We start from the raw sequence: 43656 nt of genomic DNA, 5'->3' as shown, positions 1-43656 counted from the left end.
TGTCCACCTCGTCCGGCGTCAACTCGAGCAGATAGCCCGGCCCGCAGGTCCGGATCGCCTCCGGATGCCCGGCACCGGCGAAAACCTTACGCAGCGTCGAGATGCAGACCTGGATCTGTCCGCGCGCCGTGGGCGGCGGCTGGTCACCCCAGACGGCCTCGATGAGAAGATCCACTGAGGTCATGCTGTTGACGCTCAGCGCGAGCATGGCGAGAACGGTCTGTTGCCTCGGCCCGCCGAGGGACAGCGAGCGTCCCTCGGCGACAATTTCCAGGTTCCCCAGGAGCCGGACCAGCATCTCGTTCCTTCCACCTGCTCCCCAACTCGGCCGCTTCCAGGTCTCGAAACCCGTTGTGCTGTCGCGTCATCAGATGACGCAAGCCCTCAGCCGCAGCGACGGTAACACCCCGAAGCACACCTGTTGTGCGGCGTGTGTAGCTATCGGTAGTCGACTTTGGGACATAGGTGGCGATGCATCAGGTCTGATGGTTCCGACCCACTTCCAGACCTCCGGTCCGCAGGTTTGATACACCCCGGACCGTGCCAATTTCGAGCCGGTCGGACAGCCGACAGCCGGCGGCCCGCCCGGAGCGGACGTGTCCGAGCGGGTAGAAATGGATCATCCTCCCCAGTGGACGTCCGGTGCGAGGATGTGCCGTGCGGTACCCGGCGAACAAGCGGTGAACCTCCCGTGGCCGGGCGGAGCGGTGACACCGGATGCGGCAGAATGGGATCATGATTTGGGATCTTGAACGCCCGGTCGTGGTGGCGCCCATGGCGGGCGGGCCCTCGACGGCCCGGCTGGTGGCGGCGGCCGCGTCCGCCGGCGCGGTGGGGTTTCTGGCGGCCGGGTACAAGGTGCCGGACGCGGTGGCACGCGAGGTCGCGGAGCTGCGGGCCAGCGGGCTGCCGTACGGGCTGAACGTCTTCGTGCCGTCGCCGCCCCCGGCCGACGTGGCGCCCCTTGAGGAGTACCGGCGGGCGCTGGAGCCGGAGGCGCGGCGGTACGGCGTCACGCTCCCGCAGCTGCGGCTGGACGACGACGACCACTTCGCGGCCAAGGTCGAGATCGCGGTCGCCGCCTCGGTGCCGCTGGTCAGCTTCACCTTCGGGGTACCCGATCCGACGGTCGTCGCGGCGCTGCGCGGCGCGGGGTCCACCGTGCTCGTGACGGTCACCGACGCCGACGAGGCGCGGCGGGCCGCCGCCGCGGGACCGGACGCGCTGATCGTCCAGGCGGGCGCGGCCGGCGGCCATTCCGCCACGACCTCGCCCGCCGGGTACGACGGCTCCTCCACCGCGCCGGACCTGGTCCGCGACGTGGTGGCGGCCGTGGGCCTGCCGGTCGTCGCGGCGGGCGGCACCGGCACCGCGGCGGACGTCCGGCGCCTGCTGGCGGCCGGCGCGGTCGCGGTTCAGGCGGGCACGGTGTTCCTGCTGGCGGACGAGGCCGGTACCCGGCCGGCCCAACGCGAGGCGATGCTCTCCGGGCGGTTCAAGGAGACCGTGGTGACCCGGGCGTTCACCGGCCATCCCGCGCGGGCGCTGCGGAACCGGTTCACCGACGCCTACTCGGAGCGCGCGCCGATCGGGTATCCCGCGGTGCACCACCTGACCGCGGGGATCCGGGCGGCGGCCGCGGAGCGGGGCGACCCCGAAGCGATCAACCTGTGGGCGGGCACGGCGCACGTCGAGGCCCGGCCCGGCCCGGTGGCGGAGATCCTGTCGCGGCTGAGCGCTCCTTCCGTCTGATCCTCTGAGCGTCAGCGGCTCGTGAGGATGGCGAGCTGCCGCGTCGCCCGGGTCATCGCGACGTACCGGTCGACCGCCCCCTCGATGCCGTCGCCGAATCCGTCCGGGTCGACGAGGACGACCAGGTCGAACTCGAGCCCCTTGGACAGCTCCGGGGTCAGCGACCGGACGCGGGCCGTCGCCCGGAAGGCGGGATCGCCGATGACGCAGGCGGTCCCCTCGGCGTGCGCGGCGAGCCAGGCGTCGAGGAGCGGGCCGAGCTCCGCGGCGGCCGCGTGCACGACGGGCACGCCGCCGCTGCGGATCGAGGCCGGCACGTTGGCGTCCGGCAGCACGGCCCGGATGACCGGTTCGGCCTCCGCCATGACCTCCGCCGGCGTCCGGTAGTTGATGCTCAGCGAGGCCAGGCTGATCCGGTTCAGCCCGATCCGCTCGAGCCGCTCCCGCCACGACTCGGTGAACCCGTGCCGGGCCTGTGCGCGGTCCCCGACGATGGTGAAGCTCCGGGACGGGCAGCGCAGCAGCAGCATCTGCCACTCCGCGTCGGTCAGTTCCTGTGCCTCGTCCACGACGATGTGCGCGAACGGGCCGGCGAGCCGGTCCGGTTCGGCGCCGGGCAGCGCGGTCTCGTTGACCAGCGCGTCCCGCATGTCCCGCCCGAGCAGCATCGGCATGACGCCCTCGGGGTCGTCGTCGGCCTCGATCAGGTCCTCGACGACCCGGTCCATGTGTACGCGCTCGGCGGCGACGGCGGCGTCCTGCCGGCGCCTGCGCCGCGACGCCTCCGGGTCGCCGAGCCGCTGCCGCGCCGCGTCCAGCAGCGGCAGGTCGGACACCGTCCAGGCCTGTGCGTCCGCGCGCTGCAGCCTCCGCACCTCCCCGGCGCCGAGCCAGGGTGCGCACCTGCGCAGGTAGGCGGGCACCGACCACAGGTCGCCGACGAGGTCGGTCGCCTCGAGCACCGGCCACGCGCGGTTGAAGGCGGTGAGCAGTTCCCGGTTGCTCAGCAGCGACCGGCGGAGCAGGTCGACAGGTTCGTCGCCGTCGTACCTGTCGATCAGGATGGTGAGCAGCTCCTCCCAGATCTCGTCGCGCGCCTCGTTGTGCGGGGTGCCGGGACCCGGCGCCTCGAACGCCTCGGCCCAGTCGGCGGCGCTCAGCCAGATGTCGGACTCGCCGGTGGTGACCGTCATGCCTTCGGCCGGCGGCTCCTCGTAGAACCGGACGGCCGCCTCGACCGCCTGGACCACGTTCGCGGACGACTTCAGGCGGGCCACCTCCGGGTCGGTCTCGACCGCCGCGGCGGCACCCTCGGCGACGAGGTCCCGCACCGTGCAGGTCTGCACGTCCTCCTCGCCGAGGCTGGGCAGCACGTCGGCGACGTAGGCCAGGTAGGGCTGGTGCGGGCCGACGAACAGCACGCCGCCCCGCCGGTGGCCCAGGCGCGGGTCTGAGTAGAGCAGGTAGGCGGTGCGGTGCAGCGCGACGACGGTCTTCCCGGTACCCGGGCCGCCGTCGACGACCAGCGCGCCGCGCGATCCCGCCCGGATGATGGCGTCCTGGTCGGCCTGGATGGTGCCGAGCACGTCACGCATCCGGGGCGAACGACTGGCGCCCAGGCTGGCGATGAACGCGGACTGGTCGTCGAGCGCGGCGCGCCCCTCGAGCCCGTCCGGGGTGAACACCTCGTCCCAGTAGTCGCCGATCCGGCCGCGGGTCCAGCGGTACCGGCGGCGGCTCGCCAGGCCCATCGGGTTGGCGTGTGTCGCTCCGAAGAAGGGCTCGGCCACCGGGGAGCGCCAGTCGACCAGCAGCCGGCGGCCCGCGCTGTCGGTGAGGCCGCGCCGCCCGACGTACACGGGCTCGGTGCCGTCCGCGCCGACCATGCGTCCCAGGCACAGGTCGACGCCGAAGCGCCGCAGATCCCGCAGGCGGGCGGTCAGCCGGCGGATCTCCTGGTCCCGGTCCAGCGCCCGCCGGCCGGTGCCGCCGGGCGCCCTGCGCTCGGCGTCGAGGCGGTCGGACAGTTCGGCGGACACCTGATCGAGGCGCTCCGCGATGGCCGCGAAGTGTTGCTCGTCGCGGGCGATCAGCGCCGGGTCGGCCTTGGTGGAGAGGTGGTCGGGCAGATCGAACATGCTGGTGGTCAGGCGGCTCACGGCATCAGCTCTTTCCGCAGGTTCTGGCCTCGGCCAGCGATTCTGCGGTATCACCCGGGTCTTGCCGCAAGCCCCCGGGTGCGCTATACGTTAGAGGTGGAGGGGAGCGGGTGCTTCCCTCTTTTCGTTTGTCCGCTTACCCCGCGGTGGGGTGCTCGGTGACGTTCTGCAGGTACAACGCCTCGCCCAGGGTCTCGATGAGCTGAAGCTGCGTCTCGAGATAGTCGACGTGGTGTTCCTCGTCGGCGAGGATGTCCTCGAACAGCTTGGCGGACGTGATGTCGCCGATCGACCGCATGTACGCGGCGCCCTTGCGCAGGCGGTCGACCGCCTCCACCTCGATCGCCATGTCGCCGCGGAACTGCTCCGGGACCGACTCGCCGATGCGCAGCGGGGAGAGGCGCTGGTAGTTCGGCAGGGCCTCCAGGAAGAGGATGCGGTCGGTGAGCGCCTCGGCGTGGCGCATCTCGTCGATCGACTCGGCGCGGGTGTGCGCCGCGAGCTTGGTGTAGCCCCAGTTGTCCTGCATCTTTGCGTGCAGGAAGTACTGGTTGATCGCCGTCAGCTCCGCGGTGAGCTGTGCGTTGAGGAACTCGATGACCTGCTCGTCGCCCTGCATGTCTAAACTTTACGTAGTTTGTCCGAATTCAGCGAGCTGCGCCGACCGGCGTGTTCGCCCCGGTCTCGGCGTCGATGATCTCGGCGATCCGGGGCTGGCAGGTGCCGCACCCGGTGCCGGCACCGCAGGCCTCGCCGACCGTGTCCTCACAGCGGGCTCCGCCGCGGATGGCCGCGCGTACCTCGCATTCGCGGACGCGGGCACAGATGCACACGTACACGTCGCCACCTGCCTGTCGGGCTCCTCGGGATTACCAAGGGAAGGCTAGCCTTATTCGGCGGCGGCGTCGACAAGATGCGCCATCAATCACCCTGGGACCTGCTGTTACACGCGGTCGCCGCGATCTACCGGCGGGCCTCGGTGGGGCCGCGTTCGGCGGTCAGGCGTCGAACTGGCGGGCCCTTCCCAGCCGCTGGCTCATGCAGTAGCCGAGATCGTGGTGGACCTTCACGCAGTTGTACAGCGCGGCGAGCCGGACCAGCGCCGGCCCCAGGATGCTCATGCACGACAGCGAACCCAACGCGATCAACAGGCTGGACAGGGTGACGACCGAGGCGGCCAGCAGTCTCGCCGCGCACTGCGGCGAGTTGAAGACGGCGGTCAGCAGCGACAGGCAACGCTGCGCGCCTTCGGCGGTGCTGAGCTTGGGGCAGAGCCCCCGCAGCAGTTCGAGCAGGTCCACACCGGAGCCGCCGGGCCCGTACGCGACCGGGAACGGCGGATCGCCCGCGAGGTTCCCGTCGGCGGCAACCGCGGCGTCGGCGACGACCGTGACCACCGACCGGTCACCGCGGTCACCGTCACGCGCGTCGGCGCGGGCGGGGGCGCCCAGTGCGAGGAGGACGACGGTCGCGGTCGCGACGGCCAGCAGGCGCCTACGGAATCGAGCCATGGCAGGAAGCCTAGGCCCGATATGCGGCAAACACGGGATTTCCTCATGTTCGCCGCGGCCTCCGGGGGATGTCTGACGTCAGCGGGGTCACGTGACGCAGGCCGCGCTCGTTGCACGTGCCGTCCGGCGAGGTCCAGCCGTTGAGCAACGTGGGTCCGGCCCACCCATCCCATCACTGATAGTGCACGAAATGAACTACTCAGAGCGATTCACCTGCGCACTTTCTCCCATACTGCGCCGACTGTGAAGTCATGACGGCGGAACCTGGCTGACCGAACGGCCACAGCTATCACGCTGAGCTATGGAACCCGGGGGCTCATTACGTAGCGTCACTCCGACTACGGGGGTCGAGCCCGCCCGGGGAGAGCAAGGAGCAGGGATGCGCCGCATTGCCGTCATGTTGAGCACGATGTCGCTTGCCTGCGGAGCCGCGTTCATCGCCGCACCCGCGCAGGCCGCGCCCACGTCGTCCGCTCCGGCGCAAGCGGTGTCCCTGCCGCCCGTCCTGTCGCAGTCCGCGCAGGCGGCGGCCAAGCGGACGGTCTACCTCACCTTCGACGACGGGCCGTCCGGTACATGGACGCCCCGGTACCTCGACGCGCTCAAGAAGTACGGCGCCAAGGCCACCTTCTTCACCACCGGGCAGAACGCCAAGGCGCATCCCAAGATCACCGCTCGCATCCACCGCGAGGGGCACCTGCTGGCCAACCACACCTGGAGCCACGCGAACCTGACCAAGCTCAGCAAGAGCAAGGTGAAGAGCCAGCTCACCCGCACGCAGAGCGCCCTCGGCCGTTACCGCAGCGCCTGCATGCGCCCGCCGTACGGCGCCACCAACTCTTCGGTGCGCCGCTGGACGAAGGAGGTCGGGCTCAAGACGGTGCTGTGGGACCTCGACACCCGCGACTGGGAGAACTCGCAGACGTCGACCGGCATCTACAACCGGGTCATCCGCAACGTGCACAACGGATCGGTCGTGCTGATGCACGACGGCGGAGACTCGCAGCGCGACTCCCTCGCGGCCCTCAAGCGGATCCTGCCGAAGCTGAAGAGCAAGGGATACACGTTCAAGGTCCTGCCCAGCTGCTAGGTGTTCTGTTCAGCCGTGGACGTTGGTGACGGACCAGTCCTCGCCGGCGACGTCGATGCGGAGGGCGACCAGGATGCCGGCGGCGTCGACGTCGAGATGGACGGGGAAGTAGCCGTTACCGACGGAGGTCATCGCCATCAGGAGGTCCGCGCCACCGACCTGGATCACGCCGGCCTCATGGTCGGAGGCTCCTACCGGGCCCATCACCTGCCAGTGATGTGAGTGTGGCCGGAAGTCGAACGCGAACCTCGGCCCGCCGGGTTCGTTACGCCGTGCCTCGATGGCCAGCGCTCGCCGGTATGCCTCCCTGACGGGCAGGTCCACCCACCCGTACCCGACGTCGGCGGAATCGCCGAGCCGGGGCGCACCGAATTCGGCAGCGACCTGTTCCTGGTCGCGTCCCCAGAGGACCAGGTCGGCCAGCCCGTCCAACGGCCTGGAATGCTCCCATGAGTTCAGCGCGTCCGCGTCGGCGAAGACGAACCTCGCGTTGTCGACCCCGAGATGCCAGAACACCCACGAGTCGGCCACCGCCACGATCGCGAGGTCGGTCACCGGGGCGCTCCTCGTGGTTCGGCACCTGGTCGCCGGACCACAGTTCTAGGTAGCCACTACCCGGCCGGCAGGGGTCTGGCCACGGGGAAGTCGAAGTAGGTGGACCGGTACGGCTCGCCGTCGAGCGTGTAGTGCCACCACTCATGGGAGTAGTTGCTGAATCCGGCGGCGGTCATGGCGTCGCGCAGGAGCAGCCGGTTGGCGCGGCGCGCGCCGGTCACCCGCGGGTCGAGTGTGGCCGCGAGCGGGTCGAAGCAGTCGTAGCCCGTACCCATGTCGATGGAGTTGTCGCGGAACCGGCGCCCGTACGGGGCGTAGCAGGGCACGAGGGGCTGCCCGGGCACGTACCGCGGCTCCGCGGCGGCCGGCAGTCGGACGAGGGTCAGGTCGACAGTGCTGCCGCGGCTGTGGCCCGACCGGTGCGCCAGGTAGCCGTCCGCGAAGAGCGTCGACTTGGCCACGCGCGGATAGAACTCGCGCTTCATCCGGTTGTCGGCGGCGTTGCCCGCCCAGGCGGCGAAGTCGTTCACCGCGCGCTGCGGGCGGTAGCAGTCGTAGACCTTCAGGGTGTAGCCGCGTGGGCGCAGCGCGGCCTGTGCCGTCTTCAGCGCCGACGCCGCCCGGCGCGTCAGGAGGCACCGCGGCTCCAGATAGCCGCGGATGCGGCGGCCGACGAAGTTGTGTGCCTGCGCGTACCGGATGTCGTGCAGGATCGTCGGGTCCACGGCGGCGAGGTCGACGAAGGTGGCCGGTGCCGCGGCGACGGCGGGCGCCGGCGCGGCGATCAGCGACGTGAAGATCAGGCTCAGGGCGACGATCCGACGTACCACGGCACCAGGCTATGGCATCATCCGCCCAGAAGTCGACTTTCCGGACTTATAACCTCACAAGGGGTAGCCGACGGCGACAGCTCCGTCGCCACCTCAGTACTTGGTGTATTTGACCCAGGCGTAGCGGGCGGTCAGCGGCGTACCGGGATAGGAGAATGCACCCAGCCAGTCGTCCATGCCGATGCCCGGCCATAGATTCAGTATGATTCGCTGCGGGCGGGTCGGAAGCGCGCCGCGCGAGCCGTTCTCCTGATGGACGAGCCGGCCGTCGACGAACCATTTGATCGTGCCCTGATTCCGCCACTCGATCGCGTAGTTGTGGTAAGCGGCCGCCGCGTCGAAGCCCAGATTGATGACGCTCTCGTGGCCGCCGGTGCCATTGGTGAAATAGTTGGTCTGCATCTGGGTGGTGTTCTTTCCCGGGATCTCCACGTCGATCTCGTCCCAGGCCTGGTCGTCGCTCGGCCCGGTATAGGTGAAGAACGCGGTCACGGTGCCGGGGCGCTTGACAGCGATCATGCGCGCCTCGAAGCGCCCGTAGGAGTATAGGCCGTTGGTGCGGTATTCGCCGGAGGCGTATGGCTTGCCCGAGCAGCCGGCCGGGCAGGTCGCGGTGTCGAGATCGATGCTCGCGACCCCGCCGCCGAACCGGACGTGGTCGCGGCGCCAGCCGACGTTGAACATGCCGCCGTTGCTCCTGCCGTCGGCCTTGTGCCAGCGGCCGGTGTCATCCCGGTCGAGGTTGTCGACGAAGGTGCCGCCGATGGTGGCCTGTGCCGGTCCTCTGCCGGCCGGATCCATCACGGCGGTGACGACGCCGAGCGTGATGAGTGCCAGCATCACCGCGGCGCGAGATCGAGATCTGGACACATACGCCTCCTCTTTGTAAAGAGTCTGCCATTATCCTGTATCCATCGGACATGAATTGATGTCAGACAATAGATATGGCCTGAACTGGCGGTTCTGGAACTGCGGCGCGGCGCAATGATCGGAGTCGCCGAGTCCACAAATGGGATGACGATCCGTGGGATGCCGACCGGATGTGGTGAATCTGCGGCGCGCCTGTGGCGGAACGGGAAATTCTCCGAGTGGTCTTACCTGTCGTGCCGGTGTGGTGAACTCTTGCCATGGGTGCCGGGTACCACCACGTCCTCGTCGACGACCTGCGGTCGTTCGTCGACGGCCGCGATGCCGACGTGGCACGCACCAGCGCGGCCGGCGTCGTCCTCCTCGACAGCTACCGGCACCGACGGCTGGACCAGCTGTGGCTCGACCACGACCTCGGCGGTGGGGTTACGACGTCCGCATCGCCGCGGGCTCCGCGGAGGTCGGCTATCTCCCTTCGCCGTGAGCGCAGGGTGACCCGCGGGAGCCGTCAGTCGATGTCGTTCGTGAGCATCTCGTAGGCGGCGGGATCCAGCTCGACGGCATCCGCCGGGCGGCCCGGCGCGGCGGTCTGGCCGTAACGCGAGACGGTGATGGTGAGCGGTTGCTCGGGCGTCTCGGTGGGTGCGTCCGAGGGGATGCCGGCCGGCGGCTGGGAGGCCGGCGCCTCGAGTCGCCCGGGCACGTCGACGGTGATCCGGGTGAGGCGGCCCTGGTCGTCGAGGGTCGCCCGGTACGGCATGGCCCTGGCCCTGGGACCGTAGGCGTAGTAGGGGTCGTTGGTGAACAGGCGTAGCTCCGGATCGATCCTGGTGGCGTCGAGGGTGCCGGTGATCGTGGTGCCGGACAGTCGGGCCGATACGGCGGCATCGGCCAGGGCGGTCGCCCCCGTGACGTCGGGCCGGGCGGCGGTCGGCGCCGGCGGCAGGTATTCCATGCCGCTCTGGTCGTCCGCCGCCGCGGCGGCGACGAGGCGCTTCTCGTCGGCACGGACCCAGCTACCGCCGTCCAGTACCGCGAGGATCCGCTTCGCCTTGCGCGCCTCGGCGGGCTGCTTCTTCGTCGCGCCGGCCGCGTACTCGTCGTAGAGCTGTCCGTACCGGTCGTGCTGCTCGCCGTGGATGCGGTACTTCAGGTAGAACGTGGAGCCGACCCGCAGGACCGAGGGGCCGTACCGCTGTGAGATCGAGGAACCCTGTGGCAGGTGGACGGAACCCTGCACCTCGTCACCGGACGAACTGGTGAAGGTGTAGTTGCCGGCCTGGATGCCCGCGAGGGACCGGGCGAGCGCCTGTTCGCCGTCGCCGCCGGTCGTGTCGGTGGCGCCGGCGTCGGCACATCCGGCCGCGACCAGGCCGACGGCGAGCAGAGCCACGGCCCGGTGCGCGAGCTTGTCGGTGATCACGGCGCCAAGATAGAACGCCGGACCAAACGCGGTCCGACGGGTCAGTGCGGGGGTGGGGCCGAGGCGGGGATGCGGCGGCGGACGACCGCGCGGCCGCCCCGGGCCGGTGCGTTGGCGATGCCGCGCGAGTGCCAGCGCTCCTCGGGTTCGTCGGTCGGCAGCAGGACGAGGTCGCGCAGCATGGTCCGCAGTACGACGTCGATCTCCATGTTCGCGAACGCGGCGCCGAGGCATCGCCGGCTGCCGCCGCCGAACGGGATCCACCGGTACAGATCCGGTCGGGTGTCGAGGAACCGGCCGGGATCGAAGGCCAGCGGGTTCGGGAACACCGACTCGTCCTCGTGGAGCAGCGCGATGCTGACCAGGATCGTGTATCCCTTCGGCAGGGTCCACCGGCCGAGCTGGAAGCCGTCGGACTTCACCTGCCGTCCCACGAAGTCGATCACCGGACGGGAGCGTTCCACCTCGAGGATCGTCGCCTCGCGCAGGGTGCTGCCGCCCGCGTCCGCCTCGTCGACGAGTGCCTGCAGGATCGCCGGGTGGCGGCGCAGCCGCTCGACCGCCCAGGCGAGCGTCGTCGCGGTCGTCTCGTGCCCGGCGGCGAGCAGCGTGAGCAACTGGTCGGCGATCTCGCTGTGGCTCATGCGGGTGCCGTCGTCGTAGCGGCTGTGCAGCATCAGTGCGAGGATGTCGTCGTGCTCGTCGAGGGCGTCGTCCCGCTCAGCCTTGCTGATCAGCCGTGCCACGACGGCGTCGTATTCGCGGCGGACGGCGGCGAACCGGCCCCACGGGCCCAGGCGTCCGAGGTCGACCTTGGGTTCGGGCAGCAACGCCAGCCACGAACCGATCTTGATCATCCGGGGCAGCAGCTCGCGCAGCGCGGCGAACTCGGCGCCCTCGGCGCCGAACACCGCGCGCAGGATGATGTTCAGCGTGATCCGGGTCATCGACGGGAGCGTGGGGAAGGCGCGGTCCTGCGGCCACGACGCCAGCTCCCGCACGGTCTCCTCTTCGACGATCTTCTCGTACGCCCCCAGGCGGCGGCCGTGGAAAGGCGGGACGAGCAGCTTGCGCCGCCGGCGGTGCTCTTCGCCCGAGAGCGCGAACAACGAGCCGGGACCGAGCACCTTGCCGAGATTCCGGGCCGGATTGTCCGCGGCCTCCGAACTGGCCAGGAACAGCTGCTTGATCTCGTCGGGGCCGCTGATGACCAGCGCGCGGCCGTACGGCGGCAGGTTGACGGTGAAGGTGTCCCCGTATCGGTCCCGCATCCGGTACATCCCGCGCCGGCTGACGGTCAGCGCGTAGGCGGTCTGCACCAGTGGGGGCACGGTCGGACCTGGAGGGAGCGTGACGACTGTCATGTGACAACACCTCCATTGCTGGTACACGAGCGTACCGGGCAATGGTACGCTCGCGTACCATTTCGGACAAGGACCGCGCCCGGATGAGGGGTATGGCGTGACAACCGCGCAGCATCGCACCTCGGCGGCCACACCGGACGACGCGGGCGACTACCGCCGGCGGCTGCTCGACGGCCTGGCCGGGTCGATCGTGGACGTCGGATACCGCAACACCACTGTCGCCGACATCGTGCGGCGGGCGCGTACCTCGCGGCGGACCTTCTACGCGCACTTCCCGGACCGGGAAGCCTGCTACGTCGCGCTGCTCGACGACGCGAACTCGCAGATGATCGAGCAGATCTCCGCCGCCGTCGACCCGGCCGCGCCCTGGACCGGCCAGGTGCGACAGGCCGTCGAGGCCTGGATCGCCAGCGCCGAGTCGCGGCCCGAGATCACCCTCAGCTGGATCCGCGACGTGCCGTCGCTCGGCGCGGCGGCCCGGGACCTGCAGCGGGACCACCTCGAAGCCTTCGTCGCCATGATCCAGACGCTCTGCGGCACCGAGGCCTGGAGCGCTGTGCGCGCGGGCCCGGTCTCCCGGCAGCTCGCGGTCATGCTGCTCGGCGGGCTCCGCGAGTTGACGGCCACCACCGTGGAGGACGGCGGACGACTGCGCGACAACACCGAGTTCGCCATCCGCGCCAGCATCGCCCTGCTCGGCCCGGAACCGGACGCGCCGGGCCGCTGACCACCGGCGGCCGGCCGGGGTGGCGGGACGTGCGCCACGGGTCGGTCACCTGGGGCCCCGGGACCCTAATCGAGATATACGTAGTGATTCTGCTCGATGCAGTCCACGTCGGGGTGCGACGCCAGGTCGCGTGCCTCCGGCTCGGTCATCGTCGCCCCGAAGCCGTGCAGCGTGGCCGCGAAGCTGTCGCCGAACGTGCCGCCGTGTTGCGCGAGTAGCTGCCGGCCGAATCGCTCCACCTGTTCGACCGGGACCGCGCCGCGTCGCAGGCTGATGATGTAGCTGTCGGCGACGGCGTCGGGCGTACCGGCGAACCGGATGACGTCGGTGACCGGCCTCGTGCTGTGCGGGGTCGCGGTCACGGCGGTTCCGGCCGGCCCCTCGATGTCTTCCGCGGCCGTGGCGATCCTGAACTCGTACCGGTGACCCGGGATCAGCAGGCCGGCCCGGTAGGTGACCGCGGTGACGGCGGACCGCCGGCGGGCGAAGTGCGTCTGCCCGGCGGTGACGTCGCGCTGGTAGACCCAGTAGCCGGTGGCGCCCGGGACCGCGTTCCAGGACAGGTCCGCCGTCTCGTCCGCGGCCGCGGTCACGGTCAGCCCGGACGGTGCGGGCGGGTGGTCCGGCGGCGCCGGCAACGGCCAGTCGACCTCGACGAACTGCGGCGAATCCGCGCGCGGGCCGCCCGCCCGCAGGCTGCTGACGTGGTATGAGAGCAGCAACCTGCCGGCCCGTGACCGCTCCGGGTGCAGGCGCGCGTCGTGCACGACGGTGTCGGAACCCGCCTCGATCCCCGGCACCGTGTAGAGGTGACGGGGGGCGTCGAACGGCCCGGTCGGCGACGCGGCGGGGTAGGCCACGATCTGCGGGTCGAAGAGCAGGTTGTTCTCCTGGGTGGCCAGGACGTACCCGGCGCCGATCCGCTGCACGGAATAGGTGGTCCCGACGCCGCTGAGGATCGGCGCCGACGCGGCCTGATCGGGCGACCACTGCGAGCCGGTCCAGAACTGCCAGGCGCCTCCGAGGTCGCCTGCGGCGGCTCGGGCCAGGTGGGCGAACCTCATCCGGCCCGGCGCCGACGAGGTGCCGTATACGTAGGTGTGGTTCCCGTCCGGCAGCAGAGCCGATCCCCAGCTGACGGCGGCGTCGACCGGAAGATCGACCACCGAGGCCGGCCGCGGCGACGGCATCGCGAAGGTCGCGAGCGCGGTGCCGACGAGTTCGACGTCGAGCGTCTCCGTGCCGCAGCGGCGCATGCGGTGGTAGAACATCTTCAGCTCGCCGTTCTCGACGGTCCCGTCGGCGACCGCGTAGAACTCGCCCTTCTCGGTCGTCGGCAGGACCAGTGCGCGGGGAACGTCGGCCGTGCCGTCCATCGATCTCCTTCGCGCCGGTGCCGCCTGCGAGGTGAAGGTATCGGAGCACCACCACACCCCGCTCAGGCGGCGGACGATCGCGGGCCGTTCGGGTGGATCGGCCGTGCGTCCCGGGCGACCGCGGCGGAACGTGTGAACGGCTCCTCCGGGCGGTCCGTTCGGCGGAGTGCGGCGCCCCGGTCCGGAGTGACGTACGGCACATTACTGTGCGTATTGAGCGTTAGCCGCCAATCGGACAAGTCGCCCGTCGTCCTTTCGGCCGAGGTCGCTGGCCGGGCCCGCTCATACGGTTGCACCCGATTCGCACCCCGGATCGCACCCGAACCGCAACCGACCGGAGCACCGATGCACCTGCCCGTCCCCGCCCGCCGCGCCGCGGCCGCCGTCGCCGTCGCACTGCCGTCCGTCCTGGTGGCGGTCGCCGTGCCGGGCCCGGCCATGGCCGAGGTGCCGGACGCGCCGGCGTACTCGCTGGCCGCGAACGGGAGCCCGGCCCCGATGGCCGCCGAGGACTGCGCCGCCGACCCGGCCTGCGCGCGGGTTCCGGCACCGCGCGGCGGCGTCGCGGACGACTACGCCGTGCTCCAGCAGGCGATCAACGCCGCCGCGACCCGCACCGCACCGGCGGTCGTCGCCGCGGACGGCGCCGTGCTCACCCCGGCCCGGACCGCGACGGTGCTGCTGGGGGAGGGGACCTACCGGCTCACCAACGGCCTGCGGCTGCCCCCGAACGTCGACCTGCGCGGCGCCGGCATCGCGGCCACCAGCCTGGTCATGGACCCGACGGTGAACTGGAAGAACTTCGCCTACAGCTTCCTGGTGCGCCCGAGCGACAAGAAGGAGGCCGGCAGCGCAAACCTCGTCGCCGACCTCACCGTCAACGGCAACTGCCGCACCGGGGCCGGCGCGCCGGAGCCCGCCGGGCTCCCGGGCCGGCCGGCGCAGGTCTGCGACTTCCGCACCACGCTCGGCGCGCACACCAACACCGGCGGCGGCATCGCGGCCGGTGACCGCTGGACCGTGCGGCAGGTCCGCTTCACCAACCTCGAGTACTTCAAGCTGTGGGTCTCCGGAACCACCGGCGTGCGCGTCACCGACAACCGCTTCGACAACTGGGGCGGCGCGGAGTCCGACGGCGAGGACAACATCGGCGGCGGAGGGCGCAACGACGGCACGGTGATCGAGGGCAACCAGTTCGACGCGACCATCCGCGGCAACAGCTTCGACTTCACCAACGCGATCCGCACGACCGTGCGCGACAACGTCGTGCACACCGTGCCGGCGGTCGCCGCGGCCCGCGGCGTCGCCGAGTACGGCAACATGTACTTCGAGGGCGTCGTCGCCGCCACGGTCACCGGCAACGTGCTCGAGGGCGCGCACATCGTGCTCTCGTCCAACGCCGCCTACTCGCACACCGGGCCGAACAAGGACATCACCCAGCCGCGGGACACGCTGGTGGCGGGCAACCGCATCCTCGACTCCCTGACGGTCGGCGTGGCCGTCGGCTACGACGACTACCTCGACGCCGACGGCACCCCCGGCACGCCGGGCGGCTGGGCCGACGCGAGCACGAGCGCCACCGACCACCTGGTCCGCCTCGGCGGCAACAACGTGATCAGGGACAACACGGTGGTGCGCCCGCGCCAGTCCGGGATCATCGTGTACGGCAGCGCACAGGCCAAGGACGCGGCGGACACCATCGTGGGCAACCGCGTCGTGAACGCCGGATTCGGCGGGTCGACCTCGTACAACACCGGCGCGGGCTGGTTCGACACCGCGGGCATCGGCCTGTCCGTCGGCACAGGCGACTCGATCTACGGCAACACCGTGGTCGACGACCAGGAACACCCGACCACCTGGTACGGCGTGCACCTGGGCACCCGCAAGTCGTCGGCCCGTCCGACCGGCACGGTGCTCACCGGACCCGACGGCGCCACCAACGCCACGGCCGGCCTCGTCGCGGCGCCGCTGCGCACCGCCGCCCTCGCACCCGAGTCCCCGGCCAACCTCGAGGCCGCCGACACCGCGCTGACCTGGGACGAGTCGTACGCCACCGGCAACCCGATCGCCGGGTACCGGGTGTACCGCGACGGCACCCAGGTCGCGGACCTGTCCGTCGGCAGCTCCGCCGTACCCGAGAACCTGCTCGACGCCGACGCGGCCGACCTCGAGTCCCCCGCCGCCGGCACGGCCGGGTGGACCGCCGGGGCGCTGACCCGGGTGTCACGCACCGACTCGGCCGGCGCGGTGGGCACCTCGGCCCTGATGCTCACCGCGACCGGCAGCGGCCAGATCAGCACGTCCAGTCGCAAGGTCGCGGGCACGGCCGGCACCACGTACACCTCGGTCGCGTCGTTCCAGGCCGGCACCGCCGGGCGCAAGGTCCGGGCGGGCCTGGCCTTCACCGACGGCACCGGCAAGGTCACCCGGCTGGCAACGCAGAACATGGCCACCGTCGATCCGGCTACCGGCTGGGTGACGAGCTCGTACTCGGCGAGCGCGCCGGCCGGCACGGTCACCGTGCAGGCCTTCCTCATGGTCGAGGGCGCCGTCACCGGCGAGGTGCACCTGCTCGACCGCCTCGGCCTGGTCACCGGCACCGCGACCGAGCAGTGGGCGGACCAGTCCGGCCTGGCGGGCAGCTACCAGGTGGTCGCCTACCGTGCGGGCAGCGGTGACAACTCCGGCGTCGTCGGCGTCAGCGCCTCCTGATCCCGATCGGCCCGGCAGTGGCAATACTGCCGGGCCGGCCTCAAGACCGGCTCAGGACGACCTCCGGAAAGAGACAAGCCGGGGAGATCTAGAGCGTCACCGGTAGTCCCTGCAGCCCGTGGCTGCGGTAGGACGGGCGCCAGGCGAGCCGGTCGGCGGGTACGCCGAGCGCCAGGCCGGGGAACCGCTCCAGCAGCGCGCCGACCGCGACCTCGGTCTCCAGCCGGGCGAGTGCGCTGCCGAGGCAGTGGTGGATGCCGTGGCCGAACGCCAGGTGTGCGTTGTCCTCCCGTGCCACGTCGAACCGGTCGGGGTCGGGGAAGCGGCCGGGGTCGCGGTGCGCGGTGGCCAGGCAGAGCAGCACGGTGTCGCCGGCCGGGACGGTGTGCCCGTCGATGTGGACGTCCTCGACGGGGAACCGGCGGATGGCGTACGGGACCGGGCTGGCGAAGCGGAGCATCTCCTCGACGGCCGAGGGCATCGCGGCGGGATCGGCGCGCAGGGCGGCCAGCTGCTCGGGGTGGGTGAGCAGCGCGAGGACGCCGTTGCCGATCAGGTGGACGGTCGTCTCGTAGCCGGCCCAGAGGATGAGGAACGCCAGCGAGGTCAGCTCGTCCTCGCCGAGCCGGTCGCCGTCCTCGTCGCGGAGGCCGATCAGGGCGGTGATCAGGTCGTCCCCGGGCCGGGCGCGTTTGCCCGCGACCAGGTCGGCCAGGAGCCGGTGCAGGCCGAGGACGGCCTCCCGCGCCAGCTCCGGTGGCTGCGACGGCGCTGGCGTGAGCAGGGTTGCGGTCCAGGTGCGGAACCGCTCGCGGTCGTCGGACGCCACGCCGAGCAGCTCACCGATGACCGTGACCGGCAGCGGCACAGCGAGGTCCGCCACCAGGTCGCCGTGGCCGCGCTCGGCGATGCGGTCGAGCAGCCGTGCGGTGAGGCGGCGCACGTAGGGGCGCAGCTGCTCGACGCGGCGGGCGGTGAACTCCCGCGACACCAGGCGGCGCAGCCGGGTGTGGTCCGGGGGATCGAGGTTCAGCAGGTTCGCGTCCAGTGCCGGCGGCAACGCGAAGCCGCGGTAGCCGCCCGCGGAGTTGCGTTTGTTCAGCGACAGCCGCGGGTCGTTGAGCAGCGCGCGTATGTCGGCGTAGCGGGTGACCAGCCAGACCGGCGTCCCGTCCGGCGTGACGGCCCGGTGCACCGGGCCGGACGTCCTGAGTCGGGACAACGCCGGGTAGGGGTCCGCCATGAAGCCGGCGTCGTCCGTCAACACGAACGGGTGCTGCCGGTTCAAAGTGGATGCCACGCAATCTCCTCAGCCGTTGCGGTTCAGCACCGGGCCGAACAGCCGCTGCGCCTGCTCGGCGCGCAGCCCGACGAACGTGCCGGTCGCCGTGACCAGCACGGTATCGGGCTCTGCGGCGGTGGCGATGGTCCCGTGCGCGGTCACCCGCCGCCCGTCGACCGCGCTCACCTCGGCGGTCAGGCGCAGCGGCGTCAACAGCGGCACCGGCGCGCGGTAGGCGGTGTCGAGGCGCACCGTCATGCCCGGGTGGCCGGACGTGCTCACCGCGTACCCGAGCATCTGGTCTAGCAGCATCGCGCTCACGCCGCCGTGCACGAACCTCGGTGGACCCTCGAAGGCGAGCCCGAGCGTGCAGTAGCCGACCGCCGTCCCGCCGATGTGCTCGATGCGCAGCGGCGGGGCCAGCGCGCTTCCCGTGCCGGTCACCGGGTTGTACATCCGGACCCCGTCGAGCAGGTCGTCGGCGCTCGGCAGCTGGTCCCGGTCGCGGATCCGCTCGCCCAGCGGGGCCGCGACCTGGCGGATCCGTTCGGCGGCGCGGCGCAGTTCGTCGGTCGGCGCCTCGGTCGCGGTCGCGTGCTCGACCAGGATCCGCAGCGCCTCACCGAGCTCGCCGATGGCGGTGCGCCGTAGGTTCCGCGCCGGTTCGGCCCAGCCGATCCGGTCGCCGACGGCCTCGGGTGCGGCATGGCTGTCCGTCAACGCACATCCCCCGACCGGTCATCGGCGCACCTGGCCGGCGCGCACGTACAGCATCAGGTTCTATCAGCGTTGCCGCAGCTGAGGCCTCTGACCCTAGTGAAACTCATCACACTGCTATAACCTGTTCTAGTTGTTCGGATGAGCGGCTGGGGATGCCATGACGGTCACCGTGGAGTACGACGTCGTCGTTGTCGGCGCCGGCGCTGCCGGGATGGCGGCCGCACTGGCGACCGCCCGCAACGGATTGAGCACCGTGGTGCTCGAGAAGGCGCCGGTGTACGGCGGCTCGGCGGCCCGCTCGGGCTCCGGCATCTGGATACCCAACAACGAGGTGATCCTGGCCGCCGGGGTGCCGGACACGCCCGAGAAGGCGGACACCTACCTGGCCGCCGTGGTCGGGCCCGACGTGCCCGCCGCGCGACGGCGGGCGTTCCTGTCGAACGGCCCAGCCATGATCTCGTTCCTGCAGCGCTGGACGCCGCTGCGGTTCCGCTGGATGGAGAGCTACTCCGACTACTACCCCGAGCTGCCCGGCGGCATGCCGAACGGCCGCTCGATCGAGCCGTCCGCGCTGGACGCCAACATCCTCGGCGCCGAGTACGCCAACCTGAACCCGGCGTACATGCCGACGCCGGACGGCACCGTGGTCTACACAGTGGACTACAAGTGGCTGACGCTCATCGCCCGGCACCCGAACGGCCTGGCGACCGCGTCCCAGATCGTGTGGCGCTACCTGCAGGCCGTCGCGGCCGGGCAGCGGCCGATCACCATGGGGCAGGCGCTCGCCGGCGGCCTGCGCGCCGGCCTGCTGGCCGCGGACGTGCCGGTCTGGCTGAACACGCCGCTTGTCGACCTGCATGTCTCCGGTGGCCGGGTGGCCGGGGTGCTGGCCAACCGCGACGGCGCCGAGCTGCTGGTCCGGGCCCGGCGCGGCGTCATCGTCGGCAGCGGCGGCTTCGAGCACAACGAGCGGATGCGCAAGCAGTTCCAGCAGGCGCCGATCGGCGTCGACTGGACCGTCGGCGCCGCGTCCAACACCGGCGACGGCATCGAGGCCGGGCAGCGGGCCGGCGCCGCACTGGAGCTGATGGACGACGCCTGGTGGGGGCCGATGATCCCGCTGCCGGAGGGCCCCTACTTCTGCCTGTCCGAGCGGACGTTGCCCGGCACCGTGTTCGTCAACGGCGCCGGCCGGCGCTTCGTCAACGAGGCCGCGCCGTACAGCGACGTCGTGCACGTCATGTACGCCAAGAACACCGAGGCGGCACCCACCATCCCGTGCTGGATGATCACCGACCAGGACTACCGCAACCGCTATCTGTTCAAGGACCTGTCGCCCGCGCTGCCCTATCCCGACGCCTGGTACGCCGGCGGCGCACTCCGCAAGGACTGGACCATCGAGGGCCTGGCCGGGAAGATCGGGGTGCCGGCGGCCGCCCTGCGTGCCACGGTGAACCGGGCCAACGCGCAGGCCCGCGCCGGTAGGGACACCGACTTCGCCCGCGGCGACAGCGGCTACGACGCCTACTTCGCCGATCCCACCAACCGGCCCAGCCCGTGCCTCGCGCCGATCTGGCTGCCGCCCTTCTACGCGTTCAAGATCGTGCCCGGTGACCTGGGCACGAAGGGCGGCATGCGCACCGACGGCCGGGCTCGCGTGCTGCGCCCGGACGGCTCGGTGATCCCCGGCCTCTACGCCGCCGGCAACGCCAGCGGCGCGGTCATGGGGCGCAGCTACGCCGGAGCTGGCTCCACCCTCGGGCCGGCCATGACCTTCGGGTACGTGGCCGGGCTCGACATCGTCGCCGGCTCACCCGGCTGAGCGACGACCCGCCCAACAAGGAGGAGACATGCCCAAGGTCAGCGTCTCGGCCGGTGTGGCCGCCGGACCCGACAAGGTCTGGCAGCTCGCCGTGGACCTGCCACGAGTTCCCGAGTGGAACACCATGCACGAGGGGTTCACCGGGGAGGTTCCGGAGACCCTCACCGAGGGCGCCACGTACAAGCAGCGGGTGAAGCTGATGGGCATGCCCGCCGAGATGTCCTGGCGGGTGACCACCGCCGAGGCGCCCAAGCGGATCGAGCTCTCCGGCGACGGCCCGATGGGCGTCAAGGCGCGCAACGGTTTCCTGATCGAACCGGATGGGGACGGCTCGCAGGTCACCTACGAGATGGAGTTCATCGGTCCGGCGCTGGCCGGTCCGATGGGCGGCATGCTGGAGAAGCAGGCCGGCCAGGCGGCCGAGAAGGCGCTCGCCAAGTTCACCGCACTGCTCGGCTGACCCGCTGCGCCGGCCGCGCCGCTCACCGCAGCAGGAGGCGGCTGGCCAGCTCCAGGTGGTTGACCACGTCGTTGGCCGAGGCGCGGCGGGTCACCCACGCCACCAGGTTGGACAGCCACACGTCGCCGATGACCCGCGCCTTGGCCCGGTCGTCGGCGGTCGGCTCGCCGTCGTGCATGGCCCGGGTGAACATGTCCTCCATCAGCCGGGCGACGGCGTTGACCTCGGCGCTGGCCGAGGGGTCGGCGAACATGAAGGCCCGGGTCATCGCCTCGGTGACCAGCGGTTCGCGCTGCATCGCCCGGGTCACCCGGCCGAGCACGTAGAGGGTCCGCTCGTGTGGCGTCTCGCCCGGGATCGGCTTGCGGTCCAGCTTGTCCTGCAACTCCTCGAGCTCCAGGGCCAGGGCCGACACCAGAAGGTGGATCTTGGAGGGGAAGTAGCGGTAGAGGGTGCCGAGGGCGACCTCGGCCTTCTCCGCGACCGTGCGCATCTGCACCGCCTCGTAGCCGCCCTTGGACGCGAGCTGCAGCGTTGCCTCGAGGATCCGCCGGCGTCGATCCCGCTGCGCGGCCGAGCCCTGCTCCGCCTCCGCGCCGCCGAGCGCGCTCCGGCCGGCTCCCGTGCTGGTATTGGTTCTCGACGCTGCCATGGTGACCTCTCGCGGCGATCCGGCCGCGGTCAGTGACCGGGCCCAAGTCCTCCCACCAGCGTACCAATGGTGTGTTGCCGCGCCGTGTCGGCGACGGGTGGCGCGCCCAAATTGAAACGTGTTCTAATTGCTGGACGGTGCTCGGGAACGGGAGGCTTGACGTGGGGGTGGGTCCGGACTTCCGGTTGGACGAGGCACAGGAGACCGTCGCCCGCCTCGCCGGCGAGGTGCTGGACGGCAACGCGGACACGCCGGAGCGGGCGTGGAAGGCGCTCGGCCAGGCGGGCCTGCTGTCGCTGGCGGTGCCGTCCCGGCTCGGCGGCTCCGGGCTCGGCATGCTGGAGGTCGGCCTCGTGCTGACCGAGGTCGGCCGTCGCGCGGTCGCGGTGCCGGCGCTGTCCACGCTGGCCCTCGGCGTGCTGCCGGTGGCCCGCTGGGGTGCGCCCGGGCAGCAGCGTGAACTCCTGGCCGGCGTGGGGGAGGGGCGGGTCCTGACCGCCGCCGTGTCCGAGCCGTCCGATCCGCTGCCGGTGTCCCCGCGCACCACGGCCACCGCCGACTGGCGGATCACCGGCACGAAGACCGGCGTCCCGTACGCCGCCGAGGCGCACCGCATCCTGGTGCCGGCGCGGGTGAGCGGCGGCGGGGTGGCGGTCGTCGTGGTCGACCCGGCGGCCGGCGGGGTGTCGCTGCGCCGCACGCCGAACTCGGGCGGGACCCCCGAGTATTCCGTGCGGCTGGACGGGGTCGCGGCGCAGCCGCTCGGCGACGACACCGACGGCGGTTGCGCGCGGGACCTGCACCGCTTCGCCGTGGCCGGCGCCTGCGCCGTCGGCGACGGCGCGCTGGCCGGCGCCCTCCGGCTGACCAGCGAGCACGTCCGCACCCGGCACCAGTTCGGCCGGCCGCTCGCCGCCTTCCAGGCCGTCGCACAGCAGATCGCCGACGTCTACGTCACCGCGCGCACGCTGCACCTGGCGGTGCTCGCCGCGTGCTGGGCGGCCGGCACCGGACGCCCGGCGGACGACGACCTCTGGATCGCCGCGCACTGGCTGACCGCCGAGGCGCCGCCGGCGGTGCGCTCCTGCCACCACCTGCACGGCGGGCTCGGTCTCGCCGCCGACTACCCGCTGCACCGGCACAGCTCCCTGATCCGGGACCTGGTGCGTTTTCTCGGCGGGGCCGAGCACTGCCTGCAGCGGCTGGGAGGACGCGTTGCACATCGACCTGACTGACGGGCAGCGCGCGTTGCGGGCGCGGCTGCGCGTGTACCTGGGCGGGCTGTTGTCGCCGGCACAGCGGGGCGTCCTGCTGCGCGAGCGGCACGGCGCGGCATACCGCGAGGTGGTGGCCAGGATGGGCGCCGACGGCTGGCTGGGGCTGGGTTTCCCCACCCGGTACGGCGGCGGCGGGCTCGGGGCGGTGGAACAGCAGATCTTCGTCAACGAGGCGGCCCGTGCCGACGTGCCGCTGCCCGCGGTCACCCTGCAGACCGTGGCGCCGACGCTGCTGGCGCACGGCACGCCGGAACAGCGGGAGCGCTTCCTGCCGGACATCCTCGCCGGGCGGATCCACTTCGCGATCGGCTACACGGAGCCGGAGGCGGGCACCGACCTGGCCGCGCTGCGCACCCGGGCGGTCCGCGACGGCGACGAGTACGTGGTCAACGGCCAGAAGACCTTCACCACCGGCGCGCACGACGCGGACTACCTCTGGCTCGCCTGCCGGACCGACCCCGGCGCGGACCGCCACCGCGGCCTGTCCGTGCTCATCGTGGACACCCGGGACCCGGGCTACTCGTGGACGCCGATCATCACCTGCGACGGGGCGCACCACGTCAACTCGACATACCTCAGCGACGTCCGGGTGCCGGTGTCGATGCGGGTGGGCGCGGAGAACGGCGGCTGGCGGTTGCTGACCACCCAGCTCAACCACGAGCGGGTGATGCTGGGCCCGGCCGGGCGGCTGGCCGCGCTGCACGATCGGGTACGCGGGTGGGCGGCGACCCGCCGGGACCCGGACGGCGTCGCGCTGCTCGACCTGCCGGACGTGCGCCGGGCGCTGGCCCGGGTGTACGCCGCCTGGCGCGTCAACGAGCTGCTCAACTGGCAGGTGACCGGCGCGGAGCCGGCCGGTGCCGCCGACGCCTCGGCCACCAAGGTCTTCGCGTCGGAGCGGCTGCTGCGGCTCGGCCAGGAGCTTGAGGAGATGGTCGGACGCTACGGCGACCCCACCGACGAGGCGACCGCCGACCTCGCGTCCTGGTGGGACGTCCAGGCCAAACGCAACCTCGTGCTGACCTTCGGCGGCGGGGTGAACGAGATCCAGCGGGAACTCATCGCAACCGCGGGCCTCGGCCTGCCCCGGGTACCGCGGTAGCCAGGGTGGAGGCGCGCATGGACGACGCGATCGAGCTGGCCGCGCGGCGGATCGCCGCGGCCGGCGAGGGCCCGGCGCGGCTCGCCCGGGACCCGGTGAACCTGCCGGCGATCCGCGGCTGGCTGGAGGCGCTCGGCGACACCAACCCCTGCTATGAGAGCCGGGGCGTCGCCCCGCCGGCGATGGCACAGGTGTGGACGATGCGCGGGCTGCGCCCGGCCGACGACGATCAGGGCGATCCGCTGCGGGCCATGTCCACGGTGCTCGACGAGGCCGGCTTCACCTCGGTGGTGGCGACCGACTGCGAGCAGACCTACCACCGGTACCTGCGCGCCGGCGAGCGGGTGGCCGTGCGGAGCCGCCTGGTGGAGGTGTCCGGACCCAAGCGCACCGCGCTGGGCGAGGGCTGGTTCGTCACCACCGAGAGCACCTGGTACGTCGGGGACGATCCGGTGGCCACCATGCGGTTCCGGGTGCTGAAGTTCCGTCCGGCGGCGCCGCCGGCCGCCGCCGAACCCGCGATGCGGCCCGCGGTCGGCCCGGACACCGCGTTCTTCTGGGCCGGCACGGCCGCCGGCGAGCTGCGGATACAGCGCTGCGAGGGTTGCGGCGCGCTGCGCCATCCGCCGGGACCGGGCTGCCCGCGCTGCGGCGCCACGAAGCCCGGGTACGTCGTGGCCGCCGGCACCGGCCGGGTCTACAGCTACGTGGTGCACCGTCACCCGCCGCTGCCCGGCCGGCGGCTGCCGGTGGTGATCGCCCTGGTCGAGCTCTCGGAGGGGGTACGCATGGTCGGCGAGCTGCGCGGCACGGCGCCCGGCGAGGTGTGCATCGGCGCGCCCGTGCGGGTGGAGTTCGTGCGGGTGGACGACGAGCTGACGCTGCCGGCCTGGCGGGTGACGCCATGAACGTCGGCGCGGCGCTGCCGCCGCTGCGGCTCGAGGTGACGCCCACGATGGTGATCAGCACGGCGCTGGCCACCCGCGACTTCCAGGACGTGCACCACGACCGGGACGCGGCGGTCCGCCGCGGCGGCCGGGACATCTTCCTCAACATCCTCACCACCACCGGCCTGGTGCAGCGCTACGTCACCGACTGGGCGGGTCCGCTGGCCGTGGTGCGCGGGATCGCGGTCCGGCTCGGCGCACCCTGCTACGCCAACGACACGCTGACCCTCAGCGGCCGGGTGACCGAGGTCGACGGCGGCGGCGACTGCGTGGTCGCGGTGGTCGGGCGTACCGCGGACGGCGAGCATGTCCGTGGCACGGTCCGGGTGTCGCCGTGATCGCGCGGACGGCCGCGATCGCCGGCATCGCGGCGACCGAGTTCTCCAAGGACTCCGGCCGCAGCGAGCTGCGGCTCGCGGTCGAGGCCACCCGAGCGGCGCTGGACGACGCCGGCCTGACCCCGGCCGACGTCGACGGCATGGTCACGTTCGCGATGGACGACAACGCGGAGATCGCGGTGGCCCGCGAGCTGGGCGTCGCCGAGCTGAGCTTCCTCAGCCGGATCGGCTACGGCGGCGGCGCGGCGTGCGCGGTCGTGCAGCAGGCGGTGCTCGCCGTCGCGGCCGGGCTGGCCGAGGTGGTGGTCTGCTACCGCGCGCTCAACGAGCGGTCCGGGCGCCGGTTCGGGCGGGCCGCCGCGGAGCTGGCACAGGCGCGCACGTCCGCCGGCTTCGACGCGGGCTGGCACTACCCGATGGGGCTGGCCACGCCGGCCGCGATGGTCGCCATGGTGGCCCGGCGCTACCTGCACGAGTTCGGTGCGAGCACCGACGACTTCGGCCGGGTGGCGGTGGCGGCCCGCCGGCACGCGGCCACGAACCCGCACGCCTGGTTCCACGGCCGGCCGATCACCCTGGACGAGCACCGCGACTCCCGGTGGATCGCCGAGCCGCTGCGGCTGCTGGACTGCTGCCAGGAGAGCGACGGCGCGGTCGCGGTGGTGGTCACCTCGGTGCGGCGGGCCCGCGACCTGGCGCGGCCGCCGGCGGTGGTCTGCGCCGCGGCGCAGGGCAGCGGCCCGGACCAGTTCGTGATGACCAGCTACTACCGCGACGAGGTGGCCGCCCTGCCCGAGATGGGGGTGGTGGCCCGCCAGCTCTGGCGGCAGTCCGGCTTCACCGCGTCCGACGTGCGCACCGCCGTGCTCTACGACCACTTCACGCCGTACGTGCTCATGCAGCTGGAGGAGCTGGGGTTCTGCGGGCGCGGCGAGGCCCGGCACCTGGTCGCCGACGGCGGGATCGAGCTGGGCGGCCGGCTTCCGGTCAACCCGCACGGCGGGCAGCTCGGCGAGGCGTACATCCACGGCATGAACGGCATCGCCGAGGCCGTGCGCCAGGTCCGCGGCACCGCGGTCAACCAGGTCGCCGGCGACGGGCCGGTGCTTGTCACCGCGGGCACCGGCGTGCCGACCAGCGGCCTGATCCTCAGCGCGGCGTGATCAGGGCGTCGGACAGCGCGGGCGCGTCGTCCCGGTCGGCCACCGTGGCGCGCAGCAGCAGCCGGCCGTCCTCGCGCCAGATGCGGGTGCGCAGCGTCTCGCCCGGGAAGACCACGCCGGCGAACCGGCAGGAGTAGCCGGCCACCCGGTCCGGGTCGCCGTCCAGCGCGGCGTCCACCGCCGCCTTGGCCACGATTCCGTACGTGCAGAGGCCGTGCAGGATCGGGCGGGGGAAGCCGGCCGCGGCGGCGAACGCCGGGTCGACGTGCAGCGGGTTGCGGTCGCCGCACAGCCGGTACCAGAGCGCCTGCCGCGGGTCGGTGCGGCTGAGCACCTCGACGTCCGGTGCGCGCGCCGGCACCGGCACCCGGGTGTCCGGCCCGCGGTCGCCGCCGAAGCCGCCCTCGCCCTTCGCGAAGATGCTGATCCGGCTGGTGAACAGCGGGGTGGTCGTCTCGGTGACCACGACCGCGGCGCTGCCCTTGTCGTAGACGGCGGCGATGCGCGACCCGGCGTGGGTCCGCCCGCCGGGCGGGATCGGGCGGTGCATGATCAGCTCCTGCCGGCCGTGCACGACCCGCCGCAGGTCGACCTCGACGCCGGGCATGGACACCTTCGGCGGCTCGGTGTCCCGCAGCGTGGTGGCCACCGTGGCGAAGGTGGGCAGCACGCCGCGCAGGGCGCCCTCGTAGACGTACCGGAGCTCGTCGGCGCCGGCACCGACGGCCAGGTGGTAGAGCAGCACGTCGGTGCTGTCCCAGCGCAGGTCGCGCCCGGGCAGCTCGGCGCCGACGGCGATGTCGGGATCGATCGGCATCAGTCCTCCTCGGTTGGTGCCACTGCGGCCACCGGGTCGGCCGGGTCGGCGGCGGTGGCGGCGAGGTCGAGCGCGGCCAGGTAGCCGAACGTGATGGCCGGGCCGAGCGTGGCGCCGGCGCCCGCGTAGCCGCGCCCCATCACCGACGCGCCGGCGTTGCCCGCCGCGTACAGCCGGGGGATGGGCGTGCCGTCGTCGCGCAGCACCCGGGCCCGCTCGTCGGTGCGCAGCCCGCCCTTGGTGCCCAGGTCGCCCGGCACCACCCGGAAGGCGTAGAAGGGCGGCTTGCGCAGCCGGCCGAGGCACGGGTTGGGCCGGTTGCGCGGGTCGCCGTAGTACCGGTCGTAGGCCGAGTCGCCGCGCTGGAAGTCGTCGTCGTGACCGCGGTCGGCGAACTCGTTGAACCGCCGCACCGTCTCGCGCAGCGCCGCCGCGGGTACGTCGATCCGCCCGGCCAGTTCGTCCAGGGTGCCCGCCCGGTGCGCCACCCCGGCGTCGAACCAGCGGCCGGGCAGCGGCGCCCGGGGGCCGCGCCCGGCGAAGAGGTAGCGGTCCCGGTACGTCTGGTCGGTGACCAGCCAGGCCGGCGTGTTCGGCCCGTGCTCACCGTCGCGGGCGAGCATGGCGTGCACGGCGTCGACGTAGGGCGCCGACTCGTTGACGAACCGGCGCCCGGCGGAGTTGACCAGGACGCACCCGGGCAGATTGCGCTCGGCGAGGCAGAAGTACGGCCCGCCGGGGAACGGGATGGACGGTCCCCACCACGCCTCGTCCATCAGGTCCAGCGCCGCGCCGAGCCGCCGGCCCGCCTCGATGCCGTCGCCGGTGTTGCCCGGCGCGCCGACCGTCCACGCGGTGCCGACCGGCTGGTATCGCCGGCGCATCGGCTCGTTCTGCTCGAATCCGCCGCTGGCGAGCACCACGCCGCGGCGGGCCCGCAGCATGCTCCGCCCGTCCTGCCCGGCACGGATGCCGGTGACCCGGTCCCCGTCGATCAGAAGTTCGGTCATCGGCGTGCCGAGCCGGACCGGGACGCCCGCGGCGCGCAGCCCGACCCGCAGCCCGGCGGCGAGCGCCTGACCCATGGTGAGCAGCGGCCGCCGCCGGAGCCGGTTGACGACGCTGCCGCCTGCGAGCCGGACCGCGGTGAGCACCGAGCGGGGGTGGCGGCCGGCCAGCGACAACCACCGGTAGTCGGCCGCGGTCACCGCCATGCCGTTCGGCGCGGCGCGGTACGGCGGGGCGAGCGTGTTCCGGTCGGGGCCGAGCAGCCGGGCGTCGAGCGGCCGCGGGTCGACGGTGCGGCCGCCGGGCAGGCCGCCGGGCGCCTCGGGATGGTAGTCGGGATAGCCGGGCACCCAGGCGAAGTCCAGCGGGGTGTGCGCGCGGACGAACGCGAGCGCGGCCGGCCCGTACGCGATCAGCGCCTGCCGGCGGGCCGGGGCCACCTCCTCGCCGGCGACGTGGTCCAGGTAGGTCCGCGCCGCGGCGTCGCTGTCGGCGACGCCGGCCCGGCGGAGCACCTCGTTGCCCGGAAGCCAGAGCCCGCCGCCCGAGCGGGCGGTCGAACCGCCGAAGACGCCGGCCTTCTCGACGACGATCGCGCTGAGCCCGTGCCGCGCCGCGGCGAGCGCGGCGGTCATGCCGGCGGCGCCGCTGCCGACCACGACCACGTCGAATTCCGCCTCATCCACAGTCACTAGAACAGGTTATAGTTAGTCGCGCTCTGGTGCTATCACTAAAAGGGAAATGCTCTTGATACGTGTTTCAGAAGCCGGGAGGATCGGTGACCGAGCCGTGGGACGAGTCCACTGACGTCGTGGTGGTGGGCTTCGGCGCGGCGGGCGCCTGCGCCGCGATCGAGGCGGCCGAGTCCGGCGCCGGGGTGCTCGTGCTGGACCGGTTCGCCGGCGGCGGCGCCACCGCGATCTCCGGCGGAGTCGTCTACGCCGGCGGGGGCACGCCGCAGCAGCTCGCGGCGGGCGTGACCGACACGCCACAGGCGATGTTCGACTACCTGAGCCAGGAGGCCGGCGACGTCGTCTCGGCGGCGACCCTGCGGCGGTTCTGCGACACCAGCGTCGGCATGACGGTCTGGCTGGAGGCGCGCGGCGTGCCGTTCAACGGCCGCCTGTGCCCGTACAAGACGTCGTACCCGACCGACCGGCACTACCTCTACCAGTCCGGCAGCGAGTCGTCGTTCGCACACCTCGCCCCGCCGGCGCCCCGCGGGCACCGCGCCTACGGCCGCGGCACGTCCGGGCGCGTGCTGTTCGCCGGGCTCGCCGCGGCCGCCCGTGCCCGCGGCGCCGAGATCCTCGCGCAGACCCGCGCCGAGCACCTGGTCACCGACCCGGACGGCCGGGTGGCCGGCGTGCGGTGCCGCACCCTGCGCGGCGCGCCCGCCTGGGCCCGGATCGGCCACCGCGTCCTGCACCGGTGGTCGGTCAAGCCCGGCCTCTACCTGCCCGCGCTCGGCCGGGCCCTGCACCGGCCGGTGGCGTGGCTGGAGCGCCGGTACGGCCGCCCGCTGCGGATCCGCGCCCTGCGCGGCGTCGTGCTCGCCAGCGGCGGGTTCGTGTTCAACTCGCGGATGCTGCGCGAACACGCCCCGGACTACCGCGGCGGGCTGCGGCTGGGCACGCCCGGCGACGACGGCTCCGGCATCCGGATGGGCGCCGCCGTCGGCGCCGGCACCGGGCACCTCGACCGGGTCACCCTCTGGCGCTTCCTCAGCCCGCCGGCCGCGCTGCTGTCGGGCCTGCTGGTGGATCGCGACGGCCGCCGGGTCTGCGACGAGTCCCGCTACGGCGCGGCGATCGGCGACGCCGTGCTGCGCCGCCCCGGCCGGCGGGCGTGGCTGCTCGTCGACGCGGCGATCCTGGCCGAGGCCCGGCGCCAGCTCCGCGGCCAGACGCTCTGGTTCCAGCGGCTGCAGGCGCGGTGGCTGCTGTCCGCCGACCGGGTCGCGGCGCCGACCCTGGCGCGGGTCGCGGCGCGGGCCGGGGTGGATCCGGCGGGCCTGCTGGCCACCGTGGAGGCCTACCGGGCCGGCCCGCCCGACCCCGCCGGCAAGCCGGACGACCTGGTCCGGCCGCTGGTCCGGCCGCCGTACTCGCTCATCGACGTCTCGGTGCGCTCCCGGGCGGCCGCGCCGGCGCCGATGCTGACCCTCGGCGGCCTGCTGGTCGACGAGGCGAACGGGCAGGTGCTGCGGGCCGACGGCAGCGGCGTGCCGGGGCTCTACGCCGCCGGGCGTACCGCCGTCGGCATCTGCTCCCGGTCGTACGTCAGCGGCCTGTCGCTGGCCGACTGCGTCTTCTCCGGCCGGCGGGCGGGCCGGGACGCCGCGACCGCGGACCGAGGAGGGATGCATGCTCACCGAGGCTGATCGCCGGACGCTCGCGGACCGGCTGTACGCCGCCGAGCGGGACCGCGCGCCGATCCCGCCGCTGATCCTGCTCCGGCCGGACCTGGCGGCCGCCGACGCGTACGAGATCCAGCTGCACAACGTGCGCCGCCGGGGCGGCACCGTCGTCGGGCACAAGGTCGGCCTGTCGTCGAAGGCGATGCAGCGGATGATGGGCGTCGACGAGCCCGACTACGGTCACCTGCTGGCCGACATGCGGCTGACGGAGACGGAGCCGGTGGACGCGCGGCGCTTCTGCTTCCCACGGGTCGAGATCGAGGTCGCCTTCCTGCTCGGCGCCGACCTGCCCGGCCGGGACTGCACCGAGGACGACGTGCTGGCCGCCACCGAGGCGTACGCGCCGTCGATCGAGCTGATCGACAGCCGGATCGAGGACTGGCGGATCAGCCTGGCTGACACGATCGCCGACAACGCCTCCTCGGCCGGCTTCGTCGTCGGCGCGGCGCGCGTGCGGCCGTCGGCCATCGACATCCGCGGCATCGACGCGGTGCTGTACCGGGGCGCTGAGGCGGTCGCGCAGGGCCGCTCCGACGCGGTGCTCGGCAATCCGGTGACCGCGGTCGCCTGGCTGGCGCGGACGGTCGCGGCCTTCGGGGTGCGGCTCCGCGCCGGGCATCTCGTGCTGCCGGGCGCCTGCGCCCGCGCCGTGGACGCGCACCCGGGCGACGAGTTCCGGGCGGTCTTCACCGGCCTCGGCGAGGTCGGTCTCTCGTTCGCGGAGGTGTCGGATGGGTAAGGTCACGGCCGCCGTCGTCGGTTCCGGCAACATCGGCACCGACCTGCTGCACAAGCTGCTGCGCTCGCCGCTGATCGAGCCGCGCTGGATGGTCGGCATCGACCCGGGCAGCCCGGGGCTGCGCCGCGCCGCCGACCTGGGCGTGGCGACCAGCGCGGCCGGCGCGGACTGGCTGCTCGCCCGGGACCCGCTGCCCGACCTGGTCTTCGAGGCCACCTCGGCGGCCGTGCACCGGGCCAACGCGCCGCGCTACGCGGCCGCCGGGATCCGGGTGGTCGACCTGACCCCGGCCGCGATCGGGCCGTACGTGGTCCCGGAGGTCAACCTCCGGGCCCACCTGGACGCACCCAACGTCAACCTCATCACCTGCGGCGGCCAGGCGACCATCCCGATGGTGTACGCGGTGTCCCGGGTGACGCCGGTCGCGTACGCCGAGGTGGTGGCGACCGTGGCGGCGCGCTCGGCCGGCCCGGGTACCCGGGCGAACATCGACGAGTTCACCCGCACCACCTGCCGGGCCATTGAGCGGGTCGGCGGCGCGGGGCGCGGCAAGGCGATCATGGTGCTCAACCCGGCCGACCCGCCGCTCATCATGCGCGACACGGTGTTCTGCGCGGTGGGCTCCGAGGTGGACACCGGCGCGGTGACCGACTCGATCGTGGCGATGGCCGCCGCCGTGGCCCGCTACGTGCCGGGCTACCGGCTGCTGAACGAGCCGCAGTTCGACCCGCCGTCGGCGGCGACCGGCGGGATGAGCCGGGTCGCGATCTTCGTCGAGGTCGCCGGCGCCGGCGACTTCCTGCCCGCGTACGCCGGCAACCTGGACATCATGACCGCCGCCGCGACCCGGGTCGGCGAGGAGCTCGCCCGGTCCGCGGTGCCCGCCTGAACCGCCGTCTTCACCCCGGAGGCCCGCATGCTGCCCCGCCGCTTCTCCGCCGACCTGGACCTGCGGGTCACCGACTCCGCGCTGCGCGACGGCTCGCACGCCAAGCGCCACCAGTTCACCGCCGCCGAGGTGGCCGCGGTGGTCGCCGCCCTGGACGCGGCCGGCGTGCCGGTGATCGAGGTGACGCACGGCGACGGCCTGGGCGGATCGTCGTTCACCTACGGGCTGAGCCACACCCCGGAGCAGGAGCTGATCGCGGTCGCGGTGCGGACCGCGACCCGGGCGAAGATCGCGTTCCTGATGCTGCCCGGCGTCGGCGTCATCGACGACATCCGCGAGGCGGCCGGCAACGGCGCGAGCGTGTGCCGGATCGCCACGCACTGCACCGAGGCCGACATCGCCGTCCAGCACTTCGGTCTGGCCCGCGACCTCGGGCTGGAGACCGTCGGCTTCCTGATGATGGCGCACTCCCAGGCGCCGGAGGCGCTGGCCCGGCAGGCCCGGATCATGGCCGATGCCGGCTGCCAGTGCGTGTACGTCGTCGACTCGGCCGGGGCGCTCGTGCTCGACCAGGTCGGCGACCGGGTCGCCGCCCTCGTGGCGGAGCTGGGCGACGACGCGCAGGTGGGCTTCCACGGGCACGAGAACCTCGGCCTCGGCGTGGCCAACTCGGTGCTGGCCGCGCGGGCCGGCGCCACCCAGATCGACGGCAGCACCCGGCGGTTCGGCGCCGGCGCCGGGAACACGCCGGTGGAGGCGTTCGTCGGCGTCTGCGACAAGCTCGGCATCCGCACCGGCATCGACTTCTTCGCCATCGTGGACGCGGCCGAGGACGTGGTGCGCCCGACCATGCCGGACGAGTGCCGGCTGGACCGGCTCGCGCTGATCATGGGGTACGCGGGCGTCTACTCCAGCTTCCTCACGCACGCCTTCACGCTGGGGCAGCGCTACGGGGTGTCCGGTGCGGAGATCCTGGTGCGGGCGGGGGAGCGCCGGCTGGTCGGCGGCCAGGAGGACCAGCTCATCGATATCGCGGTCGGGCTCAGCCGGGAGGCGGCCGGGCTCAGTAGTAGGTGACGGACACCCTCTCGCTGCGGGCGACGGCCTGGCAGGCCAGGATGTAGCCGTCGGCGAAGTCCTCGTCCTCCAGCACCTCGTTGTGCACCAGGTCGACCTCGCCGGTCAGCAGCCGGCACGCGCACGCACCGCAGTTGCCCTGCCGGCACGAGTACGGCGGGTTCAGCCCGGCCGAGATGATCACGTCGAGCAGCCGGGTGCCGGCCGGCCAGGCCAGGTGATGGGTCTGCCCGTCGAGGGTCACCTCGGCGGTGGCGTCCCGCGCCCCGGCCGGCGGTCCGGCCGCGTCCGGCGCCGCCGCGCACGGCAGGGCGTCGAAGCGCTCGATGCGGGTGCGCCGCTCGGGCACGCCGGCGTGCCGCAGCGCCTCGAGGGCCACCAGGACGAACGGTTCCGGGCCGCAGACGAAGGCCTCCCGATCCGTGTACGCGGACAGCAGCGGCGCCAGCGCGTCCCGGCTCGGCGCGCCGCGGTCGCCGTCCAGCCAGTGCGTCACCGTCAACCGGTCGCCGTGGCGCTCGCACAGCGCGGTCAGCTCCGCGTCGAAGATGACCGAACGCCGGTCCCGGTTGGCGTACACCAGGGCGAGCCGGCCGCGCCCGGCGGCCAGCACCGACTTGATGATGGCCATTACGGGGGTGATGCCGCTGCCGCCGGCGAGCAGCAGCAGGTCGTCGTCGAGCGACGCGGGGGTGAAGAACCCGGCCGGCGGCGCGAGGTCCAGGGCTGCGCCGGCCCGCACGTGGTCGCAGATCCAGTTGGAGGCCTGACCGTCGGGTACCCGCTTCACGGTGATCCGCAGATGCTCGTCGGTGTGCGGGGAGCTGGAGAGCGAGTAGGACCGGGCGAAGACCCGGCCGCCGTCCCGGACGCGGACCGTGAGGTACTGCCCGGGCCGGTAGGAGAAGGCCGCCGCGAGCTCCGGCGGCACCGGCAGCACGAGCGTGTGCGCGTCGGGGGTCTCGGTGATGACCTCGGCGACCAGGAGCCGGTGGAACGACGGGGTAGCGGCGCCGTTCTGTTCCATCACGCCACCTCCAGGCGGCCCTCGTGCACCGCCCGCTCGATGCTGTCGCGCAGGCTGGGGCAGGACGGTACCAGGGCGGTGGGGCGGCCGTCGGCGGCCAGCGCGGCGAGCTCGTCGCACTCGCGGGTGGCCGCGGTGGTCCACTGCACGCTCGTCTGCTGCGGGCTCGACTTCTTCGCCCGCACCCGGGCGCCGCACCGGCCGCAGCGCAGCTCGGCGAGGCCGCCCTCCAGGTACGCGCGCTGCTCTGCCAGCGTGTCGGCCCGGGTCATGAAGGCCGCGCCGGGCTGGTCTGGCGGGCCTGGTTCTCGGCCACCTCGGCCTCCCAGGCCTGCACCGCCCGGGTGGTGTCCACCTCGAACTCGTACCGGGCCACCATGTCGTCGGTCACGTCCTCGACGTCCACATAGAACTGTTCGTACCAGCGGCGCAGCTGGTACACCGGGCCGTCCTCGGCGCACAGCAGCGGATTGTCGATCCGGCTCTTGTTCTGCCAGATCTCCACGTCCTGCAGGAAGCCCAGCCCGATGCTCTTGGAGAACCGGGCCGCCGCCCTCTCGGCCTGCGCGGTGGTCAGGCCCGGCAGCCGCTTGACGATGACTCCCCATTGCAGCACGAACGAGGTCGGCGTGACCGGGTAGTGGCAGTTGATCAGCACCGACTCGACGCCGATTCCCTGCCAGTCGTGGTGCAGATAGTCGATCATGTACGACGGCCCGTAGTACGCGGCCTCGGAGCGCAGCGTCGCGTCGCCGGACTGGGCCGCGGCGATCGGCACGTCCGGCCGCGGCCGGGTATGCAGGAACTGCGCCGCCACGTGGCCCTCCAGGACGTTCTTGAAGAACGTGGGGAAGGCGAAGTGGATGTAGAAGAAGTGCGCCATGTCCACCACGTTGTCGATGACCTCGCGGCAGTTCGCGCCGTCGATCCTGACCGAGTCCCAGGTCCACGGGCTCCACTCGTCGGAGAACGCGCCCTCGATGCGGGGTATGGCGAGCTCGGCCGGGGGCCGGGAGCCCTGCGGGTCGTTCCAGACGAACAGCTGGCGGTTCTCCTCCTGGGTGATCCACGACCGGGTCCGGGCCCGCAGCGGCACCCGGTGCGCGTAGGGCACCGCCTGGCACCGGCCGTCGCCGCCCCAGCGCCAGTCGTGGAACGGGCAGGCGACCGCGTCCCCCTTGACGGTGCCCATGGTGAGGTCGCCGCCCATGTGCCGGCAGTAGCCGTCGAGCACCTGCAGGGCACCGGTGGAGTCGGCGAACACGACGAGCTTGGTGCCGAAGGCCTCGATGGCGTGCGGTCTGCCGTCGCGGAAGGAGTCGGCGAGCCCGAGGCAGTGCCATCCCCTGGCGAACCTGGTCGGTGGAGCCCCGGTGTCGATCGTCCGTGCTGCTGCCTCGCCGTTGCTCATGAGCCGCTCTCCAGGTCCTATGGAACGCGTTGCAGATGTTGCCGCGTAGGCGGTGGTCCTGTAGGTAGAACGTGTTCTAGTATAGGGGCCGGGTGGTTCGTCAGCCAACCCGGTGGAGGGATCTCATGGAGACAAGCCCCGGTGCCGCGGTCCGCGCCCGCGTGGAGGAGTTGCTGCCGGTCCTGCGGGACCGCGCCCAGGAGACCGAGGACCGCCGCGTGCTCGCGCCGGAGACGATCAAGTCGCTGGCCGAGACCGGGTTCTTCCGGCTCCTGCAGCCGGCCCGGTTCGGCGGCATCGAGGCGGACCCGCTGACCTTCCTCGGCGGCGTGCGCGACATCGCCGGCGCGTGCGGCTCGACCGGCTGGGTCGCCTCGGTGATCGGGGTGCACAACTGGCAGCTCGCCCTCTTCCCCGACCGGGCGCAGCAGGACGTCTGGGGCGACGACCCCGGCACCCGGATGTCGTCGTCCTACGCGCCGACCGGCAAGGTGCGTGCGGTGGACGGCGGATACCGGATCGACGGCCGGTGGAGCTTCTCCTCCGGCTGCGACCACGCCGACTGGGTGCTGCTCGGCGGGATCGTGCCGCCGGGCGAGGACGGCGCGCCCGCCGACTTCCGCACCTTCCTGCTGCCCGCCGCGGACTACACGATCGAGGACGTCTGGGACACCGTCGGGCTGCGCGGCACGGGCAGCAACGACATCGTGGTGGACGACGCCTTCGTGCCCGCGTACCGGTCGCTGAGCTTCAACGACACCGCGCGCTGCGTCTGCCCGGGGCAGGAGCTCAACACCGCCCCGCTCTACAGGATTCCGTACGGGTCGCTGTTCTCCTATGCGATCACCACGCCGATCATCGGCATGGCCACCGGCGCGTACGACGCACACGTGAGCTACCTGCGCGAGCGGGTGCGCGCCGCGTACGCCGGGGTGCGCGCGGCCGAGGACCCGTACTCGCAGGTGCGGGTCGCCAACGCGGCGAGCGACCTGGACTCGGCCTGGCTCGCGTGCGAGAACAACATGCGGGAGCTGATGAGCCTGGCCGGCGCCGGGCAGAAGCTGCCGATCCGGCTGCGCCTGCGGGTCCGCCGGGATCAGGTGCGCGGCACCGAGCTCGCGATCCAGGCGGTGGACCGGCTCTTCGAGAACTCCGGCGGACGGGCGCTCGCGACCGGAACCCCCATCCAGCGGTTCTGGCGCGACGCGCACGCGGGCCGGGTGCACGCGATCAACGACCCCGAGCGGGCGCTGTCCCTGTACGGCCGCGGCGAGTTCGGCCTGTCGACCGCCGACGCGATGGTGTGAGGACGACATGACCACGAGCAGCACCGTGACCACCACCACCGCACACGCGGCCGGCCTGCGGTTCCACCGCGCCGGCCCGGACGACCGCCCGGCGTCCACCGTCGTGCTGCTGCACGGCGGCGGCCCGGGCGTCTCGGCGCTGAGCAACTTCGGGCGGACGCTGCCGGTCTTCGGCGCGCGCTTCGACACCCTCGCGGTCGACCAGCCGGGCTACGGCGGGTCGCCGATCGGCGCGATCACCGGGCAGTACTTCACCCACGCCGCCGACGCGCTCGCCGCGCTCCTGGACGAGCTGGGCCTCGACCGGGTCGACCTGGTCGGCAACTCGCTGGGCGGCGGCACGGCGGTCCGGTTCGCCCTGCGTTACCCGCGGCGGGCCGGCCGGCTGCTGCTCATGGGCCCGGGCGGCCTGGGCCTGAACGTGCTCGCCGCCGACCCGACCGAGGGCGTCAAGCGGCTCATGGGCTTCGCCGCGCCGCCCGGCCCGAGCCGGGAGAAGATGGCCGCCTTCCTGCGCACGCTCGTCTTCGACCCGAGGCTGGTCACCGACGAGTTGATCGAGGAGCGGTTCCGGGCGGCGAGCGAACCGGCGGCGCTGGCCGCGATGCGCGAGATGGGCGCCTCCTTCACCGACCCCGAGCGGGCCGAGGAGGGGATGCTCTGGCGCGAGGCGCACCGGCTGCGCCAGGAGGTGCTGCTGGTCTGGGGCCGGGAGGACCGGGTCAACCCGCTGGACGGCGCGCTCGTGGCGCTCAAGCTGATCCGCCGGGCGCGGCTGCACGTCTTCGGCGGCTGCGGGCACTGGGCACACCTGGAGAAGTTCGACGAGTTCAACCGGCTGGCCTTCGACTTCCTGGAAGGGGAGACACCGTGAGTCTCATCCGATCCCTCGGCTACCTGCGCGTCGAGGCCACCGACCTCGCCGCGTGGCGCGAGTTCGGCGTCAAGGTGCTCGGCATGGTCGAGGGCCGCGGGCCGGACGCGTCCGCGGTGTACCTGCGGATGGACGACCTGCCGGCCCGCATCGTGGTGGTGCCGGGCGAACGGGACCGGTTGGCGGCCACCGGCTGGGAGGTCGCCGACCCGGCGGCGCTCGGCCGGCTCGCCGGCGTGCTGGAGGAGGCCGGCACCGCGATCAAGCCGGCCGGGGCGGACGAGCTCGCCGACCGGCGCGTCGCGCAGCTGCTCGGCGTGGACGACCCGTTCGGCAACCGCCTGGAGTTCTTCTGCGGCGCCGCCCTGGACAACCGCCCCGCGATCAGCCCGTACGGCAACCGGTTCGTGACCGGGGGGCAGGGCATGGGGCACGTGGTGCTTCCGGCCGGCGACGACGCCGCGGCGTTGCGCTTCTACACCGAGGTGCTCGGCTTCCGGCTGCGCGACTCGATGCGGCTGATTCCGGAGACCATCGGCCTGCCGCCGAGCGACCGTCCGCTGTGGATGCGGTTCCTCGGCTGCGGTCCGCGCCACCACAGCGTCGCGCTGGCACCCATTCCGGCTCCCAGCGGCCTGATCCACCTCATGATGGAGAGCGAGACGCTCGACGACGTGGGCCGGGCCATGGATCGCTGCGCCAGATACAAGGCGCCGCTGATCTCCACGCTCGGACGGCACGCCAACGACCTGATGGTCTCCTTCTACGTGCGCACGCCGAGCGGCTTCGACATCGAGTACGGCACGGGCGGGCTCACCGTCGACGACGGCTCGTGGGTGGCCCGGCAGACCACCGCGCACAGCATCTGGGGCCACCGCTTCCTGCGCGGCGGCGGGCACTGAGGCCCGGGGTGTCGGTAATCCCGGTGGGCGTGGACACGCGGCGCTTCCGCCGGGTGTTCGGCCACTTCTGCACCGGCGTCACGGTGATCACGACCGTGGACGGCGAAGGCCCGGCCGGCTTCGCCTGCCAGGCGTTCGCCCCGCTCTCGCTGGACCCGCCGCTTGTGCTCTTCTGCCCGCAGGCCGGCTCCGACACCTGGCGGCGCATCCGGAAGCCCGGCGTGTTCTGCGTCAACGTGCTCGCCGAGGACCAGCGGGAGCTGTCCCGCACCTTCGGCATCCGCGGTGCGGACCGGTTCGCCGGCGTCGACTGGCGACCGTCGCCGGCCGGCGCCCCGATCCTGGCCGGGGCGCTGACCTGGGCCGACTGCCGGGTGCGGGAGGTGCACTCCGGCGGCGACCACGACATCGTGGTGGGCCTGGTGACTGCGCTGGGCGACTGCCGCGACGCCGGCCCGTTGCTGTTCCACCGCGGCCGCTACACCGGCACGGCGGCGGTGTCGCCCTTCGAGTCGCCCGAGGTGGTCGACACCCTGCTCGCCTGGCCCCGGCACACCGACTGGATGTGACGGGGCCGCCCGGCGCGTCAGCCCGCCAGCACCGAGGACGCCAGGCGGGCGACGTGTCCGGCGGGCGCGCCGAACAGCTGGGCCGAGCCGTAGGCCCGGCGCAGGTAGAGATGCGCGTCGTGCTCCCAGGTGATGGCGATCCCGCCGTGCACCTGCACCATCTCCCCGGCGACCGCCTGCAGCGTCTCCGAGCAGTACACCTTGGCCACCGCGGCCCGGTCCGCGGCGTCCGGCGCCCCGGCCACCAGCGCCCCGACCGCCGCCAGCGACGCGGAACGGGCGGCCTCAACCCGTACGTGCGCCTCGGCGAGCCGGTGCTGCAGGGCCTGGAAGGAGCCGATCGGCCGGCCGAACTGGACCCGGGCCTTCGCGTACTCGACGGTGGCCGCCAGGGCCTGCGACGCGGCGCCGACCTGCTCGGCGCTGAGCGCGACGCAGGCCACGTCGCGCAGCCGGGGCAGCGCGGCGGCGCCGAGCCGGCGGCCCGGCGCCCCGTCGAGTCGGACCGTGCCGAGGCGGCGGGTCAGATCCAGCGACTTCGCCGCCCGGCGGCCGACCCCCGGCGAGGCGGCGTCCACCTCGTACAGTGCGGCGCCGCCGTGGTCGCGGGCGGCGACGAGCAGGGTGTCGGCGGCCTCGACGTCCAGGACGTGGTGTGCCGCGCCGGTGAGCCGGCCCTCGGCGTCGCCGGTCACCTCCGCGGCGTCCCAGGCGACGGCGGCGATCCGCTCCCCGGCGCAGATGCCGGGCAGCAGGCGCGCGCAGGCGTCCGCGTCGCCGGCGCCCAGCAGCGCCTCGACGGCGAGCACGGCGCAGCCCAGCATCGGCGCGGGGGTCAGCGTCCGGCCCAGCTCCTCCAGCACGACGTGCGTCTCGAGCAGGGTGGCGCCGGCGCCGCCGTACCGCTCGGGCACCGCCAGCCCGGCCACGCCGATCTCCTTGCACAGCCGCGCCCACAGCTCGGTGTCGTAGCCGGCCGGGGCCCCGATCGCCGCCCGGGTGGGATATCCGGCCAGCAGGCCGCGTACCGCGTACCGCAGTGCCTCGCGTTCGTGCTCCATGGTCACCTCGTCAGCTCCGCTATCACCCGGGCCCGGTGTTGCGCCGGCGTGCCCCAGGCGAGCGCCAGTACCCGGATCCTGGTCAACCAGCGGCCCAGCCCGTGTTCCTGCGTGTAGCCCAGGGCGCCGTGCACCTGCAGCGCCGCGCGGGCGGCCCGGTGTGCGGCGTCCGCGCAGGCGACCTTCGCCGCCGAGACGTCCCGGTCCGCGTCGGCGTGGGTGTCGCCGCCGGCGAGTGCGGCCGCGGCGGCGTAGAGCAGCGGCCGGGCGAACTCCAGGGCGACGGCCACGTCGGCCAGCCGGTGCTGCACCGCCTGGAACTGCCCGATGGGGCGGCCGAACTGGGTGCGCCGGGTCGCGTACCCGACGGCGGCCTCGAGCATCGCCCGGCCGGCGCCGAGCAGCTGCGCCGCGCAGGCGAGCGCGCCGAGGTTCAGGGCGCGGGTCACCGCGGTCGCCGCCGCCGGGCCCTCGGCGATCGGCGCGCCCGCGGAAATCTCGAACAGCCGCCGGCTGCGGTCCATCGACGGGTGCGCCGCGCCGATCCGGCCGTGCCGCACCGCCGTCGCCTCGGCGAGCAGGACCAGCCCGGCGGCGTGCGCGTCGACCGCGTACGGCAGCCAGGGCGGCGCGGCGAGCGTGGCGACGACGCGGCCGGCGGCCAGGCCGGGCAGCCACTCCTCGCACGGTCCGTCCTGGCCGAGGGCGGCGAGCAGGGCCGGCACGGCGGCGACGGACTCGGCCACCGGCCCGGGCAGCGCGTGATGGCCCAGCTCCTCGCAGGCGATGACGAGGTCGGCCGGGCCCGCGTCCAGGCCGCCCCACCGCGACGGCACGGCGAGCCCCGTGACGCCCGCCTCGGCCAGCCGCGCCCAGACGGCCCGGCCCGCCGCGTGATCGCCGTCCGACCAGCGCGCGGCCGCCGCCGGGAGGTCCGCCGCGGTCAGCAGGTCGTGCAGGACGGCCGCGAAGCCCTCCTGCTCGGGCGACGGGGCGAGCCTCATCGCGGCTCCCGCGCGCGCGGCAGGCCCAGCACCCGCTCGGCGACGATGCCGCGCTGGATCTCGTTGGTGCCCGCGTAGATCGGGCCGGCCAGCGAGAACAGGTAGCCGCCGGTCCAGCCGGCGTGCGTCTCGGCGTCGGGACCGAGCAGGTCCAGCGCGGTCTCGTGCAGGGCGACGTCGAGTTCGGACCAGAACACCTTGGTGGCGCTGGAGGCGAACGGCCGCGGCCGGCCGTCCAGCGCGGCGAAGGCGTGCATCCGGTACGCCTGCGCGCCGATCCAGGCGTCCGCCACCCGGTCCCGCAGGCCGGTGTCCGCCGGATCGCCGTCCGCCTTCCAGAGATCGACAAGCCGCCGGGCGGCCGCGACGAACCGGCCCGGGCTGCGCAGGGTCAGCCCGCGCTCGGCGTCGGCGGTGCTCATCGCCGCCCGCCACCCGGCGTCGACCTCCCCGATCACGTCGGCGTCCGGTACGAACACGTCGTCGAGGAAGATCTCGGCGAAGCCCGGGTCGCCGTCGAGCTGGCGGATCGGCCGCACGGTGACCCCGCCGGCGCGCAGGTCGAACATCAGGTACGTCAGGCCGCGGTGCCGTTCCGCGCGCGGGTCGGTGCGGAACAGCCCGAAGGCGCGGTCGGCGACGACCGCCCGGGAACTCCACGTCTTCTGCCCGGACAGCAGCCACCCGCCGGCGGTGCGCCGGGCCCGGGAGCGGATCGCGGCCAGATCGCTGCCCGCCTCGGGCTCGGACCAGGCCTGCGCCCACACCTCGTCGGCGCGCGCCATCCGGGGCAGGATCCGGTCGCGCTGTTCCGGGGTGCCGTGCGTGAACAGCGTCGGCGCGAGCAGGAACAGCCCGTTCTGGCCGATCCGGGCCGGCGCCCCGGCCGCGTGGTACTCCTCCTCGAACAGCAGCGCGTGCAGCGGTGGCGCGGCGCGGCCGCCGTACTCCTTCGGCCAGGAGACCACCGCGAGGCCGGCGTCGGCCAGCCGGCGTTCCCACGCCCGGTGCGCGGCGTTGCCCGCCGGGCTGTCGAGGCCGGGCAGCGGCGCGGCGGGGACGTTCGCGGCGAGCCAGTCGCGCACCTCGTCCCGGAAAGCGCGCGCGGCCGGGTCCAGGTCGAGGTTCACCGCCGGGCCCGCTTCATGGCGGCCGCGTCCATGCCGGCGAGGGGGTTCGCGGTGACCTCGACGTTGTGCGCGTGCGCCACGTGGTGCAGGCCGAAGACCGAGTCCATTCCGGCGCGCATGCCCATCAGGTCCTCGCACTGGTTCACCGCGCGCTTGGCCAGGGCCAGGCCGAAGGCGGGCATCGCGGCGATCCGGTCGGCGAGCGCGAGGGTCGCCGGCTCCAGCTCGGCGCGCGGCACCACCCGGTTGACCATGCCGACCTCGTACGCCCGGCGGGCGTCGAAACGGTCGCCGGTGAACAGCACCTCCCGGGCGAACCGGGGACCGAGCGCCCACGGGTGCGCGAAGTACTCGACGCCGGGAATGCCCATCCGCAGCACCGGATCGGCGAAGAAGGCGTCCTCGGCCGCGACGATCAGGTCGCACACCCAGGCCAGCATGAGCCCGCCGGCGATGCAGGCGCCCTGCACCATGGCGACGGCCGGTTTCGGCATCTCCCGCCACCGCCGGCACATCCCGAGGTAGACCTCCATCTCCCGGGCGTAGCGCCGGTCCGCTCCCGCCTTGGCGATGTGGTCCCACCACATCACCGCCCGGCGGTCGAACGAGGCGTCGACGTCGCGGCCGGGAGTGCCGATGTCGTGGCCGGCCGAGAAGTGGTCCCCGGCGCCGGCCAGCACGATCACCGCGACCTCGTCGTCGTCGACGGCCCGGGTGAACGCCGCGTCCAGCGCGTAGGTCATCGCGGAGTTCTGCGCGTTGCGGTACCGGGGGCGGTTCATCGTGACCATGGCGACCGGACCGCGGCGCGAATAGCGGACGACCTCCTCGCTCATCAGGTGGACACCTCTTTCCGCAGCAGATATTTGAGGACCTTGCCGGAGGCGTTGTGCGGCAGCCCGGTCCGCAGCTCGACCGAGCGCGGCACCTTGTAGTTGGCCAGCGTGCCCCGGCAGAAGTCGAGGACGTCGGAGGGGGCGAGGTCGTGGCCGGCTCGCGGCACCACGTACGCCCTGCCGACCTCGCCGAGCCGCGGATCGGGCACCCCGATCACCGCCGACTCGGCCACCGCGGGCATCCGTGCGAGGGCCCGTTCGACCTCGGCGGGGTAGACGTTGAAGCCGCCGCAGATGTACATGTCCTTGAGTCGGTCGGTGATGCTCAGGTAGCCGCGCCCGTCCAGCCGCCCGACGTCGCCGGTGTGCAGCCAGCCGTCTGCGTCGATCGCCTCGGCGGTGGCGTCCGGGTCGTCGAGGTATCCGAGCATGACGTTGGGCCCGCGCAGCAGCACCT

43 protein-coding genes and 1 pseudogene (1 of these 44 only partly in view) are annotated in these 43656 nt (G+C 73.1%); 20 read left to right on the top strand and 24 right to left on the bottom strand.

Going from position 1 to position 43656, the window contains the following annotated elements; all coding sequences use genetic code 11:
• Nucleotides 1-298: winged helix-turn-helix domain-containing protein (locus AB0B58_RS30700; protein WP_360230593.1), on the bottom strand; the 298-nt coding region annotated here is incomplete at its 3' end.
• 437 nt (nucleotides 299-735) lie between these two features.
• Here AB0B58_RS30700 and AB0B58_RS30695 point away from each other — a divergent pair.
• Nucleotides 736-1752: a nitronate monooxygenase gene (locus AB0B58_RS30695; protein ID WP_360230591.1), complete on the top strand. Its 1017-nt coding sequence runs from the start codon at nucleotides 736-738 to the stop codon at nucleotides 1750-1752.
• Between the two features lie 11 nt (nucleotides 1753-1763).
• Here the strand turns inward: AB0B58_RS30695 and helR are convergent, their stop codons facing one another.
• The 4 genes from helR to AB0B58_RS30675 form a co-directional block, all read right to left on the bottom strand.
• A complete protein-coding gene (helR, locus tag AB0B58_RS30690; RefSeq protein ID WP_360230615.1) occupies nucleotides 1764-3890 on the bottom strand; it encodes an RNA polymerase recycling motor ATPase HelR in 2127 nt (708 codons plus the stop codon).
• Nucleotides 3891-4047: 157 nt separating this feature from the next.
• Nucleotides 4048-4530 carry a bacterioferritin gene (bfr, locus tag AB0B58_RS30685; RefSeq protein WP_360230589.1) on the bottom strand — a complete coding sequence of 161 codons (483 nt, stop codon included), beginning with the start codon at nucleotides 4528-4530 and terminating at the stop codon, nucleotides 4048-4050.
• Between the two features lie 28 nt (nucleotides 4531-4558).
• Complete coding sequence (locus AB0B58_RS30680) at nucleotides 4559-4750, bottom strand: (2Fe-2S)-binding protein (protein WP_360230587.1); 192 nt, start codon at nucleotides 4748-4750, stop codon at nucleotides 4559-4561.
• 159 nt (nucleotides 4751-4909) lie between these two features.
• Nucleotides 4910-5422, bottom strand: coding sequence for a hypothetical protein (locus tag AB0B58_RS30675; RefSeq protein WP_360230585.1), 513 nt, complete (start codon nucleotides 5420-5422; stop codon nucleotides 4910-4912).
• Nucleotides 5423-5801: 379 nt separating this feature from the next.
• Here AB0B58_RS30675 and AB0B58_RS30670 point away from each other — a divergent pair, with 379 nt between their 5' ends.
• On the top strand, nucleotides 5802-6512 hold the full coding sequence (locus AB0B58_RS30670; RefSeq protein ID WP_360230583.1) for a polysaccharide deacetylase family protein: 711 nt from the start codon (nucleotides 5802-5804) through the stop codon (nucleotides 6510-6512).
• Nucleotides 6513-6521: 9 nt separating this feature from the next.
• On the opposite strand, the gene AB0B58_RS30665 is transcribed toward AB0B58_RS30670, so the two are convergent.
• The 3 genes from AB0B58_RS30665 to AB0B58_RS30655 all read right to left on the bottom strand — a co-directional run bounded on the left by AB0B58_RS30665 (nucleotide 6522) and on the right by AB0B58_RS30655 (nucleotide 8698).
• Nucleotides 6522-7067 carry a hypothetical protein gene (locus tag AB0B58_RS30665; protein WP_360230581.1) on the bottom strand — a complete coding sequence of 182 codons (546 nt, stop codon included), beginning with the start codon at nucleotides 7065-7067 and terminating at the stop codon, nucleotides 6522-6524.
• 56 nt (nucleotides 7068-7123) lie between these two features.
• Complete coding sequence (locus tag AB0B58_RS30660) at nucleotides 7124-7897, bottom strand: M15 family metallopeptidase (protein ID WP_360230579.1); 774 nt, start codon at nucleotides 7895-7897, stop codon at nucleotides 7124-7126.
• A gap of 93 nt (nucleotides 7898-7990) precedes the next feature.
• Nucleotides 7991-8698 carry a glycoside hydrolase family 16 protein gene (locus tag AB0B58_RS30655; protein ID WP_360230577.1) on the bottom strand — a complete coding sequence of 236 codons (708 nt, stop codon included), beginning with the start codon at nucleotides 8696-8698 and terminating at the stop codon, nucleotides 7991-7993.
• A gap of 326 nt (nucleotides 8699-9024) precedes the next feature.
• Between AB0B58_RS30655 and AB0B58_RS30650 the strand changes: the two are divergent.
• A pseudogene (locus AB0B58_RS30650) lies at nucleotides 9025-9248 on the top strand (hypothetical protein).
• Between the two features lie 24 nt (nucleotides 9249-9272).
• Here AB0B58_RS30650 and AB0B58_RS30645 read toward each other — a convergent pair.
• Together AB0B58_RS30645 and AB0B58_RS30640 are read right to left on the bottom strand one after the other, a co-directional pair.
• Entirely contained in the window at nucleotides 9273-10187 is a 915-nt protein-coding gene (locus AB0B58_RS30645; protein WP_360230575.1) for a hypothetical protein, read from the bottom strand.
• A 41-nt stretch (nucleotides 10188-10228) separates the two neighbouring features.
• The gene (locus AB0B58_RS30640; protein WP_360230573.1) at nucleotides 10229-11551 is read right to left on the bottom strand and encodes a cytochrome P450; all 1323 of its coding nucleotides are present in this window, start codon (nucleotides 11549-11551) and stop codon (nucleotides 10229-10231) included.
• Nucleotides 11552-11648: 97 nt separating this feature from the next.
• Between AB0B58_RS30640 and AB0B58_RS30635 the strand changes: the two genes are divergently transcribed.
• Complete coding sequence (locus tag AB0B58_RS30635) at nucleotides 11649-12278, top strand: TetR/AcrR family transcriptional regulator (RefSeq protein WP_360230571.1); 630 nt, start codon at nucleotides 11649-11651, stop codon at nucleotides 12276-12278.
• A 65-nt stretch (nucleotides 12279-12343) separates the two neighbouring features.
• On the opposite strand, the gene AB0B58_RS30630 is transcribed toward AB0B58_RS30635, so the two are convergent.
• Complete coding sequence (locus AB0B58_RS30630) at nucleotides 12344-13654, bottom strand: DUF4185 domain-containing protein (RefSeq protein ID WP_360230569.1); 1311 nt, start codon at nucleotides 13652-13654, stop codon at nucleotides 12344-12346.
• A gap of 345 nt (nucleotides 13655-13999) precedes the next feature.
• Here AB0B58_RS30630 and AB0B58_RS30625 point away from each other — a divergent pair, with 345 nt between their 5' ends.
• On the top strand, nucleotides 14000-16366 hold the full coding sequence (locus AB0B58_RS30625) for a hypothetical protein (RefSeq protein WP_360230567.1): 2367 nt from the start codon (nucleotides 14000-14002) through the stop codon (nucleotides 16364-16366).
• An 88-nt stretch (nucleotides 16367-16454) separates the two neighbouring features.
• Here AB0B58_RS30625 and AB0B58_RS30620 read toward each other — a convergent pair whose 3' ends face one another.
• Both AB0B58_RS30620 and AB0B58_RS30615 read right to left on the bottom strand, forming a co-directional pair.
• Nucleotides 16455-17666: a cytochrome P450 gene (locus tag AB0B58_RS30620; protein ID WP_360230565.1), complete on the bottom strand. Its 1212-nt coding sequence runs from the start codon at nucleotides 17664-17666 to the stop codon at nucleotides 16455-16457.
• Between the two features lie 9 nt (nucleotides 17667-17675).
• Complete coding sequence (locus AB0B58_RS30615; RefSeq protein WP_360230613.1) at nucleotides 17676-18326, bottom strand: PaaI family thioesterase; 651 nt, start codon at nucleotides 18324-18326, stop codon at nucleotides 17676-17678.
• Between the two features lie 199 nt (nucleotides 18327-18525).
• On the opposite strand from AB0B58_RS30615, the gene kstD (AB0B58_RS30610) reads away from it, so the two are divergent.
• Nucleotides 18526-20190, top strand: a complete 1665-nt coding sequence (gene kstD, locus AB0B58_RS30610) for a 3-oxosteroid 1-dehydrogenase (RefSeq protein WP_360230563.1) — start codon at nucleotides 18526-18528, stop codon at nucleotides 20188-20190.
• Between the two features lie 28 nt (nucleotides 20191-20218).
• Entirely contained in the window at nucleotides 20219-20650 is a 432-nt protein-coding gene (locus tag AB0B58_RS30605) for an SRPBCC family protein (RefSeq protein WP_360230561.1), read from the top strand.
• Between the two features lie 22 nt (nucleotides 20651-20672).
• On the opposite strand, the gene kstR is transcribed toward AB0B58_RS30605, so the two are convergent.
• Nucleotides 20673-21302 carry a cholesterol catabolism transcriptional regulator KstR gene (gene kstR / locus AB0B58_RS30600; protein ID WP_360230559.1) on the bottom strand — a complete coding sequence of 210 codons (630 nt, stop codon included), beginning with the start codon at nucleotides 21300-21302 and terminating at the stop codon, nucleotides 20673-20675.
• 167 nt (nucleotides 21303-21469) lie between these two features.
• Here kstR and AB0B58_RS30595 point away from each other — a divergent pair, with 167 nt between their 5' ends.
• Genes AB0B58_RS30595 through AB0B58_RS30575 form a run of 5 tightly spaced genes read left to right on the top strand, consistent with a single transcriptional unit; the run spans nucleotide 21470 to nucleotide 26129 of the window.
• Nucleotides 21470-22537, top strand: coding sequence for an acyl-CoA dehydrogenase family protein (locus tag AB0B58_RS30595; RefSeq protein ID WP_360230611.1), 1068 nt, complete (start codon nucleotides 21470-21472; stop codon nucleotides 22535-22537).
• Entirely contained in the window at nucleotides 22518-23681 is a 1164-nt protein-coding gene (locus AB0B58_RS30590; protein WP_360230557.1) for an acyl-CoA dehydrogenase family protein, read from the top strand. Before AB0B58_RS30595 ends, AB0B58_RS30590 begins: the two co-directional genes overlap by 20 nt.
• Nucleotides 23682-23698: 17 nt before the next feature.
• The gene (locus AB0B58_RS30585; protein WP_360230555.1) at nucleotides 23699-24589 is read left to right on the top strand and encodes an OB-fold domain-containing protein; all 891 of its coding nucleotides are present in this window, start codon (nucleotides 23699-23701) and stop codon (nucleotides 24587-24589) included.
• Complete coding sequence (locus AB0B58_RS30580; RefSeq protein WP_360230553.1) at nucleotides 24586-24966, top strand: MaoC/PaaZ C-terminal domain-containing protein; 381 nt, start codon at nucleotides 24586-24588, stop codon at nucleotides 24964-24966. Before AB0B58_RS30585 ends, AB0B58_RS30580 begins: the two co-directional genes overlap by 4 nt.
• Entirely contained in the window at nucleotides 24963-26129 is a 1167-nt protein-coding gene (locus AB0B58_RS30575) for a lipid-transfer protein (protein WP_360230551.1), read from the top strand. The genes AB0B58_RS30580 and AB0B58_RS30575 overlap by 4 nt, the downstream gene beginning before the upstream one ends.
• On the opposite strand, the gene AB0B58_RS30570 is transcribed toward AB0B58_RS30575, so the two are convergent.
• Together AB0B58_RS30570 and kstD (AB0B58_RS30565) are read right to left on the bottom strand one after the other, a co-directional pair.
• Entirely contained in the window at nucleotides 26116-26946 is an 831-nt protein-coding gene (locus AB0B58_RS30570) for a MaoC/PaaZ C-terminal domain-containing protein (protein WP_360230549.1), read from the bottom strand. The genes AB0B58_RS30575 and AB0B58_RS30570 overlap by 14 nt on opposite strands.
• The gene (gene kstD, locus AB0B58_RS30565) at nucleotides 26946-28646 is read right to left on the bottom strand and encodes a 3-oxosteroid 1-dehydrogenase (RefSeq protein ID WP_360230547.1); all 1701 of its coding nucleotides are present in this window, start codon (nucleotides 28644-28646) and stop codon (nucleotides 26946-26948) included. Before kstD (AB0B58_RS30565) ends, AB0B58_RS30570 begins: the two co-directional genes overlap by 1 nt.
• Nucleotides 28647-28732: 86 nt before the next feature.
• Here kstD (AB0B58_RS30565) and AB0B58_RS30560 point away from each other — a divergent pair, with 86 nt between their 5' ends.
• Genes AB0B58_RS30560 through dmpG form a run of 4 tightly spaced genes read left to right on the top strand, consistent with a single transcriptional unit; the run spans nucleotide 28733 to nucleotide 33078 of the window.
• A complete protein-coding gene (locus AB0B58_RS30560) occupies nucleotides 28733-30337 on the top strand; it encodes an FAD-binding protein (protein WP_360230545.1) in 1605 nt (534 codons plus the stop codon).
• The gene (locus tag AB0B58_RS30555; protein WP_360230543.1) at nucleotides 30321-31112 is read left to right on the top strand and encodes a 2-keto-4-pentenoate hydratase; all 792 of its coding nucleotides are present in this window, start codon (nucleotides 30321-30323) and stop codon (nucleotides 31110-31112) included. The genes AB0B58_RS30560 and AB0B58_RS30555 overlap by 17 nt, the downstream gene beginning before the upstream one ends.
• Complete coding sequence (locus AB0B58_RS30550) at nucleotides 31105-32001, top strand: acetaldehyde dehydrogenase (acetylating) (RefSeq protein ID WP_360230541.1); 897 nt, start codon at nucleotides 31105-31107, stop codon at nucleotides 31999-32001. The genes AB0B58_RS30555 and AB0B58_RS30550 overlap by 8 nt, the downstream gene beginning before the upstream one ends.
• A 27-nt stretch (nucleotides 32002-32028) precedes the next feature.
• Nucleotides 32029-33078 carry a 4-hydroxy-2-oxovalerate aldolase gene (gene dmpG, locus AB0B58_RS30545; RefSeq protein WP_360230539.1) on the top strand — a complete coding sequence of 350 codons (1050 nt, stop codon included), beginning with the start codon at nucleotides 32029-32031 and terminating at the stop codon, nucleotides 33076-33078.
• On the opposite strand, the gene AB0B58_RS30540 is transcribed toward dmpG, so the two are convergent.
• From AB0B58_RS30540 to AB0B58_RS30530, 3 genes are read right to left on the bottom strand one after another with little or no spacing between them, the layout of a single operon-like run.
• Nucleotides 33065-34105 carry a ferredoxin--NADP reductase gene (locus AB0B58_RS30540; protein ID WP_360230537.1) on the bottom strand — a complete coding sequence of 347 codons (1041 nt, stop codon included), beginning with the start codon at nucleotides 34103-34105 and terminating at the stop codon, nucleotides 33065-33067. The genes dmpG and AB0B58_RS30540 overlap by 14 nt on opposite strands.
• A complete protein-coding gene (locus AB0B58_RS30535; protein WP_360230535.1) occupies nucleotides 34105-34377 on the bottom strand; it encodes a hypothetical protein in 273 nt (90 codons plus the stop codon). The genes AB0B58_RS30540 and AB0B58_RS30535 overlap by 1 nt, the downstream gene beginning before the upstream one ends.
• Entirely contained in the window at nucleotides 34374-35516 is a 1143-nt protein-coding gene (locus AB0B58_RS30530) for a Rieske 2Fe-2S domain-containing protein (protein WP_360230533.1), read from the bottom strand. The genes AB0B58_RS30535 and AB0B58_RS30530 overlap by 4 nt, the downstream gene beginning before the upstream one ends.
• A 125-nt stretch (nucleotides 35517-35641) precedes the next feature.
• Here AB0B58_RS30530 and hsaA point away from each other — a divergent pair, with 125 nt between their 5' ends.
• The 4 genes from hsaA to hsaB are packed head-to-tail and all read left to right on the top strand — an operon-like array spanning nucleotide 35642 to nucleotide 39168.
• Complete coding sequence (gene hsaA, locus AB0B58_RS30525; protein ID WP_360230531.1) at nucleotides 35642-36823, top strand: 3-hydroxy-9,10-secoandrosta-1,3,5(10)-triene-9,17-dione monooxygenase oxygenase subunit; 1182 nt, start codon at nucleotides 35642-35644, stop codon at nucleotides 36821-36823.
• 7 nt (nucleotides 36824-36830) lie between these two features.
• The gene (gene hsaD, locus AB0B58_RS30520; protein WP_360230529.1) at nucleotides 36831-37697 is read left to right on the top strand and encodes a 4,5:9,10-diseco-3-hydroxy-5,9,17-trioxoandrosta-1(10),2-diene-4-oate hydrolase; all 867 of its coding nucleotides are present in this window, start codon (nucleotides 36831-36833) and stop codon (nucleotides 37695-37697) included.
• A complete protein-coding gene (gene hsaC / locus AB0B58_RS30515; protein ID WP_360230527.1) occupies nucleotides 37694-38599 on the top strand; it encodes an iron-dependent extradiol dioxygenase HsaC in 906 nt (301 codons plus the stop codon). Before hsaD ends, hsaC begins: the two co-directional genes overlap by 4 nt.
• A gap of 23 nt (nucleotides 38600-38622) precedes the next feature.
• Nucleotides 38623-39168: a 3-hydroxy-9,10-secoandrosta-1,3,5(10)-triene-9,17-dione monooxygenase reductase subunit gene (gene hsaB / locus AB0B58_RS30510; protein WP_360230525.1), complete on the top strand. Its 546-nt coding sequence runs from the start codon at nucleotides 38623-38625 to the stop codon at nucleotides 39166-39168.
• A 17-nt stretch (nucleotides 39169-39185) separates the two neighbouring features.
• Here the strand turns inward: hsaB and AB0B58_RS30505 are convergent, their stop codons facing one another.
• The 5 genes in view from AB0B58_RS30505 to AB0B58_RS30485 are tightly spaced (at most 2 nt apart) and all read right to left on the bottom strand, a layout consistent with a single transcriptional unit that may run on beyond the window.
• Entirely contained in the window at nucleotides 39186-40229 is a 1044-nt protein-coding gene (locus AB0B58_RS30505; protein WP_360230523.1) for an acyl-CoA dehydrogenase family protein, read from the bottom strand.
• 2 nt (nucleotides 40230-40231) lie between these two features.
• The gene (locus AB0B58_RS30500) at nucleotides 40232-41233 is read right to left on the bottom strand and encodes an acyl-CoA dehydrogenase family protein (protein WP_360230521.1); all 1002 of its coding nucleotides are present in this window, start codon (nucleotides 41231-41233) and stop codon (nucleotides 40232-40234) included.
• Nucleotides 41230-42363, bottom strand: coding sequence for an acyl-CoA dehydrogenase family protein (locus tag AB0B58_RS30495; protein ID WP_360230519.1), 1134 nt, complete (start codon nucleotides 42361-42363; stop codon nucleotides 41230-41232). The genes AB0B58_RS30500 and AB0B58_RS30495 overlap by 4 nt, the downstream gene beginning before the upstream one ends.
• Nucleotides 42360-43202 carry an enoyl-CoA hydratase gene (locus tag AB0B58_RS30490; RefSeq protein WP_360230609.1) on the bottom strand — a complete coding sequence of 281 codons (843 nt, stop codon included), beginning with the start codon at nucleotides 43200-43202 and terminating at the stop codon, nucleotides 42360-42362. The genes AB0B58_RS30495 and AB0B58_RS30490 overlap by 4 nt, the downstream gene beginning before the upstream one ends.
• A protein-coding gene (locus AB0B58_RS30485; RefSeq protein WP_360230607.1) for a FadD3 family acyl-CoA ligase crosses the window boundary here: on the bottom strand, nucleotides 43199-43656 show its end. 1099 nt of this gene lie beyond the right edge of the window; the window shows 458 of its 1557 coding nt (coding positions 1100-1557); the start codon falls outside the window, past its right edge; it ends in the stop codon at nucleotides 43199-43201. The genes AB0B58_RS30490 and AB0B58_RS30485 overlap by 4 nt, the downstream gene beginning before the upstream one ends.

Origin of the sequence: Actinoplanes sp. NPDC049118 (assembly GCF_040648555.1) — a bacterium.
Taxonomy (GTDB): domain Bacteria; phylum Actinomycetota; class Actinomycetes; order Mycobacteriales; family Micromonosporaceae; genus Actinoplanes.
The sequence above is the reverse complement of the archived record's forward strand: the minus strand, read 5'-3'. Positions and strand labels throughout refer to the sequence as shown.

Excerpts from the sequence above, each read along its gene's own strand:
- AB0B58_RS30695 (WP_360230591.1), top strand. The coding sequence starts at position 736 with ATGATTTGGGATCTTGAACGCCCGGTCGTGGTGGCGCCCATGGCGGGC.
- helR (WP_360230615.1), bottom strand. The coding sequence starts at position 3,890 with ATGTTCGATCTGCCCGACCACCTCTCCACCAAGGCCGACCCGGCGCTG.
- bfr (WP_360230589.1), bottom strand. The coding sequence starts at position 4,530 with ATGCAGGGCGACGAGCAGGTCATCGAGTTCCTCAACGCACAGCTCACC.
- AB0B58_RS30675 (WP_360230585.1), bottom strand. The coding sequence starts at position 5,422 with ATGGCTCGATTCCGTAGGCGCCTGCTGGCCGTCGCGACCGCGACCGTC.
- AB0B58_RS30670 (WP_360230583.1), top strand. The coding sequence starts at position 5,802 with ATGCGCCGCATTGCCGTCATGTTGAGCACGATGTCGCTTGCCTGCGGA.
- AB0B58_RS30655 (WP_360230577.1), bottom strand. The coding sequence starts at position 8,698 with ATGGATCCGGCCGGCAGAGGACCGGCACAGGCCACCATCGGCGGCACC.
- AB0B58_RS30640 (WP_360230573.1), bottom strand. The coding sequence starts at position 11,551 with ATGACAGTCGTCACGCTCCCTCCAGGTCCGACCGTGCCCCCACTGGTG.
- AB0B58_RS30630 (WP_360230569.1), bottom strand. The coding sequence starts at position 13,654 with ATGGACGGCACGGCCGACGTTCCCCGCGCACTGGTCCTGCCGACGACC.
- AB0B58_RS30625 (WP_360230567.1), top strand. The coding sequence starts at position 14,000 with ATGCACCTGCCCGTCCCCGCCCGCCGCGCCGCGGCCGCCGTCGCCGTC.
- kstD (WP_360230563.1), top strand. The coding sequence starts at position 18,526 with ATGACGGTCACCGTGGAGTACGACGTCGTCGTTGTCGGCGCCGGCGCT.
- AB0B58_RS30605 (WP_360230561.1), top strand. The coding sequence starts at position 20,219 with ATGCCCAAGGTCAGCGTCTCGGCCGGTGTGGCCGCCGGACCCGACAAG.
- kstR (WP_360230559.1), bottom strand. The coding sequence starts at position 21,302 with ATGGCAGCGTCGAGAACCAATACCAGCACGGGAGCCGGCCGGAGCGCG.
- AB0B58_RS30585 (WP_360230555.1), top strand. The coding sequence starts at position 23,699 with ATGGACGACGCGATCGAGCTGGCCGCGCGGCGGATCGCCGCGGCCGGC.
- AB0B58_RS30580 (WP_360230553.1), top strand. The coding sequence starts at position 24,586 with ATGAACGTCGGCGCGGCGCTGCCGCCGCTGCGGCTCGAGGTGACGCCC.
- AB0B58_RS30570 (WP_360230549.1), bottom strand. The coding sequence starts at position 26,946 with ATGCCGATCGATCCCGACATCGCCGTCGGCGCCGAGCTGCCCGGGCGC.
- AB0B58_RS30555 (WP_360230543.1), top strand. The coding sequence starts at position 30,321 with ATGCTCACCGAGGCTGATCGCCGGACGCTCGCGGACCGGCTGTACGCC.
- AB0B58_RS30550 (WP_360230541.1), top strand. The coding sequence starts at position 31,105 with ATGGGTAAGGTCACGGCCGCCGTCGTCGGTTCCGGCAACATCGGCACC.
- dmpG (WP_360230539.1), top strand. The coding sequence starts at position 32,029 with ATGCTGCCCCGCCGCTTCTCCGCCGACCTGGACCTGCGGGTCACCGAC.
- AB0B58_RS30540 (WP_360230537.1), bottom strand. The coding sequence starts at position 34,105 with ATGGAACAGAACGGCGCCGCTACCCCGTCGTTCCACCGGCTCCTGGTC.
- AB0B58_RS30535 (WP_360230535.1), bottom strand. The coding sequence starts at position 34,377 with ATGACCCGGGCCGACACGCTGGCAGAGCAGCGCGCGTACCTGGAGGGC.
- AB0B58_RS30530 (WP_360230533.1), bottom strand. The coding sequence starts at position 35,516 with ATGAGCAACGGCGAGGCAGCAGCACGGACGATCGACACCGGGGCTCCA.
- hsaA (WP_360230531.1), top strand. The coding sequence starts at position 35,642 with ATGGAGACAAGCCCCGGTGCCGCGGTCCGCGCCCGCGTGGAGGAGTTG.
- hsaD (WP_360230529.1), top strand. The coding sequence starts at position 36,831 with ATGACCACGAGCAGCACCGTGACCACCACCACCGCACACGCGGCCGGC.
- AB0B58_RS30505 (WP_360230523.1), bottom strand. The coding sequence starts at position 40,229 with ATGGAGCACGAACGCGAGGCACTGCGGTACGCGGTACGCGGCCTGCTG.
- AB0B58_RS30500 (WP_360230521.1), bottom strand. The coding sequence starts at position 41,233 with ATGAGGCTCGCCCCGTCGCCCGAGCAGGAGGGCTTCGCGGCCGTCCTG.